This is a genomic window from Nostoc sp. FACHB-133, assembly GCF_014698055.1.
GTDB lineage: Bacteria > Cyanobacteriota > Cyanobacteriia > Cyanobacteriales > Nostocaceae > Nostoc.
Genome location: NZ_JACJSH010000015.1, coordinates 57,672 through 115,342 on the forward strand (window position 1 = coordinate 57,672; position 57,671 = coordinate 115,342).

A 57,671-nucleotide genomic window follows, 5' to 3' on the forward strand; every position below is an offset into this window, starting at 1 on the left:
TCATCGCCCCAGCAGTAATTAACAGCAGCAAACAAGCACTGAGGTAGGCAGTATTTTCTAAATGCCAGAGTTCTTCCCAAAGGAAAATTAGGGTGAATAAACCAAACATGAACCATCCGCCCCACTTCTCAGCTTGCTGTCTCGGCCAGCGTTTGAGTTGTCGTGGCCACAGCCAGAGAGATAACTTTTGGGTAATTTCGCCGTAAATCATAAAGGGACAAACAGAACACCAGATGCGTCCCAAAAAGGGAAAGAGAAATAAGAAGAAAGGCCACCACCAAGCCCAAAATAGATTTAATACGAAATTGCGATCGCGGGTTTGTGGCCCAATAAATAAAACTGCAACAATAATCGCAAAAGCTGTTGCAGTAAAACCATAGTTAATGCGATCAGGCCACCAAGGACTACGCAAAAACCGCCGCAAATTAGGATAGGCATTTAACAGATTTACGCGAAATCGTTTTTTCTTCGCTTCGGCTGGCCAGAAAATTTCTTCTGTTAATTCATTAGCACCTTCCGCTTGCACGATCGCTCTTTCAACTAGATTTTTCAGTTCTTTGAGGTTCCCAGGAAAATCATAAGACTGGAGGCGACGCAAAGCTTCTGGGGTAATATGCGGTTTCGGAACGCCTCTAGAGCGAATGTAGAGACTAGTATAATATTCAACCTGCGCCTGAATATCAGCTTTCCGCACCCGTAGCGGCGGTACTTTAATAATGTGACCAATACAGCGTTCAATTGTCGGCTGAGTTTTTTCTGAAACAATCAGAATTCTGGCTTTACTGGGGCGAGGTTCGGGTGCTGTTTCTCCAGAACGACTGACGGGTGTATATGTACCAGCTTTGAGCAACTGCGTCACGGGAGGCAATAATTCTTCGGGCAATTCTTGGATATTATTGAGAACTAAAGTACCTTCCCCCAACCATTCCAAAAGTCCTGGTTTACCACCGGCTCGACCAAATAAGTCTGCACCGCTCGTTTGCAGAATACCGCAATTTACTTTAATTATTGGTTCTCGCCGTTTTGGAGAACCAAAGTGGATAAGTGCTGCTATATTGTCTTTTTCTAACCCTGGTTCTCCGAAAATATCCACTGATTTGCGGTCAGCAGCCGCTTCTCGAATTTGCTCCCGCAGCCGCACAGCATAGCGACTTGTACCCACAATTCCGCGTTGTGCTTTGGTAACTAAATATGGCCGCAAAGCTACAGAACGTTCTTGTTCATAGCCAAGTGCAGATGTTGCCTGAGCTAATTCTTGAGCCAATTGACGCGAAAAAGCCTGAGCAATTTCGGGGTATTGGGTGACTAATTTCCGAAATTTATCACCAGGCACAACCCACAAATGACATTCGGTTACGGTAGTAATTGTGAATGGAGTGAATTCATCTAACAGTAATTCTTTGAGTTCAATCACTGCTCCGGGAAGGAATCCACAAGCTAAGGCTGGGTTGCTTTGATTGGTGCTATTGCTTTCGAGTTGACCTTCTACAAGAATATAAAGGGCTTCTGGAGAATTGCCTTCACTAACCAAGTCAGTTTCGGCACTCACTACTTGTTCTTCAATTTCTTGAGCGATCGCATTTAACACTTCAGGCGAGAGAATTCCTAAAGTGGTGCGTTCTTGTAGCCATATAACCGTTTCTGGAGATGTCATCTTAAGTTCTCCGTGTAGGCTGCTGTGTAAAAGGAATTATCTCTTGAAAGCAATGTCAAAAGAAAGGTAGGAGGCAGATCGCGAAGCGTGTCGTGGACAAGGCAAAAGGCAGGAAGCAGAAGACCTGCTCAAAAACTTATTTCTTGACAAGCACTAAGCCGTTAGACAGCAAGGAAAAGTGGGCTTACTAAAACTAACTCGTGATATTTGCTCCTAGTAAAGACGGGTCTGTAAGCTGACTTTACCCACGATATGCACTTGTTAACACTTCAACGGCTTGTTCATTTATCAAGATCCAGCTCTCCTTGGTTTTTTCTGGCTGGAACAGCATTTTCGATATTTACTGCTGAAGTATTGGTGATGTTTCTCTTTTTGATCGTGCCAAAGCTTCCCGAGCTTTTTGAACCTTTTGTAGATGGTGGGTTGTTGTCAATTCTAGTCTCACCAGCATTGTACTATTTTCTGTATCAACCCTTGAGGATGGAGAATAGAGAACGGCAACTCGTTGAACAGGAACTTCGACGATCGGGAAAGCAGTTACAGCTACAGACTGAACAACTTATGCAAACCTTGCAGAATCTGCAAGATTTTCAACTGAAGCTGGTTCAGAGTGAAAAAATGTCTGCGCTTGGTAATTTAGTTGCTGGAGTTGCCCATGAAATCAACAATCCGTTGGGGTTTATTGCCGGGAATCTTGCTCCAGCCGAGGATTATGTTCGAGATTTGCTAAGACTGATTGATCTATACCAACAGAAGTTTCCCAGGACTGATGCAGAGATTAGCGATAAGCTTAAAGCGATCGATTTCGATTATATCCGGGAAGACCTACCCAAATTGTTGAACTCTATGAAGGAAGGAGTTGTGCGAATTCATGACATCAGCACAAGCCTACGCACTTTCTCCAGAGCAGACCATGATCATCCTATTTTCTTCAACATTCATGACGGTATCAATAGTACGATCTTGATTCTCAAGCATCGCCTCAAAGCGAATGAGTCTCGACAAGAAATTAAAATTACTACAAGCTACAGTGAGATGCCACCAATTGAGTGCTTTCCTGGACAACTTAATCAGGTTTTTATGAATCTTCTAGCCAATGCAATTGATGCGATCGAAGAAGCTAATCGAGGACGCACACTTAAAGAAATTGAGGAAAATCCAAATCGGATCGGAATTTATACCGCTTTGATTGAGGATGGGCAGAGGATTCAGATCCGGATTCAGGATAATGGGGTTGGAATAAGCGATCAAGTCAAGCAAAAGGTTTTTGACCATGTGTTTACAACAAAAGAAATAGGGAAAGGAACAGGATTAGGGTTGGCGATCTCTCGTCAAATTGTGGTGGAGAAGCATCGGGGAAGCATCCAAGTCAATTCAGAACTAGGGCAAGGTTCAGAGTTTATAGTTACGCTACCAATTCATAAGACAGTGGTAGCTTAGTCGTTTTGATGTATTCTGGAGCCGAGCATAGATTAATATTGGGGAATTGATCGGGGGAAATTATGGCAATTTATCTAGACTCAGCGATCGCATCTGAAGCCGAAGTTGTTAAGCTTTGGGGATGGGTGAAAGGCATTACCACAAATCCCACGCTGTTGTCTCAAAGCGATACTCCACCAGAAACCACGCTCAAAAATTTGGTTGCCTTGACTTCTGGCCCGTTATACTATCAACTCGTGGCATCTGATAAAGCTGGGATGCTAGCTGAAGGTAGAAAAGCTTTTGAGATTATTGGTTCACAAACAATTTTAAAGATTCCCGCAACACCGTTAGGTTTTGAAGTGGTGGCGAGTCTATCCTCAGAAATTACCTGTTCAGTGACAGCAATTTACAGTGCAGCACAAGCAGCAGTAGCACGGGAGGCGGGAGCTAAAATTGCCATAGCTTATGTAAATCGGGCTACGCGGTTGTTAGGTGACGGTATTGCCTTAGTGCGGGATATGGCTAGCGTCCTCAAAGGCAGTGATACAGAGATTTTGGCAGCTAGTATCAAATCTCCCGAAGAAGCAGCCGCATCATTGCAAGCCGGGGCCCATCATTTGACTTTACCATTGGCAATGTTGCAAGCGATCGCAACTCATGAATTTTCACAGAAAACGGTTGAAGAATTCGCTAAAGGAGGCATTGGTTTAAAATAATTCGTAATTCGTAATTCGTAATTAAATATGAGTTTGTCAGATATTCCTAATCTCTGGGTTCCTCTAGCGCTTTTAGGTTTAATTATTGTCGCTGCTGTATTTTTTGGTCGCAGCAATTGATTACTAAGGCATTACAAAAGTTATGTTAGGTAAAGTAAGAGAGCCTTCTGCTGCCTGACAGCACTCTGGTAATTTGTATGTTCGCTGTTGTCATATCCTATACAATCCATTGGGCTAAATACGTTTTAAATCTTGTAAAACTGCGGCGGCTGATTGATAGCGATCGCTAAAATGATAGCAAACCATTTTATCTAAAATGACCGCCAATTCTTCCCTGACTGGCACTGTTTGCCGCCACATCACATTCCCCGTTTCTGGATCTGGGTGGAGTTCTTGCGGTGGTATTCCAGTTATGGCTTGAATACCAATCATCCCTAAAGCATAAATGTCACTGCATAGGCGGGGATGACCAGCAAATTGTTCTGGAGGTGCATAACCCCGTGTCCCGATGGCTACTGTGGCTAATTCTGTTTGATCGCTAGTCGGCGGTTGCATCAATTTGACTGCACCAAAATCAATCAATACCAGCCGATTATCTTGAGCGCATCTAATAATATTAGTTGGTTTGATATCACGATGAATTACTCGATGCTGGTGAACAAATTCTAGAACTTCTAAAACTTGTTTGAACATCTCTATGACAAATGATTCACTTTGCACATCCTGTACAGGTGGTAATTCTTCACTTAAAGTATGTCCTTCGATATATTGTTGAATTAAATAGAATTCTTGGTCATCTTCAAAATAAGCAAGTAGTTCGGGAATCTGATGATGTTTACCCAAAGCTTCTAATATTTCAGCTTCACTATGAAACAACCTGCGAGCAACTTGCAAAAATCGTGTATCTTGACGGGCTGGCATTAACTTTTTAACTACACAAGTAGGATTACCCGGTCGTTGAGTATCCTGTGCTAAATAAGTCCGACCAAATCCACCTGAACCAAGAACTTGAGAAATTTTGTAGCGTCCACCCAAAAGCAAATTACCTGATTTTATTTCTGGTGAATCAATTGGAGGAGGAAAGTCAAGAGACGAATCGGGAATTGCTGTTTTGTCTTCTAAGAGTATATTTAATTGTGCGATCACTTCTTGTTGTTTTTCAACTTGCAGAATAATTACCTGAGTTTGTCGCTGATTTTGGTAGCTAGTATAAGCAATTACACAAATACTACTAACAACCAAAGTAAGAGCAGAGGGAACTAAAGGCACCCATCCAGCTTGCAAAAACAAACCAATGCAGATTCCTACTAACCCAAGTAGGGTTGTCCCTCCCACCACTAGCAACAGCAAGGGATTTTGCCACCGCCATACGATAATTCCACCTAAAAGCGACCAGCCCCACATCCAAATAAATTCTGCCCAGTCTGGCCAATACCAAATTAGAGGTCGCCCATCCAACACTGTACTGATAAGTTGACTTGCTATCTGTGCATGAATAAACAGAGCAGGCATTTTAGCTGGCTGATCCGGCAAAGTGCTGTAGGGTGTATAGAAACCACCAGGAGGGAGATTAGCAGCCGTAGTGCCAATAATTACAAGGCGGTCTTTAACTAAATTGGGGTTGACTCGGCCACTAAGAACATCTCTTAGGGTTACTTGGTCGGCGAGGCTGTTAGGGTGACGGTAATTTAATAATATTTGATAGCCATCTGTATCCAGATGTTGATAGCTACCAGAATTAGGTTGTAAACGCGGAAAGAGAGTTTTACCTAACTGTAATTCTCCTTTATTAGTAAACTTGTATTCAATACCTTGTTTCTCTAGATAATTAATTCCTATTAGCGCCCCAAATGCAAATGATGTTGTACATTTATTGTCTGTAGAATAAGCAAATAACAAACTACGGCGGAGAATTTGGTCGTTTTCATTGTCAGAAACGACATCGCTAAACCCAACATTATCTATAGGAAAATTAGTTGGTGGTGGAATTTCATCTCTACCCAAACTACTGAACAAACAAGTGCTGACAATGTTATCTTGATTTGGGAAATTAGTTGCCAAATTGTTGTCTTCTGGTTGAAAAAGATATAAACCAACAATTCGCGGTTGATAAGACTCGATTTTTTTTAATAGCTGATTAATTGTCCGATCTGATATAGTCCATTTTTCTCGTTTGAGATCGTCGTCAGTGATTTTTACTAGCAAAATCCGCTTATCAAGTGCTTGTGCTGGACGCGATCGCAACATTTCATCATAAACTCTTAACTCCCAAGGCTGTAACCATTTGAGTTCCCGAATTCCCCAGATAAAGGCGGTGACTCCCACACTGGTAACTAAAATAATTTGCAACCAGCTTTTGTTCTTGGAAGTTTCACGGGAATCCTGAACTTTGATAAAAGGGACACGGAGTTTTTTTAATAGTCCACTAATCACAGCGTTGCGGCAGTAGCCTGAATTGGGTAGATGTTGCAGGCGCAAAAGTTAATTTTCGGACTCTAGGTTAAAAGCTAATTAACCTGAGCTTCTCTATTAATGTAGCAATTTACTTGTTGGTGAGAAACCTTGGCGTATTTCTACTCTTAAAGCAAGCTGACGCGCAGCATCAACTATAGAAATAAGCGATGTCTACGACAGGCTATGACGCTAGTTCGCTCTTATTCTCTCCCATTGCTCGCCATCAGGGTCGCGCAATGGCACTAATGATCTGTTTGAGATGTTGGAGTATCTTCAACAGCACTGGTAATAGGGAAAGAAATAGGATTAGTAGATGGTGTTAGTGAATCTAACCGGGGTTGTTCGAGCGATGCTTCGATACTTGGATCGTCAAAATAGGAGCCAACAATCTTATCATAGTTAGAAGCAACAGCTAAAAAAGCGCCACCCAAAATATAGATAGGTAATGGCAAATTAAATTCTTGCAACCAGTCAAATAATTCTGCCAAGGCAAACAGCACTAAAAAGCAAGCAAGCCAAACTCTCATATTTTCTATTTCCTAGATTGGAACAACTCTATTAATAGCTTAAATAGCTTGCATAATAGTTGATGTAGTACATAACCATCAAATTACAACCTTTATAACCATAGATAGGTGCAGTCAGAGTTATAGCATCTGCTATATTGCAATATCTTGTAAAAAAATAAAATATATTTAGCCTATGCCTGCAATCAAACAGCCAAGCATTGCACTGTTGGTTCGTGAGACTCGGCAGTGCCTCAAACTATCCCAGGTAAAACTGGCAACTATGTTAGGGGTTTCATTCCACACTGTAAACCGATGGGAAAATGGACGAACACGACCTTCGCCACTTGCTATGAAGCAAATTGAAAAGGTATTATACCAGATGGGAGAACCCGGTGAGGCACTTTTAACAAAATATTTTTAATAATGGCAAATGTGACACCAGTAGCATCCTAGATGAAGCACTACTACCCCATTCGTGATAAATTAACGCCAAGCAAGTACTTTCAGCCTAATTTTACAGGCATCTTGCCAAATTATGAGAGCAAGGTAAATTAGTAGAAGCGATCGCTAATTTAATAGCTGAATATAACCTGGCTCTATGTGATTTCGCTTTAGACTTTACGTGTGTGATGCTCCCTAAAAGGGTTGTTTTGGTGTACACAGAGATGTGTGTACACCTAAGAAAATGCTTGGAAGAGAAGTCCTTCCAAAATTATTACATTGGTATTCTAGGTATCATAATCTGATTAGTTTCTATTTTTCACTGATCAATGTTGGTGGAGTAATAGCTGCATATTCTTGGGATGTCAGCAGTGCTTCTTGAACATCAATCTTTTTAGGCAAGATTTTTTCGTTATAAAATAAATCGGCAACATTTTGTTGAGCTTTCATCAATTCTGGGGTAATTCCTTTTAATCGATAATTAGCGCGTCCAGAAATTATTTCTTGAATGGGTAAATCAATTTTAAGTACAGGTGCTATGAGTTTGGCTACTTCTTGACGATTTGCTTCCGCCCATTGACCATTTTTATCAATCTCTTCCAAGATAATCCGAAGTAATTCGGGATTTTCCTTAGCAAACTCTCGTGTTCCTACATAGTATCCGCCTGGAGTACCGATATTTGTCGCATCTCGCAGCACCCGCGCACCGTGGAGTTTTTCTACCAAAGCTAAATGAGGATCGCCAGTTACCCAAACTGGAATAGTGCCCTGAATAAATGCACCACGGGCTTCCACATTGGGCATACTTAATACTTGAATATCACTATATTTTAAACCCACTTCTTTTAAGGCTTGAATGATAAAATAGTGGGATGCAGAACCTTTTTGAAAAACTACTTTTTGTCCTTTAATTTGCGCTAAACTCTTAATAGGAGAACCTTTAGGAACTACAATCGCACTCCCTTTACCGGAAGTAGCAGTAATTCGTCTACCAGCAAGATAGACAATTCTTGCACCAGCAGCTTGGGCAAAAATAGGAGGAGTTTCTCCAACTGAACCGACATCAATTTTGCCGACATTCATCGCTTCCATTAATTGCGGCCCTTGGGCAAATTGTGCCCACTCAACTTTGACACCCAAGGGTTCTAAACGCTTTTCTAAAACTCCTCTCACTCTCACTAAGTCACCAGAGCTTTGATAACCCATTCTTAGAAGTTTTGTTTTCAGAGCAATAGTTTTTGTTGCTGCTGGATCTGCTTTTGGTTCGGTTGCACTATTTGTATTCTCACTGGGTGATGTGCAACTAGTTAATGTGGTAGATAAAGCTAAAAAGCCAGGCATTACCAACAATGCAAATTTTCTGATAATTGGTGAAGTTTTTATTACAGTATTGTTCAACATTTTTACGACTCCAAGATAAAATAATTTCTGCTCTCAGGAAAAAATAAACTTTTAAATGATTTAAGCTTTTTAAAGTTAATAATTTCCTATTTAGATTTAATTGATTCTGGTATAAAAGCCGCATATTCTTCTGGGGTTAATACACCATCTCTAACATTAACCTTCTTTGGTAAGAGTCCTTGGCTATACCACAAATCGGCAATTTTTTGTTGCTTATTGATAACCTCTTCAGTAATTGGTAGCAACCCATAAACTGATTTGGCTTGAATTTTCTTCAAGGTAGGAACATCAATACCAACATCAGGAGAAACGAGTTCTGCTAATTTATCGGGATTCTTTTTAGACCATTCATCAGCCTTTGTCAGCTCCTCCAGAAAAATTTTGAGAACTTCAGGATGCTCTTTCGCAAATTTACGCGAGGTAGAATAAAATCCCCCTAAATCTTGGAGTCCTTGCCCATCTATTAATACACGACCAATATTTTTTTGTAGGGCTCTTGTAATATATGGTTCCCAAGTTACCCAAACATCAAGTCCACCCTGGCTAAAAGCAACATTTGCATCTGGAGGTGGTAAGAAAATAGATTGAACATCAGTAAGCTTTAGCTGATCTTTTTGTAGTGCTTTCAGCAAAACATAGTGAGCAATAGAAGCTTTTTGAAAAGAGACTTTTTTGCCTTTAAAGTCAGCAGCACTTTTAATTGGAGAGTTTTTTGGCACTAAAAAAGAAACACCTTTACCATTAAATGCTGTAGTTACTACATAGACAAGTGGTGTACCTGCGGCTTGGGCAAATATTGGCGGTGATTCGGCTGTGGCTGCAATATCAAGAGAACCTGCATTTAATGCTTCTAAAGCTTGTGGCCCAGCAGCAAACTCTAACCACTTGACAGTAAAATTCTTCGCTGCCAAACTTTTTTCTAGAGTTCCCTGTTTCCTCATAACTGCAAGTGAACCAAGCTTAGAAGAAATAACTCGCACTTCTTGCTTTTGGGGAGTATTAGAAACTGATTGGTTTTGAGTTTCTGTACTAATTGCAGATGCTTCGTTCTGAGTTGTTTTATTTTCTTGGCTGCAACCAACTATGCTCATTGGGATTGTGAGAGAGAAAGCAGCTACAAGTAAAGATAGATAGTTACGTTCAATTTTATATTTAGCTTCTGCTTTGATAGCTAGGCTTTTATTAGATATCAGATTTATTGTTGGCAAAAAAGGCTTTAAATTCTCGATTTTCGATTTTATCGGCTTGTTAATAGATATATCAAATTGTTGCAAATCTTTAAAAAATGCCATGAAACTCTATTGTCTCCTTTAATAGAAAACTTTTTACTGTAATATTGTGTTTCAGCAAATTGGTTATTAAATACAGTTGATATATCAATACGGTTCAATTAAGGTTAACGCTCTTTGTCAAAGTCATTTTTTTAATGAACCGCAGAGGCGCAGAGTACACAGAGAGAATAAAGAGAAGTAAAAAACTGTTTGACTGAACTGTATTGGTTTATATTTTATCGGATTTGGTCTTTGAATAAAGTGTTAATAAACACTACCTGGCAGAGATAAGAAGGTTTTTTGTAAATTTATTTTTGTGAGTGTGGTTTGAGCAATATTTATTTTAAGAACTAAAATTAAATAGAGTTTGTATTTGATTTATAAAAAATTCGCACAACTCAAAAAGGGTTGTTTACAATTATTGTTAAGACTAGTAATTGTCAGAATAAAGGCGGATTAATATATAGAGTTATTATGATAACTTAAGTGTTTTTTATTATCTTATTTAAGAACGAGGGTGGTAGTCATCCACCCCATTTTTAAAAGTAGATTTCAGTTTTTCAAGGCGTTATATCTGTCTAGATAATAAAACCTAAAAAGGACGGCTACCTGCAAGACTAACTCGTTTTAAAACCCGTCGCTCATTTGGATCAAATGCTTGACGGTAATGCAAGGTGGCTTGATTATCCCAGTAGACAATATCACCTACAGACCATTTGTGTTGGTAGTAGAATTTGGGTTGATTTAGATGCTGACGCAACTGTTCAATCAATTTAGAACCTTCTTCTGGTTCTAACCCGACAATTTCAACTTCTGTCGCGGCATCTAAGTAAAGATGCTTTTTACCACTCTCTGGATGTGTCCTAACTAAAGGATGGGGAAAAACAGGGCTTATTAAAGGAATATTCTTATCTAAACGATATAAAGGACGCGGTGCATTCCGGTCTTGTAAGAATGGGTTGTAGGTAATTAGCTGTAAATCTGCAATCCGTTCTTTGGTGGTTTCATCTAACGCCTCATAGGCCAAATTAGTATTTAACCAATAAGTATTTCCACCATGAGTTGGTATTTCCAAAGCATAAAGCAGCGAACCACTAGACGGGGTGGGAGTCCATTTGTGGTCAGAATGGAAAGTTAGTTCTCCAGTACCGGTATAGCCGCCATCAACATTAGAAATCGAAATCACCACCGGCGTTTCTCCCGGTTTAGAAGCTAATACTGGAGTTTCATCAGATGGTACAAAGAGTGCGCCAAAATATAAGGCAAAGTTCAAAAGCTGTTCATCAGAGAGCTTTTGGTCTTTGAAGATCAAGATATGGCGATCGCGCAAAGCTTCCTTAAGTTGTAATATAACTTCAGGTGCGATCGCTTGAGTGGCATCAAGATCGGTAACTATCGCTCCCAAAGGAGCATCGATAGGACTTATTTTAACCTTTGTCAAAGTCGAGGTAGCCATAATATTCTCCTGTGTTTTAATTTCCTTTTGGGTATAACTACTTATTCGCTAATACATCTGAAGGAGTAATTTTGGCGTATTCTTCAGGGGTTAAAAAGCCATCTCTAACATTCACTTTTTTCGGGATAAGTCCAAGGCTATACCATTTATCTGCAACTTCTTGTTGCTTGGTAATAGTTTTCTCAGTAATTGGTAGCAGCCCATAATCGTATTTATTGTGCATTATTTCTAGAGTCGGTGGATCTAGCTGAGTTACAGGGGCAAGCAGTTGTGCAACTTCTTTGGGATGATCCTTCGTCCAGATTTCTGACTTTTCTAACTCCTCTAAAAATACTTTGATTACATCAGGATGAGCCTGATAAAATTGGCGCGAAGTTGAGTAAAAATTCCCAGTATCCCGCAACTTACCACCATCTGCTAAAACACGAGCTATTTTGTTTTGTACATTTCTGGTACCGAATGGCTCCCAAATATACCAAGCATCCACTTTATTTTGACTGAATGCCGCATTTGCATCTGCCGGTGCTAAGAAAACTGATTGAACATCGCTCAGTTTTAATCCCGCATCTTCTAATGCTTTAACTAATAGATAGTGGCCGATAGAGGCTTTCTGAAAAGCTACTTTTTTACCCTTCAAATCAGTCACACTTTTAATTGAAGAATTTACAGGAACTAAAAGTGAAATAGCTTTACCACTAGGACGTGTAGTAGCTAGATAAACAAGGGGCGCTCCTGCTGCTTGTGAAAATACAGGAGGCGATTCGGCTGTAGATGCAATATCCAATCCATTTGCATTCAGGGCTTCTAGCTGTTGTGGCCCAGCCGCAAACTCAGCCCACTGCACTTTAAAACCCAGAGGCTCTAATCGCTTTTCTAAGGAACCCTGCTTTTCTAAAACTGCTAAAGCGGAAAGTTGTTTTGAACGTACAATCCTTACTACTTGCTTCTCAGTTGACTTCTCTGTAGCGCTAGATGAAACTACTGACCCAGGGGAAGTTGTTGACTGTTGAGTGTTATTTTTGGCTTCACTACAACTTGATAGGGTCGTCGATAGCATTAAGCAGTAGCCCAAAGCAAATAGCAAAGAACGACGTGTTGTTCTTGGGCTTTTTCTAAATTCAAACTTTCCTTTTAAAGCTGGCATGGGTTGTTTTATTGATCTCCTCTAGGTGGTTAGAGCAATGATGATTAATTGCAATATCAAGAACGAAAATGTTTTTTGAAAGCTCCAATCAGTAAATGTTTTTATAACTTCAAAAACTTTACTGATGAAATTAGGGAAGAGAGTGGGTATTACCCACCCCGCAACGACTCGAGGAACTGAAACTTGAATAGTTAGGAGGCAAAAATTTAGGAAGTGGAGTGAGAAAGGCTCACTCCAGTGTCGTGCTAGTGGAAGATTGAAATCTTTGAGTAAAACTCTATCTTTTTTGCTAGTGCTTCCAAGCGACTAAGATTGTAGCTTTGAGTTCTTCTGTGAAATGTCCAGATGGCTCAACTGCTAGCAGGGCTTCTCTAAGATCCTTTTCAAATGCTGGAGCTTTATCGCCATAGAAAATTTTCAGAGAGAAGGCTGTAGTGTATAAATAGCCGAGATAGCTATCGATAGTCCAAGATTTTTCAAATGGCACTTCATAGTTTTCTTGACGAGCAAAAGCTGAATTGCCAATTACGACTTCATGGGGAGGATCAACTGGCTTACGAGTCCCTTGTCCTCGTTGTCCAGTCCGCCGTTCTTCACCTAACCATTTTTTGACTACTCCAATAGCAGCTTGTTTCCAAGGTAGATTGCTTTCCCAAGGGTTATCACCAGTCTGAAGCAGTGCTAATCCACCATCATCAGTTAGCAATTCATAAAGGCGTTCAAGCACTAATTCACGTTCCATCCAGTGGAAGGCTCTACCAATAGTGGTTAACTTAAATTTCCCTAAACTAGAGTCGATTAACTCGGCTCCTTGTTCTAACCAAGTAATATTATTTGCTCCAACTGCTGCTGCTTGGCGTTTAGCTTCTGCAATCATTTCTGGATCGGGATCGATCGCCACAACTTCCTCAAATCTGGTTCGCAGACCAATTGAAATTAATCCTGGGCCAGTACCTAAATCAAGGAGTCGTCCTTCACCATTGAGATTAAATATTTCAGCTAGTTTGTCGAATACAACTGGTGGGTATTTGGTTCTATATTGAGCGTAGCCCTCAGCGGCTCCCTCAAATAAACTTGGGTCGTAGGTGGGAAGTGTTTTTAGTTGAGTCATATCAATTTTGGATTTAGGTAAGGGATAAGAAATAAATTTATCCAAATAAACGAACCACAGAGGCGCAGAGAACGCAGAGAGAGGAGAAATAGAAAGAATCTTTGCATCAGTTTGGGGATATTTTTTTAAACTCTCATTTCTCCGTGTCCTCTGCGCCTCTGCGGTTCGTTATTTAGGAGAAATGTAGAGTGGGCAAGGCCCACGCTACAAGTGAACAGAGGAAATGGAACATGGAACGTTGTGATTGTCCTTTGTCATTAGTCCTTTGTCCTTTGCAAATGACTAATGACTAATGACTAATAACAGTTATTTCTTAGCAGCCAGATATTCGTTGGCGGCTTTTTCAACACCTGTACCCTTGAAGAAGTCTTGATTGAGGCTGGTATACAACTCCAAGGGATGGATTGAGAGGAAGTAACGGAGGTCTTCTTCGGTAATGATTTCGCGTTCTGCCATTGAGTAGGCGTTGGCAGTAACAGCGGTGATATCTGGCACATCCCAGTGACCGGAATCGGAACCTAAGAAGGCTTTAACGCGATCGCCAAAGGGATTAGCTGCACGATTAAACGCTTGGCTGACACGGGTATCGTCTGATTCTGTACCGAAGTAGAAATGATTCAAGAAGCGATCGCGCACATCTTCTGGCTTCTCTATTCCCGCTAGTTCAAATTCGTCGAGTTCGCCTGGATCTTCAGGAGCCAATAATTGATGGTGGAATCCTAAACCGTCACCAATTTTATCTAAGCGTCCATCTACCAGTTCGCCACCGTAGCGGGTGTACAGTTCTACTAGTGCTTCCTTGTCGATAATAGCAGGATTGTTATTTGACAACAAATGTTGTTTGTTGCGGGTTTCCCAATGCCAAATAATATCGGCGTATAGACTAGCACCCCAAGCTGAACCACCTTCCAAGAAGGCAAACTTTAATTGTGGGAAGCGGCGAGTAACTCCGCCAAAGAACAGCGATTTGCATAATGCTTCTGCTGCAAAGGCAAAGTGATTAATGTGATTGTACTGGGCGTTGGTGACAGAACGCTGAGTTGTCCAACCTTGGCTAGAAGCGTGAGTTGTGGGTACAACTTTTAGTTCTTGGCACTTAGCCCAGAATGGATCGTAATCATACTCGCTATCTAAGCCAAAGTTATCAATCCAAACCACTTCGTTAGCGACTTCTTTGCCGTATTTTTCAAAGGCAGGAATTGGACGACGGACATAACCTGGGATTTGAATTGCTTTGAGTCCGAGAACATTCACCGCATATTCCAACTCTTCAATCCCTTCTTCGGGAGTGTGCAGTGGGATGGCGGCGATGGGTGTTAAGCGATCGCTATAAGGACGGAAAATATCAGCATGGTAGGTGTTAACTGCCCGACAAACAGCCCGCCGCATTTCTTCGTTGCCGATATTTGGGGCCATTGTTGCCAAGTTGGGGTATACAACGGCAAAGTCTGTACCTGCTTCTTGCAAGCGCTCATGCAGCAACTTTGGCAAGCTAATAGTAGCCAAATTCAAAGTATTTTTGGTTGGACGACCCCACCAGTTAGGGCGATTGGTGCGATAAGCAAAACGTTCTTCCCAACTTTGCTTATACCACTTAAAACGGGAAGATCCTGGCAAATTCTCTTTGAAACGTTCGACAAGTTCAGTTCCACCAACTTGTTCTAAATAATCCAAGACTGCTGGTTCAAATTCTTGGGTATGTACATCGGTGTCAATGATTGGATAACCAAGTTTTTCGCGAATTTGAGCAGACCTGGTTTTTTGTGGACGGTCTAGAGCAATCGTCATGATAGTTTACCCTAAATTATTCAAATTGTTTATGGGGATTGGCAAAGACGCAGAATCAATCCTTTGTAGAGACGGCGATTTATCGCGTCTCTTTCGCAGCCAAAAATTCATCTGCTGTTTTCTCGACAGCCGTACCTTTGAAGAAATCACGATTAAGGCTGGTGTATAACTCCAAGGGGTGAATTGATAGGAAGTATTGCAAATCTTCTTCGCTGATAATTTTGCGTTCTACCATTGAATATGTATTAGCAGCGATCGCAGTTATGTCAGGTACATCCCAATGACCAGAATCGGAACCCAAAAATGCTTTAACGCGATCGCCATAAGGGTTGGCTTTCCGGTTAAAGGCTTGAGCTACACGGGTATCATCTGATTCTGTACCGAAGTAGAAGTGATTCAAGAAGCGATCGCGGATATCCTCTGGCTTGGTAACTCCTGCAACGGCGAATTCATCCAAATCACCTGGTTCTAGAGGAGATAATAACTCAGAGTGGAAACCTAAACCGCTACCTAGTTTATCCAAACGACCATGTATTAATTCGCCACCGTAACGGGTATATAGTTCTAACAATTCTTCGCGATCAATATTGGCTGGATTGTTGTTTTCCACCAAATGATCTTTATTACGAGTATCCCAATGCCAAATCAAATCGGTGTACAAACTAGCACCCCAAGCTGCACCTCCTTCTAAAAAGGCAAACTTGAGTGTGGGGAAGCGGTGAGTTACACCACCAAAGAATAAAGATTTACATAGTGCTTCCGCAGCCGATGCAAAGTGACCAATATGGTTGTATTGGTAATTGCTAATGGAACGCCGATTGATCCAGCCCATACCGGAAGAGTGGGTGGTGGGTACAACTTTCAGTTCTACACACTTCGCCCAGAAGGGATCGTAATCATATTTACTATCCAAGCCAAAGGTGTCAATCCAGATGGCTTCGTTGGCTACTTCTTCACCATATTTCTCAAAGGCGGGGATGGGGCGGCGGATATGTCCGGGGATTTGAATTGCTTTGAGTCCGAGAATATTTACCGCATATTCCAACTCTTTGATCGCCTCTTCGGGCGTATTCATGGGGATAGCAGCAATGGGTGTTAAGCGATCGCTATAAGGGCGGAAAATATCAGCATGATAAGTATTAGCTGCACGGCAAACAGCCCGCCGCATTTCTTCATTCCCGATGTGTGGAGCCATTGTTGCCAAGTTGGGGTACACAACGGCAAAGTCTGTCCCTGCTTCTTGCAAGCGTTCGTGCAGCAACTTCGGTAAGCTAATGGTAGCCAAATTTAGGGGATCGTTAGTGGGACGAGTCCAGAAGGGAGGGCGTGCAGTGCGGTTAGCACGGCGTTCTTCCCAAGATTGTTTAAACCATTTAGAGCGAGATGCACCGGGTAAGTGTTCTTGAAAACGCTCTGCGATCGCAGTTCCAGCAACTTGCTCTAAATAGTCTAAGAATGCTGGGGGAAACTCTTGGGTATGTACATCGGTATCAATGATCGGATAACCCAATTTTTCCCGAATTTGAGCAGACTTGGTTTTATGTGGACGGTCTAGTGCAATAGTCATGGCCATTTTACCTAGATTTTCAAATGTATTGGTCAAGAGGGAAGCGGAAAGTTACAGGACTTACGCAAAATAATGGAAAAACGAACCGCAAAGGCGCAAAGGACACGAAGGAATAAGAGTTTTAGAGAGTTATTGCGTGAGTCGTAAGTTTATAAGCCTGGAAGTTGAGTCTTTGAGCTTGGAAGTTGAGCCTCTGAGCTTGGAAGTTGCACCTTTGAGCTTGGAAGTTGAGCCTTTGAGCTTGGAAGTTGAGCCTTTGAGCTTGGAAGTTGCACCTTTGAGCTTGGAAGTTGAGCCTCTGAGCTTGGAAGTTGAGCCTCTGAGCTTGGAAGTTGCACCTTTGAGCTTGGAAGTTGCACCTTTGAGCTTGGAAGTTGCACCTTTGAGCTTGGAAGTTGCTTTTTTAAAAGACTTAATTACAGAAATTTGTTTTTCTTGCTCAGAAAAGTTACTGATTTTTGCCTCCTCATCTTCCTCATCTCCCCCACTACTTCGGCTTCTCTTCGAGACGCTACGCGAACGCTCAGTACAAGTCCCCATTTCTTATTTTTCTTCAGCAACCCAGTCTGTTAATTTAAAGTCCGACTTTGCTAAACCCTGCGAGACTAAAAATTTCTTTGTTCCCTCTAAAAGTTTCACTCCCTCGGCTGGTAATGGTTCTTCTGATACCTGTTTGAGTGGGAACGATACTTTTATAATATCGATGGGATATTTAGTAGTTTGAGCATGGTACTGATAATATTCTTCAGAATTAGCTTTTAAATCCTTCGCTGCTTCTGTGAGAATTGCATTAAATTTCTGTGGGAAATCAGGCTGTTTTGCCAGAAAACTTTCAGTTGCTACAACTAATGATGTCCCTGAAAGACCTTTATGATTCGCAGAAGAATCAATAACTGGAAACCCTTGTGATTTCAGAAAAGGCCCCAAATCACTTGAAGTTGCATAAGCTGCTATATCACCACGTTCTAAAGCCGCTTTTGCCTCAGTAGTCATTAAGTGAACAACTTTTACATCCTTGGCAATTTTAGCTTCAGCTAATAGTCCCAGCAGGTATCGGTGCATATAAGAGCCTTTTTGGGTAGCTATTTTTTGACCCTTCAGTTCAGCAAGCGATCGCGCACCATTCTTTTTCGCTACTAACCAGGCGGTTGTATTAAATTGGCTGATCCGCAACAGTCGGGTTTCCTGGCCCCTAGCTTTCAAAACTATGGCTGGTGTATCGCCTAGAGAACCAACATCTAATTGTCCGGCGACAAGCGCCTCATTTAGATCCGGCCCGTTAGAAAACCTTGCAAAAGTAATGTTTTTAAATCCTGCTTTTTGCAACTCCCGCGCTAATATCCCCTTTTTCTTGGCCCAACCAAGTGCCCCTGTAGGTTCTGAACTACCTACATAACCTATTCGTAGGGTAGAAATATTATTAGATGCAGCGACAGCGTTGTTGACATTAACAGCCTCAATGGATTGAGCAGATTTAGTTTCGCCTTGGCTACATGCTGTAGTTAGTAGCAGTAGGACACAAGCCACTGAGGTTGATAATCTGGAAGTAAATTTATTTTTATTGATAGAACCTGTTACTACTTTGAACGACAGCATCACTTTTTTCTCCGCCGTACTATATGCCGTGTGCAACTTTCTCTCAAACCTAACCCTCAACCCCTTCCCTACAAGGGAAGGGGAGCAGGAATCAAAGCCTTTCTACCTGTGGGGGCTGCGGTGTATACACAAGTCTGAAATACCTGATGAATCTGGATTTTACCCCACCCTAACCCTCCCCGTATGTATTGGGGAGGGAACTAGATTTCCTATTTCCCCCCTTTACAAGGGGGGATTAAGGGGGGTAATTCGAGTTGTGTAACACCATAGCCCTGTGGGGGAGAGGAATGGAAGCGGGGTTCTAAAGATAAGTTGCACATCGCGTTACTATTTCATCTGCTTCAAAATTTGGAATGTTTGATCGGCTTTTGCTGTTGAAGTGCGTTTATGTCCCCAACCGATGTTTTCCCGATAACTACCCAGTAGCCCAACTTCTGCCAATTCTGCCTCGTTGACTGAAGTTTTCACATCGCTTTCTGGTGCTACATAAAGAGCATCAACTGGACAATACAATTCGCACATATAACAGGTTTGACAGTCACTCTGTCGAGCAATGGTTGGCGGCGCATCAGCTACACGGTCAAACACGTTGGTTGGACAAATGTTCACGCAGATATTACATTTTATGCACCGCGATTCGCTGACCAACTCAATCACACTGCTGCTCCTATTTTAGATAAAGGCATTTCTGTATTTAGCGGCTGACTCTTCACCCAAACCTGATCTAATCCGCCACTAATCAGATGATGTTGCTGGTTAGCATCAAGTTCTGGATAGTCTTGATGTTTGTGCATACCACGAGTTTCTTTACGTTCAATGGCACTGCTGTACATCCATCGTGCTGTGGCTACCATTGCCGTAGCTTCTCGCGCCCGGATTAGCTCTTTATCTGATGTTACCTGGCTGCTGCGGAGTTCTTGCCAAAGATGATTGAGCTTAACCAAAGACTCTGTTAAGCCTTGTTCTGTACGGAAATAGTTCTTTTCGTAAGGGAATACTTCAGCTTGGACTGCTTGAATAATTTCATCAGTTGCTAAGGAGCGATGCCTTCGGCGGCAAGCTACGCTCCCACTTTGTAATCCTACTTCTCCAACACCCTTAACATGGCGTTGAGTTTTGTATTCTCCCAAACTGCGACTATATTCAGCAGCCGATTTGCCCGACCAATAGCCAGAAGATATTGCCCAAGCCGCATTATGACTACCACCGCCAGTAAATCCGCCACAAATTAGTTCGCGTGTGGCGGCATCTCCAGCCGCATAGAGTCCCCGTACAGAACTAGCACAAGTCTCATCGACAATGCGAATTCCTCCCGTACCGCGCACAGTTCCTTCTAGGCGCAGAGTCACAGGGAAACGTTGAGTAAATGGATCGATTCCTGCACGATCAAAGGGTAAAAAGAAGTTGGGCTGTGCTAAACGCATAGATGGCCGCATTGATTCCGCCGCTTTGTCTATGATGGCGTAAACTGGCTGTTGCAGTAATGTCTGGGCAATTATTGACCGTCTATGAGAACTTGCACCCGGAATCACACTACCGTCTTCGTAGGTGAAAGTTGCCCAATTATAAAACAGGGTTTTGGTAACTGAAGAAAAAGCGGGGGAGATGCCATAGGCATTGGAAAATTCCATACCCGACATCTCGGCACCTGCTTCAGCAGCCATTAAATAACCATCCCCTGTTAGGACGTTGCATCCTAACGCTTTACTGAGAAACGCACAGCCGCCTGTTGCGATAATTGTGGACTGCGATCGCACTATCCATTTCTCATCAGTCTGACGGTTCACACCTGTTGCACCAGCAACAGCACCATCATCATCAACCAGTAGTTCTAAAGCGGGGCTGTTGTCTAAAATCTTGACTCCAGCACGTTGAATTTGCCGCCGCATCAGCCGCATATACTCAGGCCCTTGCAGCGATCGCCGATAGGGTTTGCCTTCATCGTCGGTAGGGAAGGGATAACCCCACTCTGCTAACTGATTGACGTTTGCATAGGTCTGATCTAGTACTCGATCCATCCAATTGCGATCGGACAAAAACCCACCCAACGATTCCCGACTCGCCTTTGCAGTTTCTCGTGCTTCTGGGTCAGGTGGCACATACCACACACCATTTCCAGACGCAGCAGCGCATCCAGTCGTACCACAATATCCTTTGTCTACCAGGACAACTTTTGCTCCACTTGATGCAGCACTCCAAGCCGCCCAAGTTCCAGCTGGCCCACCTCCAATCACAAGCACATCTGCTTCTAAGTCGAGTTCAAAATCGGTTGTTAACGTCTTCAGCATTTACAATTTCCCCCCATCGATAAAGTCTTAAGCATCAAGTCTTCACCCCATCGATGCTGCAAAATATTCAGAAATCTGTTTGCCCATTTACTTGAGGACTTCTCAGTAGCCTCTATTTATGGCTCATTTAGCCAGACTAGAAAAATCCTTTAACTTGATCGGCAAACCGTAGTTTATTTACATACCAAAGTTTTTCACAGTTTGAGATAAAAAGCAAGCATTTTAACAAATTCAAATGTAAATTTATCAAAACAGAATTTAGGTGTCAGGACAGGCTAAACCCTAGTTATCCGCTAATAGAATTAATAATGAATTCTCTACAATGGAGGATAGCAAGGCAAATGTCTTAAGAATCCTCATCTCTTTTAAGGTGGGGAGCCTCAACTAGTTTGTCAGTATTATGATGTGTTGAATTGGGCGATTTAGAATAGAAGCCACCTACCTCTGCCAAAGTATAAAGGGGTCTAGCTTTAACCTCTTCATAGATGCGCCCTATATATTCGCCTAAGATACCAACACTAACTAACTGCACAGATCCGAGAAAGAAAATTGCCATCAAAATAATCGTGAACCCAGTTAAAGGCGAATGGGGAAGAAAAAGCCGCCAATACAAGATTAATAAAGCCATGAAGATGGCCGCCGCCGCCGCTAATAAGCCTAAGTAGGTTGACAACCGCAGTGGCACTATTGAAAAGGATACTAGACCATTAATAGCAAGGGCCAAAGATTTGCTGAAAGTGTATTTAACTTCCCCAGCAAAGCGGGGATCGCGCTCGAACCGAATTGCTGTTTGCTGAAAGCCAACCCAAGAACGTAAACCACGAATGTAGCGGGTACGTTCTGGCATAGAATTGAGAATATCTACAATTTGCCGATCCATTAAACAAAAATCACCAGTATCGGTAGGAATATCTACATCTGCAAGCTTCTTGAGGAGACGATAAAAAAAGTAGGCAGTAAAACGCTTAAACCATCCTTCCTTGAGGCGTTGAGTGCGTTGAGCGTAGACGACCTGATATCCCTGTCGCCATTTTTCAATCATGTCTGGGATTAGTTCTGGCGGATCTTGTAAGTCAGCATCAAGGATGATAATAACTTGACCCCGAACAAAATTAAGACCGGCAGTAACAGCAATTTGATGACCAAAGTTACGAGCAAAACTCAGGTAGCAAATGCGTGGGTCTTTTTGATGGAGTTCTCGTATTAATTGTAAGGAGCGATCGCGGCTACCATCATTGATTAAAATTAATTCGACAAGACCATCTAGCCGATTCATTACTGCACTTAGTCTGCGGTATAGTTCGGGTATAATTTCTTCTTCGTTATAAATTGGAACAATCAATGAATACTTTGGTAGCATCTAGGAATTCCGTTTAATTTTGAAACAGCCAAGCTGACAGACTGCTTTTCATGATAAATGGTTTGGTTCTCAGTATACTTAGCAAGATTCAAGCCAGATTGTTAGAGTTTATTTATTCTCCGGGTTGATGTCATCTGAAGAGTCAGATTCTCTCAGGCTTTCTACAGCTTTTTTAGGAAAACTCCGGCGATGGCGATACCAAGTAGACCCTGCTACCAGTATTCCAGTTAAGCCCAAGGCGAGTACTAGCGGCAAAAAATCACCTGTTTTGACTGCTTTCAAGCCTGAACTACCTAGTAGTACAAAAGGTAAGACGCTAGGAACAGTACCAAGTGTTGTGCCTATAACATAATCTTTTAAGCTAATCGAAGTCAGTCCAGCAACAAAGTTTACTAAGCCATAAGGCATGATTGGTACTAGTCGGATGGCAAACATATAAAAAAGCCCTCCACGCCGTACCTCAGCATCCATAGCTTGCCAGCGTCCTGCTAGTCGTTTTGCAACTGTTTGCCGTCCAATGGTTCTAGTAAAAACGAAAGCAATTATTGCCGCAATTATTGCTCCAACACTAGTCCAGAAAGTACCCAGCCAAGGGCCAAAAATTGCACCTCCAGTTAAATTCAACACTGTTGAGGGCAGAACTAACATAGTTGCTACAACATACAAAGCAACATAAATAATAGGTGCCCAGATACCAGAAGCTTTCAGCAAAGCCTGAATTTGTGCTGGTTCAATGCCACCAATCAGGTATACTGCTATACCAGTTGCAATTATGCAACTCAGCGTAAGTAGTAAAATACCAGTTTTCAAGTTCCACACTAGAACTCTACTCCTACTTTTTTTGTAACATAACCCATCTTTCGCAAATATCCCTTTTAATTAACTCGCATAAACGAGTCAAAAACGAAATGTCCTCAAGATGTTTTTCACAGCCGGAAGAATCTTGAGAACAGTTAAGTTTTTGACAATCCATTATTAAGGATATGCCAGTGTAGCGATATTTGTTCAGTCTGGGGAATGTCAACAAAGATGAAAGGGGGCGGGGGGCAGAGGGCAAGGGAGGCAGGGGAGGCAGGGGAGGCAGGGGGAGACCCAAGATAGACACAGACTGGAACGCGGCGCGGAACATCTTAGAAAAAGCATTAAGTACGGCGGGTCACGTCGGAACTAACGCCTCTGGAGAGACTGATCAATACTTGAGTAAGGAAACTCCTTCAAGCAAATCAACTCGTGGAAAGAGGAAGCCCAAAGAGTGATCTTTGGAATCCCCCGCTATATCAGGTACTCCTGATTAGCGGTGGGAGGATGTCAATAGAAAACCTATATCTTTGAGTTTTCCCGATTAAAACCTAAAGACAGTACGAACCCAAGCAAATAAACTATCAGGATTGTTTGCATCAGAGTCCGGTGCAGTAATCCAGATTAAACCTGGTGTCACCTCAATATTATCTCCGATTTTATATTGGTAAAATGCCTCAACGTGCAGGGAGGTATCTTTGTCTGCTTGTCCAGCACCTGCTCCCAAATTTACACCCTGACTGAGCCTGGTGAGTTTCGGCTCCATACCAACTAAAATTCCCCCTAAAGCACCCTCACTAAAAAGATCCGGGAATGCCAGTCCTACGGCCCAATCCATTGCACTACCATCACCGCGCCCTAAATAGCGGTGCGCTCCATAACTTATCCACCCATTAACTGCCAACTTGGAATTAACTTGATAGAACGCCTGTAGTCCATAAAGATTGGCTACAGTTCCCGCTCCAGCTACGGTGCTGTTTACCAGGTTACTACCGACTGCTGGGCCGAAGTTTGTTCCACTTAGACCTTGGGTATTCGCTGGACTATAAGTATTGACGTAAGTTGCCGCCACCCGAAAATTTCGATTAGAGGAGTAGTAGATTATCTGTGCCAGAGCTAAATACCTGCCTGTAAATAAGCCATTATTAGCTGTGGGATTACCACCGTTTGGTGCGCTATACGCTATCCCCACTTGAACCTGTTTGCCTAATTTTTGGAGTATGGCAATTCCGGGCCCGCTATCTCCATAGTTATAGACTAAAGACCGCCGTGAAAATCGTGAAATTCCATTAGCACCGGTTGCAGAAGACGATTCAAAATATGGATTGATAGGGCCAGAAAGACCTATCTCACTAGCTCCATCAGACAGAGCATAAATGTTAACTTGAGTATCTGGATTAGGTAAAAAACGATACCGCACACCACCGAGAAGAATAGTATTACGTGCAAAGGTAATACTGGAGTTATCAGCAGTTCTCCCCTCAAAAGTTCCTAATAATCCAGCTCTTGTTTGTCCTAATGATTCAATATTTCCACCTGACAGCGATAAGCTTAGTGAATCTTTACCGTTAAAACTGGTGTTTAACCGTAAAGTCGTTGAACCTTGAAGTGTGGCATTGCGAGGTGCAGGTCTTTTGGTAACGACATTATTGCCAGCCAGAAGTGAGCCAAGAACAATCTGCGCTCGACCTATAAGTTTAGTTGTGGTTGTAAACTGATTTGCCTCTAATTTCGCAGTCCGCGTTTCCAAGTTATCTAAGCGTCCTCGAAATTGAGCAAGTTCTGGAGAAAATTGTTCTTGTAGTTTTTTGATGGCATCCAAGTCTTCTCGTTTGACCAAATCTGCCGTTGAAGTCGCTATTAATTCATTGAGGCGATCTAAAGCAGCATTCAACCCAGCAGCAAATTCATACCGTGTTAGGGCACGATTCCCTTTAAATGTGTCATCTGTATATCCAGCAATTACACCGTAGCGCTCCACCAAAGACTGTAATGCTTGAAATGCCCAATCTGTCGGCAAAACATCTGACAGCTGCGAGACAGATGTCACTTGTCCTGCTGCATTATTTGGAGCTTTTTTGTTAGTTGGCGGTACAGCTTGCAACAATTGTGATACAGGTGTGACTCGTTCTGGGCTGGTAGCCTTTTTACCAGTTAGCGGTGGAATTGAAGAAGAAGGTAAGACGCAGGATAGCGCACAGGAAGCAGGAGGGGATGCGACCTCTCCTGGCCCTTTGCCTTCTGTCTCTATCGTTGAAGTTTCTAGTGTTTGATTGACAATTGCTTCTGGAGCTTTGTTCACTTCTGCTTCAGCAGTAGATACATCAGATTTCGGGAGTTCAGCGTGACTTTTTACTGGATAAAAAACCAGAATGGCTAGAATATCTAGCAACAAGAACGTGAACATTATGTATCTATATTTAGAGCGAAAATTCGACATTACTCTTGAACTCCTCAACCTGAAAAACGAATAAATTAGCTCTAGCTTTGACAGATAAACTAGCAGAAATTATTGATGAAATATTTGTGCTAAACCATTAGTTAATGAGTTAGCAAAGGTTCCCCTAGTAAGAAAAGTGCAAATCCCCGATAAATATCGTAACCATTACTAGGCAATTCAGTTTAGACTCCAAAACTCATAGAAAATTCTCAAAACAAAATTCAAAATTCGGTTTGATATTGGAGTGCGACTGGTGAGATAAGGCAACAAAATTCATCAACGGCTACTGGCATCGACTAAATCTTGAATTAAATTCAAGGTATTGATTGACAATTAACATTAGCTGAATACACTAATTAGTAAGCAGCTAGATTTCACAATCTCAATTGTTAAGAAAAGCCGATAAAACGATAAGTCGATAGATTTACCGGATTTTGCGTAAAATTATCTTTGCATAGAGCTTGTTACAATGCAAGACCCAGTATTTATTCATGAAGAGAAAATATATCAAAATTATTGGTTAGGTCAACTCAACCCAAGCAACTGCGATCGCGTAGCGTGCCGTAGGCGATCGCCGCAGATAGTCACTCGGTAAAAATCCCCTAAATTTATTTATGGGGATTCCTATTGCCTCTTGCCTCTTGCCTCCTTCCTCCTGCCTCCTTTTTGCCTTACTCGATTAAAAGTTGTATTTTCCAACACAGCAATTCTGACTACAAAAGTGTCAAAATTACCCACTAAGGAGTTCGTTATCCAGGCAGCCCTTTTTTACTAATGGTTAAATTAGGCTTGATTTTTAGATAATATCGGGTAAAATTTTGACTATAAAATACGGTAATTCGATCGGATAATCGTATATTAAGCTCTCATACCCTGATAGATATGCAAATTCTCTGGTTTATTCCTACTGGATCTCATGACGGACGCTATTTAGGTACAGATATTGGCTCTCGTGTTGCCACACCTGATTATTTGCAGCAAATTGCTCAAGCTGTGGATAGTTTAGGCTACACGGGTGCATTGTTACCCACAGGGAGTTCTTGTGAAGATGCTTGGATAACTGCCGCCGCTTTTATATCTGTCACCAAGCAGATGAAATTTCTCGTGGCAATTCGTCCAGGAATTACTTCTCCTGGTGCTGCTGCACGGATGGCAGCAACATTTGATCGGATTTCTAAAGGAAGATTGTTAATTAATGTGGTGACAGGTGGAGATCCGGTGCAACTCGCTGGAGATGGCTTGCATCTTAGTCATGACGATCGCTATGATTTAACCGATGAATTTCTTACCGTTTGGCGGGGTATCGTCAGTGGGGAAACAGTCGATTTTAAAGGAAACTACCTGGATATCAAAGGTGGTAAACTCCTATTCCCACCAGTCCAAAAACCCTATCCACCATTGTGGTTTGGTGGCTCATCTGCGGCTGCAAAGCGGGTTGCTGCTAAACATATAGATGTTTATCTAACTTGGGGCGAACCTCCACAGCAAGTTGCTCAAAAGATTGCTGAGGTTAAACGATTGGCGGCTGAACAAGGTAGAACAGTCCGCTTTGGGATTCGCTTGCATGTAATTGTGCGAGAAACCGAGTCTGCGGCTTGGGATGCAGCCAATGAGCTAATTAAGTATGTTGATGAGGATGCGATCGCAAAAGCTCAACAACACCTAGCTAGTTCTGATTCTGAAGGACAGCGACGGATGAGTCAACTACATAGTGGTAGTCGAGAAACCCTAGAGATTAGCCCCAACCTATGGACAGGAATTGGATTAGTGCGGGGTGGTGCTGGTACAGCCCTAGTTGGAGATCCCGATACTGTTGCCGCTAGGATGCTGGAATATCAAGATTTGGGCATAGAAACCTTTGTGTTCTCTGGATATCCCCACTTAGAAGAGGCATATCGTACAGCTGAATTATTATTTCCACGTTTACCTTTGCAGAGAGAAACTGCACCGCTAACGCCACCAGTATTGAGTACTGTTAGCGAAATAGTTAGCAGTGAAAAATTTGCTAAACAACTAACGAGTGCTTCATGAATAATTCGTAATTTGTAATTTGCTCTTTAATTACGAATTATGTTGACGATGCTTCTAGATTCATCTTTGCGGAAATCTAAAATCTAAAATCCCATGACTATTACCCTTAAACACACCAAAAGAAACAATAATATATCCTGGAGCGAGGTATTAGAAAACCCACAAATCGATAAAATAGTTCCCTGGATTGTGCCCGTTTTAATACTAGTATTGTGGGAATTTGCTTCCAGAACTGGTTTACTTTCAACCAGAATTTTACCAGCCCCAAGTGGCGTAATCGCTACAGCCATTAGACTAGCCTCCACTGGAGAACTTTTTCAACATATAGGAATTAGTGCTGGACGGGCGATATCTGGTTTTATAGTTGGTGGCAGTATTGGCTTCGGTTTGGGATTGCTCAATGGCTTTTCCCGTATAGCAGAAAAGTTATTGGATAGTTCTTTACAAATGCTCCGTACTATCCCTAATTTGGCATTAATTCCCCTAGTAATTCTCTGGTTTGGTATCGGCGATCAAGCTAGATTGTTTTTAGTGTCTATGGGGGTATTTTTCCCGTTATATCTTAATACATTTCATGGCATTCGCAGTGTAGATCCTGGACTGATTGAAATGGGAAAAGTCTATGGATTAAAAACACCACAACTTCTGTGGCAAATTATTTTTCCAGGAGCCTTATCTTCAATTCTCGTCGGTGTCCGTTTTTCTTTGGGGATTATGTGGCTGACATTAATTGTGGCAGAAACGATCGCAGCAGATTCTGGACTTGGTTATATGGCAATGAATGCCCGTGAATTTATGCAAACTGATGTTGTGGTTTTGAGTATTGTTATCTATGCACTGCTGGGTAAATTAGCAGATGCTGTTGCCAGAGGATTAGAAACCAAATTCTTGGCTTGGAATCCTAACTATCAAAGGTCATAAATGGCAAAATCACCAAGGTCAAATATTAAAAAATCTTGATTTTGAGTGTGATTTTTCATTCGATATGTTACCTAAGAATTCAATCCCAATTGTTCTAAAAAATGAGGTTTTGCAAGTGAGTTCTAATGTACAAGGTACGCAACTAAGTATTTTGGATTTGACGAAAGCTTTCGGGAAGAAAACTGTTTTAAACTCGCTAAATTTAGAAGTTGAAGCAGGTGAATTTGTCGCTATCGTCGGACGTAGTGGTTGTGGTAAAAGTACCTTATTGCGTCTGGTGTCCGGATTAGATAAAGCAACTTCAGGCGGAATCCTGCTGGATGGAGAACCACTGCGTAGACTCAGCCGCTCTGTAACAGTGATGTTTCAAGACCCCCGTTTACTGCCGTGGAAGCGCGTTGTTCAGAATGTGGGGTTAGGCTTGGAAGGTAATTGGCGTGAAAAAGCTTTGTGGGCACTCGATAAAGTCGGACTCAAAGATAGAGCTGATGAGTGGCCTTATGTCTTATCTGGTGGACAACGGCAACGGGTGTCATTGGCAAGGGCATTAGTTAGCCAGCCCCGTTTGTTGTTGTTAGATGAACCTTTAGGAGCATTGGATGCTCTAACTCGCCTAGAGATGCAGGGTTTGATTGAGAACTTATGGCAAGAGCGGAGATTTACTGCATTTTTAGTGACTCACGATGTAGAAGAAGCTGTGGCGTTGGCAGACCGAGTGATAGTGATTGATGAAGGACAGATTTCTCTCGATCTACCTGTAAAACTTTTACGCCCACGAAATAGAAGTAGTGAAGTGTTTATCAATATCAGAGAAGCAGTTCTTCAGCGAGTAATGAGCAATGAAAGTACTCAGCCAAATAACCAATTGTTGCAGTTGAGTAGTTGAGATTTAGCTTTCGTTAGTTGATTAATGTAATGCTTGAGGTAGCTGTGGTAAAAATAGGCTACTTCGAGAATCAATGTTATTAATATAGTTATCTAATTTGTGAAAAATAATTTTTTATCGAAACAGGAGTCAAGAGTCAGAATTCCATTAGGTATTCTGACCGAAAAAGCGCTTGATTCTGAATTCTCCTTCAAAGCAAACCGCAGAGACGCAGAGAACACAGAGAGAATAAAGAGATATTGCCACAAATGATTTAGTAAATAGTGCTTTTATTTATTAGTAAATCAGAAGTAATTTATAGAGATATTTCTGTAAAGAGAAAAGAGGTTATCTACCATGAAACTGATCTTACCGCTCGATCTCGTTGCTGACATTGAGCCTCATCTACCGCCTGATACAGAGGTTGTCACAGTAGATGTTGAAGAAAATTTAGATGGGGATACTACTGATGCTGAGGTTTATTTTAGTTGGTTTTTAACCAGAAGTCCGACGCTACATAAAATAATAGCAGCAGCACCTGCACTACGTTGGCATCATGCACCAAATGCAGGGGTGAATCACATCCTGACACCAACTTATTTGGAAAGAGATATTATCCTCACAAATGGGGCTGGGGTTCATGGAGTTCCGATCGCAGAATTTGCGATCGCTTATATCCTAGCTCATGCCAAACACCTGCAAGAATTATATGCTCTACAAGCGGAACGTTACTGGAAAAGAGGCTTTGCCATCCAAGAATTGACAGATGCTACCTTACTAATTATCGGCGCTGGTGGTATTGGTCAAGAAATCGCCGCCCGTGCTAAACCCTTCGGCTTAAGAATTATTGGCAGTCGCCGTCATCCCCAAGAGCTACCAAATTTTGATAAAGTAGTGGGTGCTGATGAATGGCGATCGCTCCTGCCAGGAGTTGATTATGTAGTTATTGCAACACCTCTAACTCCAGAAACCAAAGAATTTATTGATGAATCTGTATTGCGATCACTCCCAAAACATGCCTGCCTAATTAATATTGCTCGCGGTGGTGTAGTCGATGAATCGGCTTTAATAAAAGCACTCACAGAAGGTTGGATTGCAGGTGCAGCATTAGACACAGTTAACTCAGAACCGTTACCACCCGAAAGTCCTTTATGGTCACTTCCTAATATCTTTATCACACCTCATACTTCAGGCCATTCACCAAGAAGCAAACAGCGTTCAATAGCACTATTTATCGACAATCTGAAGCGTTACCAAGCTGGTCAACCATTACGAAATGTAGTAGACAAAGAAGCAGGATACTAAATAATTAAAAATTAAAAATGAAGAGGTGTTGCCGATTGGGTTACACAATCCAAAATCCAAAATGGAATTAGGGAGTAGCAAATGGTGAAACTGATTTTACCCGATCATCTCATTGCTGATATTGAGCCACACCTGCCATCTGATATAGATGTTGTGGAGGTGGATAGTGAAGGTAATCTTGATGGTGATGTCAGTGATGCAGAAGTTTATGTCAACGGATTTTACCTGAAAACTTCTACTCTTGACAAAGTACTGACAGCAGCGCCCAGGCTGCGTTGGCAACAGTCACCAAGTGCTGGCGTGAATCACATCCTTACGCCAAATTTTTTGCAAAAAGATATTATCCTCACTAATGGCGCAGGGGTTCACGCAATTCCAATTTCGGAATTTGTACTGGCATTCATGCTCTATCACGCCAAGAATCTGCGAAAATTGCAAACTTTGCAGGATGAACACACCTGGGTAAGAGGAGTGTTTCTCAAAGAGTTAGCAGACGCGACTTTATTAATTCTCGGCACTGGGAATATAGGTCAAGCGATCGCATCTCGCGCTAAAGCCTTTGGTGTTAAAGTTTGGGGGAGCCGCCGCCATCCCGAGCCCCTACCGAATTTTGACAAGATTGTTGGTGCTGATGAATGGCGATCGCTCCTACCAGCAGCCGACTATGTAGTAATTGCCACGCCACTAACCCCACAAACGAAAGGCTTGATCGATGAAGCCGCCTTGCGCTCTATGCGTCAGTCTGCTTACTTAATTAATATTGCTCGTGGTGCGATCGTTGATGAAACAGCATTATTCACCGCACTAAGTGAGGGATGGATTGCAGGTGCTGGATTAGATACAGTGGCTACAGAACCTCTACCACCGGAAAGTCCCTTGTGGTCGTTGCCGAACGCCTTTATCACCCCCCATTGTTCAGCCCTGTCACCACGACTGAGAGAGCGCATAGCACAACTGTTTATCGATAATCTTAAACGCTATCAAACCGGTCAACCCTTGCGGAATGTCGTAGACAAGAAAGCGGGATACTGATTGGGAATTGGGGATTGGGAATTGGGAATTGGGCATTGGGCATTGGAGATAAGGAAGAAACTTGAATAATTCCCCCCTTATCCTCCCTTGCCCCTTGCTCCCTTGCCCCCATGCTCTCTTGCCCCCTGCTCCCTTGCCCCCCTGCTCCCTACCTCTTCAGTCACTCTCCGAATACAAGAATCAAAAGCAATGCTTAAACCTTAGACTAGGGTTGGGTTTGTGGCTTTATTTTCTAGTATGATAAATATCATCATCGCTTTATCATGAAACTCTTGTGTAGCAAGAACTTCATCTTTTATCTGGGAAAAATGATACAAGAGGAATATCTAGAAAGGCAGTCCAGTAGAAGTAGTGGATACTAACTTTGGATACTTTTAGTATTTTTTCAATTGTTCTAAATAAACAGCAACCACTATCATAATGCTGTTACATCTTTGTTAAGAATAGTTACAAGTTCTTAACACAAGGAAATATCTCGTATGGAAGTCTCACTTGAAAAGAATGCACCACATCGGGTTGTCATTGTTGGTGGTGGCTTTGGTGGACTGTATGCAGCAAAGGGTCTGAATGCAGCGAATGTAAATGTTACTCTCATTGATAAACGAAACTTTCACCTATTTCAGCCGCTTTTATATCAAGTTGCCACAGGTACGCTATCACCTTCTGATATTTCCGCACCATTGCGATCTGTATTCAGCAAAAGCAAGAATACAAAAGTGTTGTTGGGAGAAGTAAGTGATATTGATCCAAAAGCGCAACAAGTTATTTTGGGTGATGAAGTAGTACCTTATGACACATTAATTGTTGCCACAGGTGCTAACCATTCCTATTTTGGTAAGGATCATTGGGAAGAAGTTGCTCCTGGCTTGAAAACTGTGGAAGATGCGATAGAAATGCGTCGCCGGATATTTGGCGCATTTGAAGCAGCTGAAAAAGAAACTGATCCCGAAAAACGTCGTGCTTGGTTGAGTTTTGTGATTGTAGGGGGTGGCCCGACTGGTGTAGAGTTAGCAGGTGCGATCGCAGAATTGGCATACAAAACTCTCAAAGAAGATTTCCGCAGCATCGACACTTCAGAAACGAAAATTTTGCTATTACAAGGGGGCCCTCGCATCCTGCCACACATGGTGCCAGAGTTATCGGCATCAGCAGCAGTATCTTTGCAAAAGTTGGGTGTAGAACTCCACACTCACACCAGGGTGACAAATATTGAAGGTGATATTGTTACTTTCAAGCAAGACAATGAATTTACAGAAATTGCCTCAAAAACTATCTTGTGGGCAGCAGGTGTTCAAGGTTCTCCAATGGGAAAAGTCTTAGCAGAAACTACAGGTGTAGAGCGCGATTACTCTGGGCGTGTAATTGTAGAACCTGACTTGTCTATCGAGGGTTATGACAACATTTTCGTAATTGGAGATTTAGCCAACTTCTCCCATCAAGATGCTAAACCTTTACCTGGTGTTGCACCTGTAGCTAAACAACAAGGAGAGTATGTAGGTAAACTAATTCGACGACGGCTTCAAGGTAAGACTTTGCCACAATTTCATTACAACGATGTGGGTAGTTTGGCGATGATTGGGCAAAATTTAGCTGTTGTAGATTTAAGCTTAATCAAACTCACAGGTTTCATTGCTTGGGCATTTTGGCTATTAGTTCATATCTACTTCTTAATCGAGTTTGACACTAAATTACTAGTAGTATTTCAGTGGGCATGGAATTATATCACTCGTAATCGTCGCTCTAGATTGATTACAGGTCGAGAAGCTTTTGTAGAACCAAAAACTGTTAACAATATAGTGCAACAGCCTTCTGGGACACCTCTGTAACTTGATCACAGCATTTGTCGACTGCTAAAATCGTCAAAGATGTAGTGCAGTGAATAATGAAGCGAACGCAAGTATCAAACATCTACCAAACTGGTGAAGTCTGCCAAATTATAGCTAAGGAATAACCCCCAATTTAGGGGCAAGCGTGGGTGCTGGCATAGCCTCTTCAAAAACTATGCATTTTGTCAACTACCTCTATTCGACTAGCACCCTAGCAGAGGTTCTGAGGTAGAAATATTTATCAACCAAATCAATGTTGTCGTTGATAGCCTGATATAGCGTTTCCTAATCAGTAGATCATAGCCCCCTTACCGCTTACACGGTGAGGGGGTTGGGGTTCTTGTACCTCACAAAGGCTGAGAACTGCTATAAGAGGATGTTTGAAAAGTCCTCTTGACCCTGATTTTCAGGTAGGGGCAATTCATGAATTGCCCCTACCGTGTGTAGTTTTGTATAAGTTCTATTAAAGTAACCCGTGAACAAAATCGAATTGAACATTGCCAAAAATTGTCTGCAATGCTACGCTGTGACTTGAAATTGTACATACTATTAAGTATGTATAAATTTCAGAGTTCATTTAATCATTAGCTTGGTTAATTTAAGTAAAAGAATGTTAACTTTCTTGTTAACCTGCATATAATACCGAGTTAGCTCCGATAACTGAATCGTATAGCTAAATTGGTTGTCTAATCCAAATTAATCAGGCTTTAGTTTTGATTAAAGCCACACATAACTTATTGATATAATCCCTCCCTAAACCTCTCCTCCACAGAGATAGAGGGGCTAATTCTTACTACCCTTACCTTTTAGTGAAGGGTTTAGGGATTAAGTTTGAGTGCAATTTGTACAAGGCAACAAATTATTATCGACACCATTTTTCTTAAATTTTCTGGAAAAGCTTTGATTGCTTTTGAATTGCAATACTAGTAGTTAAAAATCCTACTGCATTATCAGAAATTCTCATTAGATTAGCTTTTGCCTCCATTTGTAATCTAGATGAGTGTATATTTTCATACCCATAAATTTTAAGGATGAATATAATGACTCGTTTATCCAGCCCGATTGAAAACTTAAAAAATTACTATAAAGTTGTAGTTATTGGTTCTGGTTATGGTGGTAGTATTGCGGCATCGCGTTTAGCACGAGCCGGACAGCAAGTGTGCATTTTAGAGCGAGGGAAAGAATTCCAACCTGGTGAATATCCCAAAACTCAAAGCAAAGCATTGGCACAAATGCAGATAGATTTGCCACAACATCATCTAGGTTCGCACACAGCTTTGTATGACTTTCATGTGAATAAAGACATTAATGTATTTATTGGTTGTGGACTAGGTGGAACATCTTTAGTTAACGCCAATGTGTCATTACAAGCTGAACCGCGTGTATTTGCAGATTCACGCTGGCCAAAGGAATTGCGTGATGATGTTGGTACTTTATTAGCCGCAGGTTATCGTCGTGCGGAGGAAATGCTCAAACCTACTCCCTACCCCGAAAATTTTCCTCCTCTGCCAAAATTACAAGCTTTAGAAAAATCGTCTAAATATTTGAATGAAAAGTTTTATCGTCCCCCCATCAATGTGACATTTCAAGATGGGGTGAATCATGTCGGTGTAGAACAAAACAAATGTAATCTCTGCGGTGATTGTGTTTCTGGCTGTAATAATAAAGCCAAAAACACCGTGTTGATGAATTACCTCCCAGATGCAAAAAACCACGGTGCAGAAATCTATACACAAGTTTCCGTGCGACGAGTTGAACGTCAGGGGAATCGCTGGCTAGTCCATTACCAATTATTAAACACGGGACAAGAAAACTTTAACGCTCCCACAATGTTCGTCACTGCTGATATTGTAATTCTGGCAGCTGGGACATTGGGATCTACAGAAATTTTGCTGCGTTCTCAAGCTGCTGGTTTAGCTGTATCTGAGAAATTGGGACATAATTTTACAGGGAATGGAGATGTCCTAGCTTTTGGCTATAACACCGAGCAAGTAATTAACGGTATTGGTTTTGGCGATCGCCCGGAGAATGCCCAAGAACCAGTAGGGCCATGCATCACCGGTATCATAGATATGCGAGAACAGCCCCAATTAGATAACGGACTAGTTATTGAAGAAGGCTCAATTCCTGGAGGTCTGGCTGCTATATTACCCCAAACCCTTGCGACGGCTGCCAAAATTTTAGGTAAAGACACCGACTCTGGTTTAGGCGATCGCATCGAAGAAAAAATCCGCGAAGTTGAGAGTTTGACTCATGGTGCTTACACTGGTGCAGTCCGCAACACCCAAACCTACTTAGTCATGACCCATGATGATGCAGCCGGACAGATGTACTTAGAAAATGACCGTCTCCGCATTAAATGGCAAGATGTAGGAAGCCAACCCATTTTTCAACGAGTCAATAATCGTCTTACAGAAGCCACCGAACCCCTAGGCGGTACACAAATTCCTAATCCCATTTGGTCTGATGCCTTTGGTCATGACTTAGTTACAGTCCATCCACTAGGAGGCTGTATCTTAGCGGAGGATGCTGAACAGGGTGTTGTCAACCATAAGGGACAAGTATTTGCTAGCAACCAAGGAACAAACGTTTACGAAAACTTATATGTTGCTGATGGTTCAATAGTTCCTCGGACATTAGGTGTAAATCCACTACTGACAATCTCTGCTCTAGCGGAACGTTGCTGTAGCCTCATTGCTAAAGACCGGGGTTGGACAATTAATTATGATTTGGCTACCCCACCTATAGTCACCGGTGACACTACCCGGCCCACCACAGTCGGCATTCAATTCACTGAGACCATGCGTGGCTACTTTTCTACCGCAGTCAAAGACAACAACTATCAGCCTGCATTCTGGCAAGGCAAACAAGACAACTCGCCTCTAGAGTTCACCGTTACAGTAATTGCCGATGACTTAGACAAACTACTCAACGACCCCGAACACCGAGGGAAAATAGTTGGTATAGTTAAAGCCCCCGTTCTATCCCCAGAAGCCCTAACCGTCACCAATAGCGATTTTAATTTGTTTGTTGGCCTTGTTGGACAACAAAAAACCAGACAAATGCTTTATCGCTTACACATGATGACGCAATCAGGACAACGTTATTACTTGAAAGGCTTCAAGCAAATTCATGATGACCCAGGATTCGATGTTTGGTCTGATACCACCACACTATTCATCACCATTTATGAGGGCGACAGTGAAAATAATCCCATCGTTGGTCAAGGCATTCTCAAAATTCAGCCGATGGACTTCATCAAACAAATGACCACTATGAAAGTTACCAACGCAGATAGTATTGGGGAACGTCTACAAGCAATAGATAGATTCAGTCGTTTCTTTGCCGGCACTTTAGCGGAAGTCTACATTTAACTTTAGGAGGCGGGAGCTATGAAAATACGGTTCGGTTAAAGGGGAAAGGGTAAAGGGTAAAGGTTTTGAATACATCCTTTCCCCTTTACCCCTTACCCTTTACCCAGACTACCTTTACCCAGACCAGAAGGAAAGTGAAAAATGCTTATCCGAACCGTATTGGGAGCTATGAGGCAGAGGGCAGGAGGCAATGCCCAATGCCCTAATCTATTAACAAATCTATCAAAATGAACACCACAACATATACTCAATCTTTACAAGAAAGAATAGTACCTTTTACTAGCAAAGATGGCTTTCAATGCAACTTAATTAACGTTAGAGGTGAAAAGCCTCCTTCTAAACCACCTGTATTACTAGCGCATGGTGCAGGAGTCAGAGCAAATATCTTTCGCGCTCCTGTGGAGACTAATATAGTTGATTACTTAGTTGCTCATGGTTATGACGTATGGTTAGAAAACTGGCGTGCCAGTATTGACCTAAATCGTAATCATTGGACACTTGACCGAGCCGCAGTGAATGACCATCCACAAGCGGTGAAAACAATTGTTGAAGAGACGGGTTATGAAGAAATCAAAGCTATCATCCATTGTCAGGGATCTACTAGTTTCATGATGTCTGTGGTGGCTGGCTTAGTCCCACAAGTCAAAACTATTATCAGCAATGCCGTTTCACTGCATCCAATTGTACCTTCATGGTCATCTTTCAAAATCAATTTTGCAGTACCAGCAGTCAATTTACTCACCGATCATTTAAACCCACAATGGCAAATAGATTCACCAAGTCTAGCTGCAAAATTAATTTCTCTATTCGTGGGTATTACGCATCATGAATGTAATAATTCAGTCTGTAAACAAGTTAGCTTTACTTATGGGACTGGCTTCCCGGCATTGTGGGAACACACCAACCTCAACGAAGCCACCCACGAATGGCTAAAGCAGGAATTCGCCTATGTGCCGCTCAGTTTTTTCGCACAAATGTCTCAGTGCATCAATCATGGACATCTAATTTCTGTTGATAATTTCCCCAATTTCCCAAAAGATTTTATTGCCCAACCACCAAAAACCGATGCCCGAATTGCATTTTTCGCTGGGCAACTTAATCGTTGTTTTCTGCCACAAAGTCAGATAGAAACTTTTAAATATTTTGACTCTTTGCATCCTAATTACCATGCTTTACACGTTCTGGATAACTACAGTCATTTAGACATATTTATGGGTAAGAATGCAGCCAAAGATGTGTTTCCGTTAATGCTTGCAGAGTTAGAAAAGACTGCTTGAAAATGCAAATTTCATTCTCTAGACCTTTGTTACCTCTCTCCAACAATAAATTTAATTATGTGTGAAAAAATATGATGCCTCAACGTTTAAAACAACAAACAGGACTTTATGCCTTGGTTGATGGCATACCTTTTCAATTACCCGTTAATTCTGAACACACACCAGCATTGATGGCGGTATTTACGATTAACGCCGATCGCGCTAAAGAATTGATCCTAGCCAAAGAAGTACATCCTCTGCGACTATGGAATAATCAGGGGTTGTTAGTGATCACAGTGATTAATTATCAGATTACTGACATTGGTAAATACATCGAATTTAGTATTGCGATCGCCTGCACTCATGGCGCAAAACCAGCCCCGCCGTTACTACCTGGTTTATTGATGCAACAGTACGGCACTGGGCAGTATGTACTTGATTTACCTGTTAGTACTGAAATTTCTGTCAAAGGTGGTAAAGGAATTTGGGGAATGCCCAAACATCAAGCTAACTTGGACTTTGTGATTGGCGATCGCACCGTCAGCAGTCAATATGATTTAGATGGGCAACTAGTGATGAAAATTGAGGTTGCCAAACCCGCCAAAGCTTGGTTTCCCCTGAAAATGGGTGCAGCAAACTACTGTGCATTTCGCGGGATGTTGATGAAATCCGTGATTTACTTTCAAGGGAAATTGGGATTTTCGCTGTTCAAACCGGGTTCAGCCAAACTTACCATCGGCGATCATCCCCGTATCCAACCACTAAAACACCTAGAGATTAGCCCCGAACCTATATTTACAGGCTTTTTCCCGGAAATCACAGGGATGCTAGATGACCATTTGGAGAGTTGGTTTCTTGGCTACGACATACCCCCTACACAACAACCAGAAGGTTTAGAAAGTGTAGTTAATTTAGGTTTGGGTCAAGAATGGCTACCAGCGCCAAAGGCTTTGCCCAAGGATGATCAAGCCGAGATGTATGTAATACCAATTAAAAATTAATAAAAAATATGATGAATAACGGTAGAATACTCCACTTATCATTAATTGGCATTGCCATTTTCACTATTGTGAGTGGATTGTTGCAAATGGTTTTGCCTAGTTTGGTACTCTACATTGTCTCAGCAGAAGTGACCCCGACTAGCCAGCATTTTTTTGCCATCATCGGTATGTTTATGGTGCTGTTTAACGGCGCACTGTTACAAGCATTAATCAGCCTACAACCCCAACCTATTGTCTTAATTTGGGCAGGATTACAAAAATTTAGTGCTTCAATAGCCGTTGGTTTGGCTGTTATCAAGCTAATTTTTTCCCCATTCGCGCTGCTAATTGCTGGTTTTGACCTGTTATCAGGAGTATTAATTTTCTGGTACTTGCTTCGCTTGCGTACTTTTACACCAGGATACACTTATGAGCAACCAACCGCATAAACCTTACGGCACTCCTGAACCAACATACTCAGGGAATAAACGTTCCTTGATTTTAGCTGGTGGTGGAATGCGTGTAGCTTACCAAGCTGGAGCTATCCGCGCCTTACTCGAATCAGGACTATGTTTTAATCATGCGGATGGTACTTCCGGCGGTACGATGAATTTAGCAATGCTGCTATCTGGACTATCGCCAATTGAGATGTGCGATCGCTGGCGGACTTTGAATGTTAAAGATTTTGTCTCCTTTATCCCTCTAGAAAAATACCTCAAAGCCTGGGATTTGTTGTCTATGGGAGATGCAGACGGCATTATTGATCGCGTTTTTCCCCACTTGGGAATTGATATCAGCAAAATCAATGCCTCGGAGGGAATGCAAGGTACATTTAATGTTTGCAACTTTACCCACAAAACAAATGAAGTCATTCCCCACGATCGCCTAGATTTAGATTTATTGGTTGCAGGGATTTCTCTTCCCATCTTCATGCCACCTGTACAGAAAGGTGATTATCTCTACATGGATTCCGTGTGGATTAAAGATGTTAATCTCATGGAAGCGGTGCGCCGGGGTGCAGATGAACTTTGGGTATTGTGGTGCATTGGCAATAGTAGCGAATATCAAACGGGAATTTTTAATCAATATGTCCACATGATGGAACTGAGTGCGAACGGGGCATTTTTTGAAGAGTGCGATCGCATCAATGAAATCAACCAGAGAATTTTGCAAGGGGAGACAGTCTACGGACATACCCAACCGATCAAACTCCACCTCATCAAACCCGCTTATCCTTTACCTCTTGATCCTGATTACTACTTGGGAAACATTGATGGTGCAACTTTGGTTGATATGGGTTACGCCGATGCTAAACAATATTTGCAAACCATGTCACCCGCAGGATTGCCCTTCCAGCCAGACGTGACCCGAATGCACAACAATTTGCCAGGAATGACTTTCCGCGAAAGGATGGCGGGTGGGTTTGTTTTAAATGAGACTGACCCAATCCAGGGTGCAACAAAAGGCAAAACGCACAATTCCTTACTCTCATTGCAACTGACAATTAACATTTGTGACTTAAAACGTTTTTTAAGTGATACCACTTACAGTGCTAGTATTTCTGGCAACATTAATTTTGCAGATTTTGGCGAACACATCCCCCTCAAAAGTGGCGTGTTTAACCTGTTTGCTCATGACCATAATCCTGGATATAAATACATTACTTATGAACTTGCTTTTGAACATGGTAATCAAGATTATTACTTAGTAGGCAAGAAAGAACTGCATAATGATCCGGGATTTGATTTGTGGCAAGACATGACAACTATCTATACTTGCTTACATCAAGGTACAGATAACAACAGTCCCATTATCGGTGCAGGAATTTTAACCCTAGATGTGGGTGACATAGCCAAGTGCGTTTCCGGGTGGCGTATCATTAACGCCAAGTCACTGACAGAGAAAGCTACATTATTGGCAGAGTTTGGTAGCTTTTTCTGGGGCAATATTTGGGAAACTTACCAACCGTAAATTCCAAATTAAACCTCTGCTGAGTGGAGTATAAAGGTTTAAGGATGTAGGGAAAATACATTTTCATGTTTAGTTGTGCAATTTTCTCTTGAATCCTTCCTGCCTTCTCCCAAAGGGAGACGCTAAAAGCGATATGCCTCCCGCCTTCCAATACTTTTCGGTTAAACCCAATAATCTCTCTTTTGGTCTGGGGAAAGGTTAAAGGGTAAGGGGGAAAGGGAAATTCAAACCTTTTCCCTTTCCCCCTTAACCGAAAAGTATTGTCTTGCCTTCTGCCTTCTTTCACAACTTTTCAGGAGAAATTAACATGAGCGATCGCCTTACGCCTTTACCCTCATCATTCTTATTCGGTGTTGCAACTGCTGACCATCAGTGTGAAGCTTACGATTCCCAGTTTGAAGATATTCGAGATGTATGGGAACGTCGTCGCGGGATTACGGTCAGGGGTCGAGCCACTGACTTTTGGCATCGCTACGCTGAAGATATCGCCTTAGCTCAGTCCCTTGGTTGCAAGTCTTTCCGATTTTCGATCGCTTGGTCACGGGTAGAACCTGAACCCGGTAAGTTCAGTGAAGAAGCTTTTGAACATTATCACCAAGTAATTGAAACTATCAGATCGCATGGTTTAGAACCAATTGTAACTCTGCATCACTTCACCCATCCCATCCATGTAGAAGCACGGGGGGGATTGACTGGGCCAGAATTTCCAGCTATTTTTGCTAACTACGCCACAGAAGTTGCCAAGCGTTTGGGTCATTTGGCACGTTATTGGATTAGCTTTAACGAACCTAGTCAATTAATTTACGGTTACATCAAACCTTGGTGGGAAAGAGCCTATTTTATGCCCCCAGGTTTGGAGCGCGGTGCAACTATTGCCGATCAAATGACCGCAGTGCAGAAACTCATGCGGAATTTGTTTGTCTCCCATACACGCGCCAGAAATATTCTCAAAGAGTACAACCCAGATGCTCAAGTGGGAGCAAACCCCATGTTATTGGGTCTGCCTCTATGGTTGCAGAAATTAGTGGATCTCAATGTCACTAATCTGCGTCGTCCCGAAGATATGATTTCTCAGGGTAAACGTTTTACTGAGCGCAGTTTGTTGGAAAAGGGAAAGGTTGATGTTGTCATTGCTAATTTGACTATTACCGCCGAGCGACAACAGCAAGTAGCGTTTTCGGAAACTTATTATCAGGCGGGGCAATTTCTCTTAGTCAAAGCCACCAGTTCCATTCAGCAACCAGAAAATCTAGCTCAGAAAACAGTAGCAGTTGTCAAAAGTTCGACGGCAGAATCTACCATAGAATACCTGTTACCCAGAGTTGAAGTCAAAGTAGTAGAAGATTACGCTGATGCCTTGCAAGCCTTGGATTATGAGCAAGTGAGTGCCATTCTTGCAGATGACACAATTCTCTTGGGTCTGATGAGACAACAACCAGGGCAATATCGACTGGTGGGTAAAAATGGTGAAGGGCTGACAGTAGAGAACTATGGCGTAGCTGTAGTTAAAGGCGATCGCGCCCTCTTGAATATTGTAGATACAGTAGTGCGACAGTTTAAAGAATCCGGGGCTTGGCTAGCTAGTTATAGTAATTACTTCCCCAATCAACCCGTCCCACCTGTACCAAAAATCGGCAGACGTTCAACCCTCGCTGACATCACCACAGGCGGATCTTCTAGTCCAACTATCGGAAAGCCTCAACCTGGTACACCACTGCGACGCATTCAAGACCGTGGTTATTTAGTTGTCGCAGTCAAAGAAAACGTACCTGGGTTTGGCTACCGTGACCCCAAAACCGGAGAATTTAGCGGCTTAGAGATTGATTTAGCGCGTTTAATCGCCAAGCAAATCTTCGGCGATCCCAGTAAAGTGAAATTTGTCGCCGTTTCCACCCAACAACGCTTACCCGTACTGCGATCGCTCACCCGCATCTTTGACCCAATTTTCAAGATTTTCAGCGTACTTTCTACATCATTGACAAGTAACTGGTGGCACTTAGGTATGGCTGGGAAATTACCCACATTCCTCTGTCCTCAAGAATGTGTAGGTCAACAAGATTTTGTTGGTTTTGACTATTACTGGGGGATTAGCAATCTCCGCCTCAACCGCATTCAACAATTAATGGATGCTGCTTTTGGACGTTTTGGTAATGCGCCAGTTTGGTCTGGTGTTCTCTACGATATGCTCAAATTCCACGCCCAGTTATTCCCCGATAAAGAGATTATGATTATCGAGAATGGCTGTGTAGAAGTAGCCGATAAAGTCGTCAAGCGCGAAGACTACATTCGCCAGCATCTCCAACAAGTGCAACGCGCCCGTCAAGACGGGATAAACGTCATCGGTTACGTCTCCTGGTGCATCACCTCCAACCGCGAGTGGGGTCTGAAATTTGGCCCAGATAGCGATTTTGGACTATATCACATTGACCTAGATACAGACCCAGAACTCAAGCGCCAACCAACCCCAGCCGCTAACTTATACCGCGATATCATCAAACAAAACAGCGTCTAATACCAATCCAAAATTCAAAAATCCATATTTTACAAGGGTTTCTGAGAAATATCTGTTGGTGAATTTTGGAGGATTTCTACAAACCCTCCGAGTTTAAAAAATCATGTAGAGACGCACAACTTCGCCTCTCTACATCCCACTCAACCCCTCAATACTCATGCCCAAAACAGTTTTCATCACCGGAACATCCAGTGGAATTGGGAAATTCACCACCATATACTTCGCGCGACAAGGCTGGAACGTTGCAGCCACTATGCGAAACCCCAGCCAAGACCAGAATTTCCGTGAATTTCCTAACATCAAAGTATATTTTTTAGATGTTACAGATAATAACAGTATTCAAACTGCGATCGCTTCTGCCATCCAAGATTTTGGTCAAATCGATGTTTTAGTAAATAACGCTGGTTATGGTGTAGATGGTGTATTTGAAGCCATGACTGATGAAATAATCGCCAAACAATTTAATACCAACGTCTTTGGCTTGATGCGAATCACACAAGCGATCATTCCCCATCTGCGTCAACAAGGCGGTGGCACTATTATTCAAATTGCCAGTATGGGAGGAAGAATTACTTTCCCCTTGTATAGCATTTATCACAGTTCAAAATGGGCGGTAGAAGGGTTTAGTGAAGCTTTGCACTATGAATTAGAACCATTCAATATCAAAATTAAAATTGTTGAACCAGGTGTAATTAAAACTGAATTTTACGAAAATAATCGAGCGATCGTGCGTGATGATTTGCCCATGTATCAACCATTAGTAGATACTGCACAAAGGGTATCCCAAGAAGCGGGAAGAAAAGGAGAGCCGCCAGAATTAGTTGCTCAGGCAATATTTAAAGCAGCCATTGATCGTAGTTATAAAATGCGCTATCCCGTTGGTCAACCTGCGCCCATTTTGCTCATGCTACGTAAATTATTGCCCGATTCTTGGTTTTTCTCAATCATCAAACGTATTTATAAAGTATAAATATGCCTAAGTAAGTCGGTGTGAATAATTCAAACTATATTAAGTAATGTAAAATTATTGTAATCCAGTTTGTAGTAAGGACTTCAGTCCTTCTTTTAGGACTGAAGTCCTTACTACAAACCTTTAATTATTTGCACCGTCCTACTTAGTTGAAAAATTATCTGCTTACCTGAGATTTACCACAATATAATTGGTAAACCTGCAATGATAGAGGCAATACCTGTCCAAAGAGTGAACTGCTCAAGATTTCCTTCATCCAAAGCAAGACTCATTTGCTTAATTGCTGATAATAGTCCAGCTAATAGTAGTACAAAGAATGCAAAATATCTCACAGCAATCATACTTTGCCCTACTTGAATGTAAAAGTAAACATAATAGGTTTCTAACAGGCTCTACCATGTTTTTCTGTTTCAGATTTAGCACTTTAGAAGCTAAATTATTAAACCAATTCCCAATTTTCAACGCCACCGTGTAATAAATTTGTATATTTGTAGTAGGAGCGCAAGGCCTTGCGCCCCTACCAAACGCAGGGATGGGATGTTTTTTTACTGGAAGTTCCTAAACACAGCGATAATGATTGATTTTGAACCTTGGGATAGGTTATTACGTCAGTATATTGATCAACAGGGTCGTGTAGACTATTTTGCTTGGAAAACAGAGCAACCTCAAGCGCTAGGAAATTGGTTGTCAAGTCAAAAAAATCTGGATTTTACATCTAATTGCAGCACTTTTGAGCAATTGGCATTGTGGATCAACCTTTACAATGCGTTCACTATTTCGGCAATTTTGGAGATGTATCCACTTGAGTCAATTCGTCCGCGAATCTTAGGCATTCCCAACTGGCTGGCTTTTTTGTGGTTCTTTCAACGTCGTGGTTATCATATATTTGGCGAACGTTACAGTCTAGCCCAAATAGAAAACTCTATTCTGCGGGAGCGATTACAAGAGCCGCGAATTCATTTTGCAATTGTCTGCGCTTCGGTTGGTTGCCCATTACTGCGTGCTGGAGCTTATTTTCCTGAACAAGTTACTCAGCAGTTAGATGAAGATACCCGTCGCTTTATTAATAATCCTGAAAAAGTCCGTTATGACTCAGATAGTAAAACGCTCTACTGTAGCAAAATCTTTAAATGGTATCGTCAAGACTTTCTCAAAGTTACATCCTCCATTCCAGAATATATCCGCTCTTACCTAGAAACAGATTTGCCTTTGCAAGCCTCAACGCCGATTTCCTATCTCTACTATGACTGGAGCCTGAATCAGCGAATATCTTGATAAAATTGTTTGAGATAATTTGCATCAACGCCAATCCCCCACAAAAAACCGATATAAAGGTAAATTGCAGTTGCTTTGAAGCTACCCCATTTTGCGACGCGTCGATCTGAAGATTGAACAATCCGGTTTACCAGATAAATACGTCCTTTTTTAACCAATTTCAGGCATAAATCTCCATCCTCCATAATCGGCAATGCCTGATCAAATCCATCGCAATCCCAGAAGTCAGTACTACGACAAAACATTACCTGATCTCCAAACAAAAGACGTAATCCTCGAAAAAACAGGTACGGTTTAAATAACAGTGGTGCGTAATAAGTTTTGAGATAATTATGTAGAGAGACACCCCAGCGAGTGGTTTGAGATCCACTCATCAGAGAAATAAACCCCCCACAGGCAATGGTTGGCTCTGCTAAGGTTTGCTCTATTACAGTGATTAGGTCATCCGGCACCCAAGTGTCTGCATGAAGAAAGCAAAGAATATCTCCAGTTGCAGCCGATGCACCGTAATTCATCTGAATCGAACGCCCACGCTGCTCAGATGAGATAACTTGTAGACATAGCGACTGATCGAAAGACTCAAAGCATTGCTTTGCAACTGCCACTGTCTCATCTTCGCTGCCACCATCTACCACTATCACTTCCTTTGCAGGGGGATTAAGTAAAGTCAGTTGGCGCAATGTACGCCTTAAGCTAACTGCTTCGTTTAAAGTCGGAATGACAATCGAAACTTGAGACATGCAGCAAGAGTAGTTTTATTAGGAATTTGATACTAGGACAAACAAATGTATTTACTTAAAATTTACCACTCCTGAGCATGGTTTGTAGCTTTTAGCAGTTTTCCCCATATTGCATTATAAGGATGTACAAATTGTGTTTGATGCTCGTCTTTAAAAATAAGCCTCCCTTCATTTGCCCATTGAAAAATCCCACCGCTTAAGTTATAAATGCACTTCATCCCGGCTTGATCAAGCTGTTGGGCTAATTTGGCGCTCCGGTAGCCAACAGAACAGTAGATAACAATTAGTCTATCTTTTGAAACTGTTGAAAGTTCTGCTAAGTCAGGTGTTAGATGATCTATACACACTGCTGTTTCGATATGGCTTACCCCATATTCTGTTTGACTTCGTGCATCTAGCAGTAATGGCCGTGGCTTTGCAGAATCCAACAGTAATTGAGCTAATTGGTTGCAATTAATTTCCTTAACAGTAGGAAACTGAAATCTGATCAGAAGTTTAAGAAAATTAAACATGAGCGATCGCACTTGTAAAAATACCCTCCGGTAATGACTGCTCATTCTTGCTCTGTTAATTCCTGTTTTCGACCAAGTTAACTTTGAGTCTAAGCCAGAATCGGTAAGGTAATCACAAATTCTGTTCCTTTGCCAGGAGTAGAATTCACATTCAAAGTTCCGCCATGTTTTTCTATCACAATGGACTGAGCGATCGCTAATCCTAATCCTGTTTCTTTCCCAACACCTTTTGTACTAAGCAGAGGGGTTGACATTTACTGTCACTATTTCCGCAGTGCTGTATTAGCATCATGATCGGGCAGTATAGTTTCTACGTCACGCAAAGTGCGGAAAGCATATCCACTTAAGCCAATAAGTAACATCCCTAGCGAAGAGATGAAGTACAAAACTGCCATACCCGAACCTTTTCCCGTGCCGAATATCCAGCCTAATATGGGTGCAAGACTACCATCTGGCATCATTGCAGGTTCAAAAATATAGTCAGCTAGTGGCCCAGCTATCAAATAAGCAACCGTTGAAGCAATCAACGTTACAACCTTTAGAGTCGCAAAAACACGTCCTTGTATCTGAGGATTAACCTTGGTTAGCCAGATAGCATCACAGAAACTGCCAAGTATGGGAAAATTCAGAGATGAACAGAATTGAGCTGGAATCCAAATCAATGGTGTTTTAGCTAGACCAAAGATAATTTTGCCTAAACCAACACCGATCATACCAAGTAGCACCCCATCTATACGACGCTTGAAACCACCCCAGCTATTGATGAGCAATACCCCAACTATTCCACCAATTCCTGCTGCTGAGGCTAAAGTGCCTAACACCTTAGCGTCATTGCCAGTCAGTGCTAGAACCATCGGGGAATAGATTGAGAGTCCAAAATCATAGGCAAATGTAAATACAAATGCTAACACGAGCATGGCAAGCAAACTTGGACGTACAGCAATGTAATGCCAACCAAAGTAAATCTCCTGCTTCCAATTAGTGAAACTTTGAGTGTTTACTGTTGTCCTACTAGGTTGTGGGATATGTACTCCTAAAACTGTGGTGACAGCGAATACAAAACTCACAATATCGATAATTAATATTCCAACAAGCCCAATAACTGAGTAGAGAATGCCTGCTAGTGTTGGCGCAATGATACTAGAACCGTAATCAGATAAAAATCTCAGACTGCTAACACGACTGTAGTGCTGCTTGGGCATCATCGTAGATATGGATGTTGAGTAAGCGAGTTCTTGAACTACTTCAAAAATACCTTGGATAGCGACAGCTAAGTATAAATGCCATAATTGCAGATGTGTAGTTGAATAAAGTAGTAAGATAGCGATCGCTACAACACCACTCACTGTATCCCCAACTATCATCAGATATTTACGGTTCCAACGATCTACAATAAACCCAGCGATAGGAGCAATCAATACTTGTGGCAGTTGTGCAAACAACCCAAACAACGCTATTGCTGTAACCTGATGCGTTAGTTCCCATACCCAGATAGTGAATGCGAAGGCAGTCATCCCACTACCAATAATAGAAACGGTTTGACCAAGCCAAATAATGATGAATATACGCACTTGTATGAGTCTTAAATTATAGGTTTGTGGCGGTTGGCAAATTAACCTTCAATTAATCTTGATGGTTCTTTGATAGTTCTATTACCTGATTGTGGCGGACAGATTTTTCTCGGTAGCGATGTTGGTACATGACAAAGCCACTTATAAATAAAATCAAGGGTGATAATCCGACAAATACGTAGAGAATGCGCGTGGATAAACCACCAAATGTACCATAGTGTAAGGGAGTAAAAGAGTTGAGGATGCGATCGCCCAATGGCATTTTTAAAGCATTATCAACTCGCAAAACTTTACCCGTGTACTGGTCAAGATAAACATTACTCTGACCAAGTTCTGCATTTTCCTGGGGTAGCTTAAAGCTAATTGTCAAGCTGTCTTCAGGTTGACTAGGGAAGGAAATACTCCTAACCATAGCACCTGGCAAGGCAGCGTCAGCAATTTTTAGTTGTTCTGCAAGTCGCAACGGTAACTGACCAGGCTTGGGCACAGAAACAGGTTCTGGTTGCTTTTTGGTAAAAGTTACTGCATAAATTATGGGTTCAGTGAAGTCGTAGAAATTCCAGCAGAAGCCAGTAAAGGCAGTCAGCGTCAGGAACACCACTGTAATAATACCTGCTACTTTATGAATGTCGAAGTTCAGCCGCTTTGGATGAGCATTCCACTTGATTTTGAATCCTGCAATCAGCCTGCGCCATCCAGGCCAGAGAATGACACCCGTAATACTCAGAACGAGCAACAGGAATGCTATAACTCCCACGATGGTCATCCCAATGTCTCCAGCCATCAGATTATAATGGAGTTCATACAGCAGAAGAATCAATGTTCTGTCCGATCGCTCACCCATGATTGCACCAGTATAAGGATTGACTAAAACATCTATCCCTTTGTCATCAGGAGCAACGAAGGCAAACATAATTGGTTCATCTGGCTCTGAAGGGAGATAAACTTTATTAAGTTTTAAGTCCTTTCGGGATGAATCATATTCCGCTTTTACAGTATTTACCACTGACTCTAGAGACAGTGGCGCTTCTTGGGGAGAGATATATCCAAACTGTTGGGCTACTAAAAAGTGGTTAATTTCCTTCTGAAAGACCAATAAACTACCTGTCAAGCCAATTATAATCAGCACAAATCCCATAGCTAAACCGAGGTAGCGGTGTAGAGTAAATGCCCAGTTACGGAATGTCTTGGATTTCATTGCAGATATCCTTTACATACATTGATTACCCTTATCATTCGAATGGCACTAAGTTAATCGCAAAGCCCTGATATAACAAGATTTTGAGTGTGGGGAGTGTGGGGAGTGTGGGGGGTAAGACTTCTTCCCCGTCCTCCCACACCTCCCACACCCTGCCCTGACGAGGTTTCACCTTTTCTTAGTGCCATTCCCTTCTCATTCCTTCTGATAAAGGGGAAGAAAACTGATTCCTTCGCCCTCGCCTTACTAAAAGGAGGTTTAAAGAGAATTTAAAAACTGAATGAAATTGTGCCCTGAACTGTAAAAGGTGCTTGTGGAAATACATAAAAGCCGTTGGTTTCGTAGTATTTCACATCAAACAGATTTTTGAAATTGAGTGCGGCTCCCCAATCATTACGTTTGTAGAAGATAGTCGCATCGGTTCTAACATAGGAAGGAAGAGTAAACGGATCGCTCTGGTTAGTAATGCGATCGCCTATAAAAAATAACCCTGCACCAAAACCGAACCCTTGCAAATCACCACTCTGGATTTCATAAGTTGTCCATAGACTAGCGCCGTGATAGGGTGCATTTACCAAACGCGAACCTTTCAAAGAAGGATCGTTGTCTTCGCTGACATAGGCATCATTTAAAAAACCAGAAGCTATTATCTTCCAACCGGGTGTAATTTCTCCTGCCACATCCAGTTCAATTCCGCGACTTTTTACCTCTCCGACTGCAAAGAATACATCAGGATTATCAGGATCAACTGTCGGTATATTAGTCTTTGTAATATCATAAGCTGCTAACGTCAGCGATATCTGAGGGCTGAGATCGGCTTTAATCCCGACTTCATACTGAGTACCCCGCGAAGGCTCCAGCGCTTCTCCATTCGACCTAAAATTATTGGGTACAAAGGAACGGCTATAACTGACATACAGCGAGATTGGTTCTATTGGCTGATAAACTAATCCGACACGCGGTGAAAAGGCTGTATCATAAAAATTAGATTCTTCTGGCTCGCTACCATTAACTGTGTCAGAAATGAATTTATTATTGTAATCAACAAAATCATATCTGCCGCCGACTAACAATTTCAAATTTGGTAGCAATGTCACTTGGTCTTGTAAATAAATTGCTGCTGTATTTGTGGTTGAATCGGACTTTACTGCATAGGTAAAACTTTCACGGGATGGAATTTCATATCCATAAACAGGAGCGAAGATATTTAGTGATGAAATACTTGCTTGATCGAGTGAATAGTTACTAATGCTTCTACTGAATTCCACACCAAAAAGTAGCTGATGCTGAATTGATCCAGTTTTGAATTCACTAATCAAATCGGTTTGCAGCGATAAATCATTACTTTCACTAGGAGAAAGACCTGTAGAGTAGTCTCGTGATAAGGTATCGCCAACTAACTCATTAGGATTAATGTGGGTATCATTTGTCCTAATAAATTGACCAGATAAATTACTCCGCAGACGCAAGTTTTCATTAAATCGATGGTCTAGGGTTAAAGCAAAGCGGTTATTTTCAATATCAATCGAGTCGCTTGGTTCGCCTAAATTTCGGCTGATAGGGAGGTCAAGAAAAACACTGTTAGGTAAAAAACCACGATCGAATACTCTATTGACCTTTGTATATTCGTATTCTAGAGAGATGGTTGTGGCATCATCAATCTTATAGCTGACAATGGGAGAGATAGAGAAAACATCCCCATTGACAAAATCACGAAAACTACCAGAGTTTTCATAGGCAATATTGAGACGATATAAAAGATTTTTCTCTGGAGTCAGGGGCCCAGAAATATCAATGGACGAACGATAAAAACTGTAACTTCCTACTGTAAATTCACCTGCGTAGTAGGGTTCATTTAACGGTTGTTTTGTGACGTAATTGACAATACCACCTGGTTCAAATTGACCATACAGCACTGAAGCTGGGCCTTTTAGAACTTCAACCTGTTCGACGTTTGCGCCATAGATAAAAGCGTTTTGAGTTTTGAAACCATTTCTCAGGATGTTTGAGTTGAGAAATCCCCGAATCGTTAAGTCATCTACAGCGCCACTATAGCCTGTTCCCACTGATACACCAGACACGTTACGGGCTGCATCTGAAATCCGAGTGATTCCTTGCTCCTCAATTACTTGTTTGGGTACAACTTGAATGGACTGAGGAATATCGCGCAGTGGAGTGTCAGTTCTAGTTGCAGTTGATGTTTCAGGTACACGATATCCATCAGGATCGCCCGTCACTACTAGTTCAATCGGTTCATCACTCGCCGCAGAAGGTTGACTTGGTGGAGTTTCTGTTTCTGACTGATTTGCTTCAGGTTTTTGTGGTGTTTGTGTTTGTTGTCCCTGCGATGTGGAAGACGCAGCACTAGCCACACTCAAAATCAAACCCTCGTCAGGACTGTCAAACAACTCTACAGTCGGTACACTCGCTTCACCAATCACTGTGACTCGGATAGTATTGGCATCAAAGTTTGCGACCGTTATCTCAGTAATACCTGCAATTGGCCGCTCCGAGCGAAATGTGAATGTATCACCTGAAGGTAAACGTAATTGGGCGTTGGGAATATCAGCGATAAAATTATTGCCCGAACTGCGATTCACCAGTTGTAGTTTTTCACCAAGGGCAGTTTGTAAGATCACTTCCACTCCCTGAGTGGTGGGATTAGCCTTAACTGCACTCACTGGGACAATTTCTGTAGTACTCCCTTGGCTAAGTTGTGGTGGCTGTCGAAGTATCTCTGCACTCTTTCCAGGATCTACTAACTCGCTTATTTGTTGAATCTCTCTGATTGGTTCCCCAGTAAATGGTTGATTGGAATTAGCATCTGTTGGAGTTGACTTGAGATGCTCTGATACACCTATCCCTACTTCTTCACTTCTAGCAGCAGTTGCGATCGATACAGTCAAAGAGCTTGTTAATAACAGGTAGGGAAGCAATTTTTTCAGTTTCATTCCAATCCAGATCCTCACGGTCTACTAGTAGCCTTAGAACTTAATAGAAAAGTTTTTCATTTCAAATCTGAAATTAAACTATTTTAGCCATAAAGTAAAGTGAGAATATCTCGCAAGATATTTGACAGTCTTTATCAAAATTTTTAGTCTTGTAAAGCTACAAGACAGTTAGTATTTAGAGCAGATACGCTTAAAATAATACAAGTATAAAATAAGTACTACAAAATAAAATGTTCTAGTAATCAATATTTGGAGGACTTTAAAATATTTTTACTAATTAATTTTTAGTATAATTTTATATAAAAAATAGCAAGTAATACATAGAATTTCATCTGAATGAAATGCAATAAATTGATCGCTCATAGCTCAATGCACTTAAATTAAAGAAAATAAGATGGATCGCGGCTGGTGGGTTAGACTCCCTATCAATTTGCCAACGAACAAGGCCAAATCAAGGTTTTGAAACACACGGACGTTAGTAATGCCTCGTGCAAAAGGGGTTTATAACCGCTTTTTTAATGTTAAATTGACAGCTATCAGTAGTACCTTGTCCCTGTGATGGTCTGTATTCTGCCCGATTAAGCATTGCTCTAACTTGCTGCGATCGCTGACAAAAAATCAGCTTAATCTATGGAAGACCAGGTTATATAAAACTAATCTATTTATAAAAATTAATAAGCATTACCTATCAATAGCTAGTTGCATAAAGCGATACTCTCCTCTAAAGTAAGCAGAGTACTTGAAAATTGCTCTCAATAAAAATCTTAAAACTTTATTGAGTTGAAATTTGCAATAGCGTCTAGTATTTCGCTAAGGACTCCCTTGTTTAGGCTCTCCTAAAAGAGGTAAAAAGCCTTAGCTAGTAGAAAGTCAAAATTGTGGGATGAAAACTTACCTGTGGAATGCGATCGATATTCGCGTTCGCATTTTGGCAGGATAAAAGTTGAATGTATCGCAGCAGTATTTAAGCAAGAGTGCATCTAGTTGTGGAAAGTCAAATGGCTATACAAATCAAGGACTTTAAAGAAATTGACCCTAACTTCACGGTTGTTGATCTTCTGCATCAAAGAAGCTTGACACAGCCGGATACAATTGCTTTCACCTTCCTTGAAGATGGAGAAACCCAAGAATCAACACTGACTTATCAACAACTGGTGAAGCGCTCTTGTGCGATCGCATCTCAACTCCAAGCTTTAAATTTAAATGGGGAACGAGCCTTATTACTTTATCCACCGGGACTAGATTACTTAACTGCTTTTTTTGGTTGTCTATACGCTGGAGTGGTTGCAGTTCCGGCTTATCCACCTCTCAATCAACGCAAAACACCCAGAATAAGCGCTATTACTAAAGATGCACAACCTAGCATTGCTCTGACTACAACAGCGATGCTCCCGACATTACAATCCATATTTGCACAAGCAGCAAACCTAGAAAGTCTCCAGTGGTTGACTACAGATGATATAGCGCCAGGTTCAGAAGACGCTTGGCAACAAACTCAAATCAATGCAGATACCCTAGCTTTTCTGCAATATACATCAGGTTCTACAGGGACACCAAAGGGAGTCATGCTTAGTCACGGCAATTTGCTCCACAATGCCGCCATGACTTACCAAATTATGGAACATTCTCCTAGTAGTAAATTTGTTTCTTGGCTACCTGTTTACCATGATATGGGATTGATTGGTGGCATTTTGCAACCTTTGTATGGTGGATTTCCTTGCATCTTGATGTCCCCAACGGCTTTTTTACAACGACCTTATCGTTGGTTACAGGCAATTTCTCATTACAGAGGTACAACTAGCGGTGCCCCTAACTTTGCTTATGAATTGTGCATTCAAAAGATTACCCCTGAGCAAAAAGAAACCCTTGATTTAAGTAGTTGGAGTGTTGCGTTTAATGGTGCTGAACCCATTCGGCAGGATACTTTAGAAAGGTTTGCAGAGGCTTTTGCAGAGTGTGGCTTTCGCCGGGAAGCATTTTACCCATGTTACGGGATGGCGGAAGCAACCCTGATGATTTCTGGTGGGATCAAGAAAGCTGTACCTCCTTGCATAACAGTTGTCAAATCGGCACTTTCCAGAAACCGGGTTGTTGAAGCAAATACTGATAGTGAAGATATTCAAAGTTTTGTCAGTTGTGGTCAAACTTTACCACAACAACAAATTGCGATCGCTAACCCAGAGACTTTTACCCCTTGTCAACCTGACGAAGTTGGAGAAATCTGGGTATCAGGCCCTAGTGTTGGGCAAGGTTATTGGCATCGCCAACAAGAGACGGAGCAAATATTTCACGCCTATCTCCAAGGCACAGGAGTTAGCACAACATTAGGGCCATTTCTACGTACTGGTGACTTAGGCTTTTTGCACAATGGAGAACTCTTCATTACAGGTAGAGCCAAAGATTTAATTATCATCAGAGGTCGTAATCTTTATCCACAAGACATTGAACTAACTACAGAATACAGCCATTCATCATTGCGTTTAGGTAGCTGTGCAGCTTTTGCAGTGGAAGTTGCTCATGAAGAACGGCTGGTAGTGGTACAGGAATTGGAGTTTCGTGCCAAACCAAATTTTGAAGAAGTTACTGCGGCAATTCGTCAGGCTGTTGCAGAAGTACATGATGTGCAAGTATATGCAGTAGTACTCATCAAACCAGGTAGTATTCCCAAAACTTCTAGCGGCAAAATTCAACGCCGTGCCACAAAAGCCAATTTTTTAGTAAACAAACTGAAAGTTATCAGCCAGAGTATCCTGGATAGTGCAGATTACCTTGAGGAAAAGACGAATCTGAGCCGTGAAGCAATTATGGCAACAGCGCCAGAAACCCGCCTACCATTGCTGATATCTTACTTACAAAAACAAATTGCTCAGATATTAAAAGTTGAAGTTTCCCAAGTGAAACCAGAACAACCACTAAATAGCTTGGGACTCGATTCCTTAATAGTTTTCGATCTAAAAAATCGAATTCAGGTAGATTTTGGGGTAGCAATATCCGTTGAAGATTTTTTCCAAGATGCTAGTGTCGTTCTGCTAGCAATGCAAATCCTTTCTCAATTAACAATTACAAAATCTTCAGAACCACTGCTACAGCCGATTTCTCGCAATCAAGAACTACCCCTGTGTCTGTCCCAAGAGCGCTTGTGGTTTCTTAACCAGTTAGAACCTAATAACCCCTTCTACAACGTTCCCATTGCAATACGTTTAACTGGGAAACTTCATCAGGCGACATTAGAACAAAGTCTTAACGAAGTCGTACAGCGTCACGAAGCCTTGCGAACTAGCTTTGTATCTGTCAAAGGGCGACCAGTTCAGGTGATTACCCCAAGTGTGAAGTTGACACTACCAGTTTTGGAATTACCAGAAGCAACTGTGGCTGAGGCTTTGTGCTTCGCCACAGAGTTCGCTCAAAAACCCTTTGATTTATCACAGTCGCCACTGCTGCGAGTTCAACTTCTGTATTTGAAACCAGAGGAGCATATATTGCTCTTGACCATGCACCACATTATTGCAGATGGTTGGTCTATTGGTATTCTGATTCAAGAACTAGCAGAGATTTACCAAGCTATTTCTCATGACTTACCCTCCCTACTTCCTAAACTTCCCATCCAGTATGCAGATTTTGCTGATTGGCAGAGAAAATGGCTGCAAGGAGAGATTCTTCATACCCAACTAAATTACTGGAAACAGCAGTTAAGCGGTAATCTATCAGTACTGCAACTGACTACAGATAGACCCCGACCAGCAATACAAACCTTCACTGGCAAAAAGCAATTTCTAGCATTTCCCAAAGCTCTAAGTGAGGCAGTAAAAGAATTAAATCAGCGAGAGGGTGTCACTCAGTTTATGACACTCATAGCAGTATTTAAGACGTTGTTGTACTGTTATACAAACCAACAAGAAATCTTAGTTGGTTCACCTGTTGCAGGTCGCACTAGAGCAGAAACTCAGGGGATAATAGGGTTTTTTATTAATACCCTGGTGCTACGTACAAATCTATCAGGTAATCCGAGTTTTCGGACTTTATTAGGGCGGGTACGCGAAGTGGCTTTGGGTGCTTACGCTCATCAAGAATTGCCCTTTGAAAAGTTGGTGGAAGAATTACAACCAGAGCGAGACTTAAGCCACAACCCATTGTTTCAAGTGATGTTTATTCTGCAAAATGCTCCCATTCCATCTATAGAACTTCCAGAGCTAACTTTGCATCCCCTAGAGGTTGATAGTGGTACATCTAAATTTGATTTAAAATTCAGTATTTGGGAAAGCACAGAAGGATTTAACGGCTCATTAGAGTATAAAACAGACTTGTTTGATGACAAGACTATTGGGCGAATGATTGTTCATTTTGAAATTCTGCTACGCAATGTTGTTGAGCAGCCAGATATCAGACTTAATGAGTTAGTCGAAATCATCGTTACCTCTGACAGAGAACAACAGCAAATTAAAGAGAAAGAGCTGGAGTTTACCTCATTAGAAAAGCTGAAGTTAACTAAGCGTAAAGTCATTAATTAATAGAACATAAAAATAAATTGGAGTAACATCAATGAACTTAATCCAATCATTAAAAAGTTTTCCGCGTCAAGTTAGGGCATTTTTACAGCCAAATGATTTAAGTCAAGTAGCGGCTCTTTATGCCCATGAGGAATGGCCTAGACTGCGGTTTGCTCATCGCTACCAAAGTCATTTTGCTCCCTTGAAATGGAAAAAACTCAAGATTTTGGCAATTGGTGTAGGGGGTTATGAAGATCACACAATTGGAGGTGAGGCTTTAAAAACTTTTAAAACTTATTTTCCAAATAGTATGATCTACGGTATTGATATTGTCGATAAAAGGTATTTAGAAGAAGACCGAATTAAAATATTTCACGGCGATCAAAATGATGAATCTTTTATGAAAGATGTTTTCAATGAAACAGGAGCATTAGATATCATCATTGAAGATGGTAGTTCGGCTAATGAACATCATATT

44 protein-coding genes and 1 pseudogene (2 of these 45 cut by a window edge) are annotated in these 57,671 nt (G+C 41.8%); 21 read left to right on the forward strand and 24 right to left on the reverse strand.

Translation table 11 applies throughout. The features are described from left to right. Positions 1–1,654, reverse strand: partial view of an AAA-type ATPase lid domain-containing protein gene (locus H6G86_RS14360; protein ID WP_190934886.1) — the 5' portion only. 872 nt of this gene lie to the left of the window's left edge; the window shows 1,654 of its 2,526 coding nt (coding positions 1–1,654); its start codon is at positions 1,652–1,654; its stop codon lies beyond the left edge, outside the window. A 378-nt stretch (positions 1,655–2,032) separates the two neighbouring features. On the opposite strand from H6G86_RS14360, the gene H6G86_RS14365 reads away from it, so the two are divergent. Both H6G86_RS14365 and H6G86_RS14370 read left to right on the forward strand, forming a co-directional pair. After that, entirely contained in the window at positions 2,033–3,094 is a 1,062-nt protein-coding gene (locus H6G86_RS14365) for a sensor histidine kinase (RefSeq protein WP_313931005.1), read from the forward strand. Positions 3,095–3,156: 62 nt separating this feature from the next. Beyond that, a complete protein-coding gene (locus H6G86_RS14370; RefSeq protein WP_190934888.1) occupies positions 3,157–3,792 on the forward strand; it encodes a transaldolase family protein in 636 nt (211 codons plus the stop codon). Between the two features lie 234 nt (positions 3,793–4,026). Here the strand turns inward: H6G86_RS14370 and H6G86_RS14375 are convergent, their stop codons facing one another. Next, positions 4,027–6,225 carry a CHASE2 domain-containing protein gene (locus H6G86_RS14375; RefSeq protein ID WP_190934941.1) on the reverse strand — a complete coding sequence of 733 codons (2,199 nt, stop codon included), beginning with the start codon at positions 6,223–6,225 and terminating at the stop codon, positions 4,027–4,029. Positions 6,226–6,488: 263 nt separating this feature from the next. Beyond that, complete coding sequence (locus H6G86_RS14380; protein WP_190934889.1) at positions 6,489–6,773, reverse strand: hypothetical protein; 285 nt, start codon at positions 6,771–6,773, stop codon at positions 6,489–6,491. 175 nt (positions 6,774–6,948) lie between these two features. On the opposite strand from H6G86_RS14380, the gene H6G86_RS14385 reads away from it, so the two are divergent. Further along, positions 6,949–7,176, forward strand: a complete 228-nt coding sequence (locus H6G86_RS14385) for a helix-turn-helix domain-containing protein (RefSeq protein WP_190934890.1) — start codon at positions 6,949–6,951, stop codon at positions 7,174–7,176. A gap of 332 nt (positions 7,177–7,508) precedes the next feature. On the opposite strand, the gene H6G86_RS14390 is transcribed toward H6G86_RS14385, so the two are convergent. From H6G86_RS14390 to H6G86_RS14450, 13 genes are all read right to left on the reverse strand, one after another. After that, positions 7,509–8,597, reverse strand: a complete 1,089-nt coding sequence (locus H6G86_RS14390) for a sulfonate ABC transporter substrate-binding protein (RefSeq protein ID WP_190934891.1) — start codon at positions 8,595–8,597, stop codon at positions 7,509–7,511. Between the two features lie 86 nt (positions 8,598–8,683). Next, a complete protein-coding gene (locus H6G86_RS14395; RefSeq protein ID WP_190934892.1) occupies positions 8,684–9,889 on the reverse strand; it encodes an aliphatic sulfonate ABC transporter substrate-binding protein in 1,206 nt (401 codons plus the stop codon). Between the two features lie 571 nt (positions 9,890–10,460). Beyond that, a complete protein-coding gene (locus H6G86_RS14400) occupies positions 10,461–11,324 on the reverse strand; it encodes a TauD/TfdA dioxygenase family protein (protein WP_190934893.1) in 864 nt (287 codons plus the stop codon). A 37-nt stretch (positions 11,325–11,361) separates the two neighbouring features. Continuing rightward, entirely contained in the window at positions 11,362–12,468 is a 1,107-nt protein-coding gene (locus H6G86_RS14405; protein ID WP_190934894.1) for an aliphatic sulfonate ABC transporter substrate-binding protein, read from the reverse strand. A 289-nt stretch (positions 12,469–12,757) separates the two neighbouring features. Continuing rightward, a complete protein-coding gene (locus H6G86_RS14410) occupies positions 12,758–13,579 on the reverse strand; it encodes a class I SAM-dependent methyltransferase (RefSeq protein ID WP_190934895.1) in 822 nt (273 codons plus the stop codon). A gap of 306 nt (positions 13,580–13,885) precedes the next feature. Then, positions 13,886–15,367 (reverse strand): amidohydrolase family protein, encoded by a 1,482-nt coding sequence (locus H6G86_RS14415; RefSeq protein WP_190934896.1) that lies wholly within the window; start codon positions 15,365–15,367, stop codon positions 13,886–13,888. 79 nt (positions 15,368–15,446) lie between these two features. Further along, on the reverse strand, positions 15,447–16,934 hold the full coding sequence (locus H6G86_RS14420) for an amidohydrolase family protein (RefSeq protein WP_190934897.1): 1,488 nt from the start codon (positions 16,932–16,934) through the stop codon (positions 15,447–15,449). A 129-nt stretch (positions 16,935–17,063) separates the two neighbouring features. After that, complete coding sequence (locus H6G86_RS14425; RefSeq protein WP_190934898.1) at positions 17,064–17,474, reverse strand: hypothetical protein; 411 nt, start codon at positions 17,472–17,474, stop codon at positions 17,064–17,066. 3 nt (positions 17,475–17,477) lie between these two features. Further along, the gene (locus H6G86_RS14430; protein ID WP_190934899.1) at positions 17,478–18,530 is read right to left on the reverse strand and encodes an ABC transporter substrate-binding protein; all 1,053 of its coding nucleotides are present in this window, start codon (positions 18,528–18,530) and stop codon (positions 17,478–17,480) included. Between the two features lie 327 nt (positions 18,531–18,857). Beyond that, entirely contained in the window at positions 18,858–19,187 is a 330-nt protein-coding gene (locus H6G86_RS14435; RefSeq protein WP_190934900.1) for a 4Fe-4S binding protein, read from the reverse strand. After that, positions 19,184–20,818, reverse strand: coding sequence for an FAD-dependent oxidoreductase (locus H6G86_RS14440; protein ID WP_190934901.1), 1,635 nt, complete (start codon positions 20,816–20,818; stop codon positions 19,184–19,186). Before H6G86_RS14440 ends, H6G86_RS14435 begins: the two co-directional genes overlap by 4 nt. Positions 20,819–21,164: 346 nt before the next feature. Continuing rightward, positions 21,165–22,178 carry a glycosyltransferase family 2 protein gene (locus tag H6G86_RS14445; protein ID WP_190934902.1) on the reverse strand — a complete coding sequence of 338 codons (1,014 nt, stop codon included), beginning with the start codon at positions 22,176–22,178 and terminating at the stop codon, positions 21,165–21,167. Positions 22,179–22,286: 108 nt separating this feature from the next. Continuing rightward, the gene (locus tag H6G86_RS14450) at positions 22,287–22,997 is read right to left on the reverse strand and encodes a TVP38/TMEM64 family protein (protein WP_190934903.1); all 711 of its coding nucleotides are present in this window, start codon (positions 22,995–22,997) and stop codon (positions 22,287–22,289) included. A 281-nt stretch (positions 22,998–23,278) separates the two neighbouring features. Here H6G86_RS14450 and H6G86_RS38670 point away from each other — a divergent pair. Further along, positions 23,279–23,434: pseudogene (locus H6G86_RS38670) on the forward strand (RNA-guided endonuclease TnpB family protein); the annotation flags it as partial. 86 nt (positions 23,435–23,520) lie between these two features. On the opposite strand, the gene H6G86_RS14455 reads toward H6G86_RS38670, so the two are convergent. Next, positions 23,521–25,416 (reverse strand): iron uptake porin, encoded by a 1,896-nt coding sequence (locus H6G86_RS14455; protein WP_190934904.1) that lies wholly within the window; start codon positions 25,414–25,416, stop codon positions 23,521–23,523. A 469-nt stretch (positions 25,417–25,885) separates the two neighbouring features. Here H6G86_RS14455 and H6G86_RS39530 point away from each other — a divergent pair, with 469 nt between their 5' ends. The 15 genes from H6G86_RS39530 to H6G86_RS14530 all read left to right on the forward strand — a co-directional run bounded on the left by H6G86_RS39530 (position 25,886) and on the right by H6G86_RS14530 (position 45,734). Further along, positions 25,886–26,011, forward strand: coding sequence for a hypothetical protein (locus H6G86_RS39530; protein WP_256874291.1), 126 nt, complete (start codon positions 25,886–25,888; stop codon positions 26,009–26,011). 287 nt (positions 26,012–26,298) lie between these two features. Further along, the gene (gene ssuD / locus H6G86_RS14460; protein ID WP_190934905.1) at positions 26,299–27,447 is read left to right on the forward strand and encodes an FMNH2-dependent alkanesulfonate monooxygenase; all 1,149 of its coding nucleotides are present in this window, start codon (positions 26,299–26,301) and stop codon (positions 27,445–27,447) included. A gap of 93 nt (positions 27,448–27,540) precedes the next feature. Then, positions 27,541–28,368 (forward strand): aliphatic sulfonate ABC transporter permease SsuC, encoded by an 828-nt coding sequence (ssuC, locus tag H6G86_RS14465; RefSeq protein WP_190934906.1) that lies wholly within the window; start codon positions 27,541–27,543, stop codon positions 28,366–28,368. Between the two features lie 115 nt (positions 28,369–28,483). Continuing rightward, complete coding sequence (locus H6G86_RS14470; protein ID WP_190934907.1) at positions 28,484–29,254, forward strand: ATP-binding cassette domain-containing protein; 771 nt, start codon at positions 28,484–28,486, stop codon at positions 29,252–29,254. 336 nt (positions 29,255–29,590) lie between these two features. Beyond that, the gene (locus H6G86_RS14475) at positions 29,591–30,538 is read left to right on the forward strand and encodes a D-2-hydroxyacid dehydrogenase (protein ID WP_190934908.1); all 948 of its coding nucleotides are present in this window, start codon (positions 29,591–29,593) and stop codon (positions 30,536–30,538) included. A gap of 81 nt (positions 30,539–30,619) precedes the next feature. Continuing rightward, positions 30,620–31,570, forward strand: a complete 951-nt coding sequence (locus H6G86_RS14480; protein ID WP_190934909.1) for a D-2-hydroxyacid dehydrogenase — start codon at positions 30,620–30,622, stop codon at positions 31,568–31,570. Between the two features lie 479 nt (positions 31,571–32,049). After that, on the forward strand, positions 32,050–33,396 hold the full coding sequence (locus H6G86_RS14485) for an NAD(P)/FAD-dependent oxidoreductase (RefSeq protein ID WP_190934910.1): 1,347 nt from the start codon (positions 32,050–32,052) through the stop codon (positions 33,394–33,396). Positions 33,397–34,436: 1,040 nt separating this feature from the next. Beyond that, positions 34,437–36,770: a GMC family oxidoreductase N-terminal domain-containing protein gene (locus H6G86_RS14490; protein ID WP_190934911.1), complete on the forward strand. Its 2,334-nt coding sequence runs from the start codon at positions 34,437–34,439 to the stop codon at positions 36,768–36,770. 227 nt (positions 36,771–36,997) lie between these two features. After that, positions 36,998–38,047 carry an alpha/beta hydrolase family protein gene (locus tag H6G86_RS14495; protein ID WP_190934912.1) on the forward strand — a complete coding sequence of 350 codons (1,050 nt, stop codon included), beginning with the start codon at positions 36,998–37,000 and terminating at the stop codon, positions 38,045–38,047. Between the two features lie 71 nt (positions 38,048–38,118). Next, positions 38,119–39,027 (forward strand): acetoacetate decarboxylase family protein, encoded by a 909-nt coding sequence (locus H6G86_RS14500; protein WP_190934913.1) that lies wholly within the window; start codon positions 38,119–38,121, stop codon positions 39,025–39,027. An 8-nt stretch (positions 39,028–39,035) separates the two neighbouring features. After that, on the forward strand, positions 39,036–39,455 hold the full coding sequence (locus H6G86_RS14505) for a patatin (RefSeq protein WP_190934914.1): 420 nt from the start codon (positions 39,036–39,038) through the stop codon (positions 39,453–39,455). Then, the gene (locus H6G86_RS14510) at positions 39,436–40,977 is read left to right on the forward strand and encodes a patatin-like phospholipase family protein (RefSeq protein WP_190934915.1); all 1,542 of its coding nucleotides are present in this window, start codon (positions 39,436–39,438) and stop codon (positions 40,975–40,977) included. The genes H6G86_RS14505 and H6G86_RS14510 overlap by 20 nt, the downstream gene beginning before the upstream one ends. A 307-nt stretch (positions 40,978–41,284) precedes the next feature. Then, complete coding sequence (locus H6G86_RS14515; RefSeq protein WP_190934916.1) at positions 41,285–43,489, forward strand: family 1 glycosylhydrolase; 2,205 nt, start codon at positions 41,285–41,287, stop codon at positions 43,487–43,489. A 157-nt stretch (positions 43,490–43,646) separates the two neighbouring features. After that, positions 43,647–44,459 carry an SDR family oxidoreductase gene (locus tag H6G86_RS14520; protein WP_190934917.1) on the forward strand — a complete coding sequence of 271 codons (813 nt, stop codon included), beginning with the start codon at positions 43,647–43,649 and terminating at the stop codon, positions 44,457–44,459. Positions 44,460–45,032: 573 nt separating this feature from the next. Further along, positions 45,033–45,734, forward strand: coding sequence for a DUF547 domain-containing protein (locus H6G86_RS14530; protein ID WP_190934918.1), 702 nt, complete (start codon positions 45,033–45,035; stop codon positions 45,732–45,734). On the opposite strand, the gene H6G86_RS14535 is transcribed toward H6G86_RS14530, so the two are convergent. The 7 genes from H6G86_RS14535 to H6G86_RS14560 form a co-directional block, all read right to left on the reverse strand. Then, positions 45,719–46,474, reverse strand: a complete 756-nt coding sequence (locus tag H6G86_RS14535) for a TIGR04283 family arsenosugar biosynthesis glycosyltransferase (RefSeq protein ID WP_190934919.1) — start codon at positions 46,472–46,474, stop codon at positions 45,719–45,721. The genes H6G86_RS14530 and H6G86_RS14535 overlap by 16 nt on opposite strands. Positions 46,475–46,536: 62 nt before the next feature. Beyond that, positions 46,537–47,031, reverse strand: coding sequence for a rhodanese-like domain-containing protein (locus tag H6G86_RS14540; protein WP_242064816.1), 495 nt, complete (start codon positions 47,029–47,031; stop codon positions 46,537–46,539). Positions 47,032–47,075: 44 nt separating this feature from the next. Beyond that, the gene (locus H6G86_RS14545; protein WP_190934920.1) at positions 47,076–47,240 is read right to left on the reverse strand and encodes an ATP-binding protein; all 165 of its coding nucleotides are present in this window, start codon (positions 47,238–47,240) and stop codon (positions 47,076–47,078) included. Between the two features lie 9 nt (positions 47,241–47,249). After that, entirely contained in the window at positions 47,250–48,557 is a 1,308-nt protein-coding gene (locus tag H6G86_RS14550) for an MFS transporter (protein ID WP_190934921.1), read from the reverse strand. Positions 48,558–48,609: 52 nt separating this feature from the next. After that, complete coding sequence (locus tag H6G86_RS14555; protein ID WP_190934922.1) at positions 48,610–49,755, reverse strand: PepSY-associated TM helix domain-containing protein; 1,146 nt, start codon at positions 49,753–49,755, stop codon at positions 48,610–48,612. A gap of 53 nt (positions 49,756–49,808) precedes the next feature. Then, a complete protein-coding gene (locus tag H6G86_RS39535; protein WP_277883598.1) occupies positions 49,809–49,943 on the reverse strand; it encodes a hypothetical protein in 135 nt (44 codons plus the stop codon). Between the two features lie 81 nt (positions 49,944–50,024). After that, positions 50,025–52,706, reverse strand: a complete 2,682-nt coding sequence (locus H6G86_RS14560; protein WP_190934923.1) for a TonB-dependent siderophore receptor — start codon at positions 52,704–52,706, stop codon at positions 50,025–50,027. 998 nt (positions 52,707–53,704) lie between these two features. On the opposite strand from H6G86_RS14560, the gene H6G86_RS14565 reads away from it, so the two are divergent. Both H6G86_RS14565 and H6G86_RS14570 read left to right on the forward strand, forming a co-directional pair. Further along, on the forward strand, positions 53,705–57,214 hold the full coding sequence (locus tag H6G86_RS14565) for a condensation domain-containing protein (protein WP_190934924.1): 3,510 nt from the start codon (positions 53,705–53,707) through the stop codon (positions 57,212–57,214). 31 nt (positions 57,215–57,245) lie between these two features. After that, positions 57,246–57,671: the 5' portion of a class I SAM-dependent methyltransferase gene (locus H6G86_RS14570; RefSeq protein WP_190934925.1), read on the forward strand. Its footprint extends 480 nt past the window's final position; the window shows 426 of its 906 coding nt (coding positions 1–426); it begins with the start codon at positions 57,246–57,248; the stop codon falls past the right edge of the window.

What these genes read in the sequence shown, in the direction of transcription:
- H6G86_RS14370 (WP_190934888.1), top strand. Translation starts at nt 3,157, where the DNA reads ATGGCAATTTATCTAGACTCAGCGATCGCATCTGAAGCCGAAGTTGTT.
- H6G86_RS14380 (WP_190934889.1), bottom strand. Translation starts at nt 6,773, where the DNA reads ATGAGAGTTTGGCTTGCTTGCTTTTTAGTGCTGTTTGCCTTGGCAGAA.
- H6G86_RS14385 (WP_190934890.1), top strand. Translation starts at nt 6,949, where the DNA reads ATGCCTGCAATCAAACAGCCAAGCATTGCACTGTTGGTTCGTGAGACT.
- H6G86_RS14390 (WP_190934891.1), bottom strand. Translation starts at nt 8,597, where the DNA reads ATGTTGAACAATACTGTAATAAAAACTTCACCAATTATCAGAAAATTT.
- H6G86_RS14395 (WP_190934892.1), bottom strand. Translation starts at nt 9,889, where the DNA reads ATGGCATTTTTTAAAGATTTGCAACAATTTGATATATCTATTAACAAG.
- H6G86_RS14400 (WP_190934893.1), bottom strand. Translation starts at nt 11,324, where the DNA reads ATGGCTACCTCGACTTTGACAAAGGTTAAAATAAGTCCTATCGATGCT.
- H6G86_RS14405 (WP_190934894.1), bottom strand. Translation starts at nt 12,468, where the DNA reads ATGCCAGCTTTAAAAGGAAAGTTTGAATTTAGAAAAAGCCCAAGAACA.
- H6G86_RS14410 (WP_190934895.1), bottom strand. Translation starts at nt 13,579, where the DNA reads ATGACTCAACTAAAAACACTTCCCACCTACGACCCAAGTTTATTTGAG.
- H6G86_RS14415 (WP_190934896.1), bottom strand. Translation starts at nt 15,367, where the DNA reads ATGACGATTGCTCTAGACCGTCCACAAAAAACCAGGTCTGCTCAAATT.
- H6G86_RS14420 (WP_190934897.1), bottom strand. Translation starts at nt 16,934, where the DNA reads ATGACTATTGCACTAGACCGTCCACATAAAACCAAGTCTGCTCAAATT.
- H6G86_RS14425 (WP_190934898.1), bottom strand. Translation starts at nt 17,474, where the DNA reads ATGGGGACTTGTACTGAGCGTTCGCGTAGCGTCTCGAAGAGAAGCCGA.
- H6G86_RS14430 (WP_190934899.1), bottom strand. Translation starts at nt 18,530, where the DNA reads ATGCTGTCGTTCAAAGTAGTAACAGGTTCTATCAATAAAAATAAATTT.
- H6G86_RS14440 (WP_190934901.1), bottom strand. Translation starts at nt 20,818, where the DNA reads ATGCTGAAGACGTTAACAACCGATTTTGAACTCGACTTAGAAGCAGAT.
- H6G86_RS14445 (WP_190934902.1), bottom strand. Translation starts at nt 22,178, where the DNA reads ATGCTACCAAAGTATTCATTGATTGTTCCAATTTATAACGAAGAAGAA.
- H6G86_RS14455 (WP_190934904.1), bottom strand. Translation starts at nt 25,416, where the DNA reads ATGTCGAATTTTCGCTCTAAATATAGATACATAATGTTCACGTTCTTG.
- H6G86_RS39530 (WP_256874291.1), top strand. Translation starts at nt 25,886, where the DNA reads ATGCAAGACCCAGTATTTATTCATGAAGAGAAAATATATCAAAATTAT.
- ssuD (WP_190934905.1), top strand. Translation starts at nt 26,299, where the DNA reads ATGCAAATTCTCTGGTTTATTCCTACTGGATCTCATGACGGACGCTAT.
- ssuC (WP_190934906.1), top strand. Translation starts at nt 27,541, where the DNA reads ATGACTATTACCCTTAAACACACCAAAAGAAACAATAATATATCCTGG.
- H6G86_RS14475 (WP_190934908.1), top strand. Translation starts at nt 29,591, where the DNA reads ATGAAACTGATCTTACCGCTCGATCTCGTTGCTGACATTGAGCCTCAT.
- H6G86_RS14480 (WP_190934909.1), top strand. Translation starts at nt 30,620, where the DNA reads ATGGTGAAACTGATTTTACCCGATCATCTCATTGCTGATATTGAGCCA.
- H6G86_RS14485 (WP_190934910.1), top strand. Translation starts at nt 32,050, where the DNA reads ATGGAAGTCTCACTTGAAAAGAATGCACCACATCGGGTTGTCATTGTT.
- H6G86_RS14490 (WP_190934911.1), top strand. Translation starts at nt 34,437, where the DNA reads ATGACTCGTTTATCCAGCCCGATTGAAAACTTAAAAAATTACTATAAA.
- H6G86_RS14495 (WP_190934912.1), top strand. Translation starts at nt 36,998, where the DNA reads ATGAACACCACAACATATACTCAATCTTTACAAGAAAGAATAGTACCT.
- H6G86_RS14500 (WP_190934913.1), top strand. Translation starts at nt 38,119, where the DNA reads ATGATGCCTCAACGTTTAAAACAACAAACAGGACTTTATGCCTTGGTT.
- H6G86_RS14505 (WP_190934914.1), top strand. Translation starts at nt 39,036, where the DNA reads ATGATGAATAACGGTAGAATACTCCACTTATCATTAATTGGCATTGCC.
- H6G86_RS14510 (WP_190934915.1), top strand. Translation starts at nt 39,436, where the DNA reads ATGAGCAACCAACCGCATAAACCTTACGGCACTCCTGAACCAACATAC.
- H6G86_RS14515 (WP_190934916.1), top strand. Translation starts at nt 41,285, where the DNA reads ATGAGCGATCGCCTTACGCCTTTACCCTCATCATTCTTATTCGGTGTT.
- H6G86_RS14520 (WP_190934917.1), top strand. Translation starts at nt 43,647, where the DNA reads ATGCCCAAAACAGTTTTCATCACCGGAACATCCAGTGGAATTGGGAAA.
- H6G86_RS14530 (WP_190934918.1), top strand. Translation starts at nt 45,033, where the DNA reads ATGATTGATTTTGAACCTTGGGATAGGTTATTACGTCAGTATATTGAT.
- H6G86_RS14535 (WP_190934919.1), bottom strand. Translation starts at nt 46,474, where the DNA reads ATGTCTCAAGTTTCGATTGTCATTCCGACTTTAAACGAAGCAGTTAGC.
- H6G86_RS14540 (WP_242064816.1), bottom strand. Translation starts at nt 47,031, where the DNA reads ATGAGCAGTCATTACCGGAGGGTATTTTTACAAGTGCGATCGCTCATG.
- H6G86_RS14545 (WP_190934920.1), bottom strand. Translation starts at nt 47,240, where the DNA reads ATGTCAACCCCTCTGCTTAGTACAAAAGGTGTTGGGAAAGAAACAGGA.
- H6G86_RS14555 (WP_190934922.1), bottom strand. Translation starts at nt 49,755, where the DNA reads ATGAAATCCAAGACATTCCGTAACTGGGCATTTACTCTACACCGCTAC.
- H6G86_RS39535 (WP_277883598.1), bottom strand. Translation starts at nt 49,943, where the DNA reads ATGGCACTAAGAAAAGGTGAAACCTCGTCAGGGCAGGGTGTGGGAGGT.
- H6G86_RS14560 (WP_190934923.1), bottom strand. Translation starts at nt 52,706, where the DNA reads ATGAAACTGAAAAAATTGCTTCCCTACCTGTTATTAACAAGCTCTTTG.
- H6G86_RS14565 (WP_190934924.1), top strand. Translation starts at nt 53,705, where the DNA reads ATGGCTATACAAATCAAGGACTTTAAAGAAATTGACCCTAACTTCACG.